At 64.0% G+C, this 55,514-nt stretch carries 60 protein-coding genes (2 of these 60 cut by a window edge); 17 read left to right on the forward strand and 43 right to left on the reverse strand.

What is annotated here, in order from left to right:
- The 3 genes in view from DBIPINDM_RS24715 to DBIPINDM_RS24725 are tightly spaced (at most 29 nt apart) and all read right to left on the reverse strand, a layout consistent with a single transcriptional unit that may run on beyond the window.
- A protein-coding gene (locus DBIPINDM_RS24715) for a hypothetical protein (RefSeq protein WP_258581665.1) crosses the window boundary here: on the reverse strand, nt 1-482 show its 5' portion. 55 nt of this gene lie to the left of the window's left edge; the window shows 482 of its 537 coding nt (coding positions 1-482); the start codon lies at nt 480-482; its stop codon lies off the left edge, out of view.
- A 29-nt stretch (nt 483-511) separates the two neighbouring features.
- Nucleotides 512-937 (reverse strand): hypothetical protein, encoded by a 426-nt coding sequence (locus tag DBIPINDM_RS24720; protein WP_258581666.1) that lies wholly within the window; start codon nt 935-937, stop codon nt 512-514.
- Between the two features lie 13 nt (nt 938-950).
- Nucleotides 951-1,562, reverse strand: a complete 612-nt coding sequence (locus DBIPINDM_RS24725; protein ID WP_258581667.1) for a rod-binding protein — start codon at nt 1,560-1,562, stop codon at nt 951-953.
- A 291-nt stretch (nt 1,563-1,853) separates the two neighbouring features.
- Here DBIPINDM_RS24725 and greA point away from each other — a divergent pair, with 291 nt between their 5' ends.
- Nucleotides 1,854-2,336 carry a transcription elongation factor GreA gene (greA, locus tag DBIPINDM_RS24730; RefSeq protein WP_258581668.1) on the forward strand — a complete coding sequence of 161 codons (483 nt, stop codon included), beginning with the start codon at nt 1,854-1,856 and terminating at the stop codon, nt 2,334-2,336.
- A 250-nt stretch (nt 2,337-2,586) separates the two neighbouring features.
- Here greA and DBIPINDM_RS24735 read toward each other — a convergent pair whose 3' ends face one another.
- Both DBIPINDM_RS24735 and DBIPINDM_RS24740 read right to left on the reverse strand, forming a co-directional pair.
- Nucleotides 2,587-3,756 carry an NAD(P)/FAD-dependent oxidoreductase gene (locus DBIPINDM_RS24735; RefSeq protein WP_258581669.1) on the reverse strand — a complete coding sequence of 390 codons (1,170 nt, stop codon included), beginning with the start codon at nt 3,754-3,756 and terminating at the stop codon, nt 2,587-2,589.
- On the reverse strand, nt 3,756-4,460 hold the full coding sequence (locus DBIPINDM_RS24740; protein WP_258581670.1) for a class I SAM-dependent methyltransferase: 705 nt from the start codon (nt 4,458-4,460) through the stop codon (nt 3,756-3,758). The genes DBIPINDM_RS24735 and DBIPINDM_RS24740 overlap by 1 nt, the downstream gene beginning before the upstream one ends.
- Nucleotides 4,461-4,790: 330 nt before the next feature.
- On the opposite strand from DBIPINDM_RS24740, the gene DBIPINDM_RS24745 reads away from it, so the two are divergent.
- From DBIPINDM_RS24745 to DBIPINDM_RS24765, 5 genes are all read left to right on the forward strand, one after another.
- Nucleotides 4,791-5,807, forward strand: a complete 1,017-nt coding sequence (locus DBIPINDM_RS24745) for a type III polyketide synthase (protein ID WP_258581671.1) — start codon at nt 4,791-4,793, stop codon at nt 5,805-5,807.
- Between the two features lie 58 nt (nt 5,808-5,865).
- Nucleotides 5,866-7,086, forward strand: a complete 1,221-nt coding sequence (locus tag DBIPINDM_RS24750; protein WP_258589331.1) for a sulfotransferase family protein — start codon at nt 5,866-5,868, stop codon at nt 7,084-7,086.
- Nucleotides 7,087-7,224: 138 nt separating this feature from the next.
- Entirely contained in the window at nt 7,225-7,710 is a 486-nt protein-coding gene (locus tag DBIPINDM_RS24755) for an ABC transporter substrate-binding protein (protein WP_258581672.1), read from the forward strand.
- A complete protein-coding gene (locus DBIPINDM_RS24760) occupies nt 7,679-8,440 on the forward strand; it encodes an ABC transporter ATP-binding protein (protein WP_258581673.1) in 762 nt (253 codons plus the stop codon). Before DBIPINDM_RS24755 ends, DBIPINDM_RS24760 begins: the two co-directional genes overlap by 32 nt.
- A gap of 3 nt (nt 8,441-8,443) precedes the next feature.
- A complete protein-coding gene (locus DBIPINDM_RS24765; RefSeq protein ID WP_258581674.1) occupies nt 8,444-9,565 on the forward strand; it encodes an ABC transporter permease in 1,122 nt (373 codons plus the stop codon).
- Nucleotides 9,566-9,729: 164 nt separating this feature from the next.
- Here DBIPINDM_RS24765 and DBIPINDM_RS24770 read toward each other — a convergent pair whose 3' ends face one another.
- Genes DBIPINDM_RS24770 through flhA form a run of 3 tightly spaced genes read right to left on the reverse strand, consistent with a single transcriptional unit; the run spans nt 9,730 to nt 12,952 of the window.
- Nucleotides 9,730-10,113, reverse strand: coding sequence for a hypothetical protein (locus DBIPINDM_RS24770; protein ID WP_258581675.1), 384 nt, complete (start codon nt 10,111-10,113; stop codon nt 9,730-9,732).
- Nucleotides 10,114-10,115: 2 nt separating this feature from the next.
- Nucleotides 10,116-10,868 carry a flagellar biosynthetic protein FliR gene (fliR, locus tag DBIPINDM_RS24775; protein WP_258581676.1) on the reverse strand — a complete coding sequence of 251 codons (753 nt, stop codon included), beginning with the start codon at nt 10,866-10,868 and terminating at the stop codon, nt 10,116-10,118.
- Complete coding sequence (gene flhA / locus DBIPINDM_RS24780; RefSeq protein WP_027045515.1) at nt 10,865-12,952, reverse strand: flagellar biosynthesis protein FlhA; 2,088 nt, start codon at nt 12,950-12,952, stop codon at nt 10,865-10,867. Before flhA ends, fliR begins: the two co-directional genes overlap by 4 nt.
- Before the next feature lie 117 nt (nt 12,953-13,069).
- Between flhA and DBIPINDM_RS24785 the strand changes: the two genes are divergently transcribed.
- The gene (locus DBIPINDM_RS24785) at nt 13,070-13,369 is read left to right on the forward strand and encodes a putative quinol monooxygenase (protein ID WP_258581677.1); all 300 of its coding nucleotides are present in this window, start codon (nt 13,070-13,072) and stop codon (nt 13,367-13,369) included.
- Here DBIPINDM_RS24785 and DBIPINDM_RS24790 read toward each other — a convergent pair whose 3' ends face one another.
- Nucleotides 13,370-13,849 carry a MarR family winged helix-turn-helix transcriptional regulator gene (locus tag DBIPINDM_RS24790; protein WP_258581678.1) on the reverse strand — a complete coding sequence of 160 codons (480 nt, stop codon included), beginning with the start codon at nt 13,847-13,849 and terminating at the stop codon, nt 13,370-13,372.
- Nucleotides 13,850-13,911: 62 nt separating this feature from the next.
- On the opposite strand from DBIPINDM_RS24790, the gene DBIPINDM_RS24795 reads away from it, so the two are divergent.
- From DBIPINDM_RS24795 to DBIPINDM_RS24840, 10 genes are all read left to right on the forward strand, one after another.
- A complete protein-coding gene (locus DBIPINDM_RS24795; RefSeq protein ID WP_258581679.1) occupies nt 13,912-14,640 on the forward strand; it encodes an NAD-dependent epimerase/dehydratase family protein in 729 nt (242 codons plus the stop codon).
- A gap of 16 nt (nt 14,641-14,656) precedes the next feature.
- Complete coding sequence (locus DBIPINDM_RS24800; protein WP_258581680.1) at nt 14,657-15,163, forward strand: cupin domain-containing protein; 507 nt, start codon at nt 14,657-14,659, stop codon at nt 15,161-15,163.
- A gap of 736 nt (nt 15,164-15,899) precedes the next feature.
- A complete protein-coding gene (locus DBIPINDM_RS24805; RefSeq protein WP_258581681.1) occupies nt 15,900-17,681 on the forward strand; it encodes a chloride channel protein in 1,782 nt (593 codons plus the stop codon).
- A gap of 168 nt (nt 17,682-17,849) precedes the next feature.
- The gene (locus DBIPINDM_RS24810) at nt 17,850-18,509 is read left to right on the forward strand and encodes a helix-turn-helix domain-containing protein (RefSeq protein WP_258581682.1); all 660 of its coding nucleotides are present in this window, start codon (nt 17,850-17,852) and stop codon (nt 18,507-18,509) included.
- 39 nt (nt 18,510-18,548) lie between these two features.
- Nucleotides 18,549-19,625 (forward strand): PotD/PotF family extracellular solute-binding protein, encoded by a 1,077-nt coding sequence (locus tag DBIPINDM_RS24815; protein WP_258581683.1) that lies wholly within the window; start codon nt 18,549-18,551, stop codon nt 19,623-19,625.
- A 22-nt stretch (nt 19,626-19,647) separates the two neighbouring features.
- On the forward strand, nt 19,648-20,520 hold the full coding sequence (locus DBIPINDM_RS24820) for an ABC transporter permease (RefSeq protein WP_258581684.1): 873 nt from the start codon (nt 19,648-19,650) through the stop codon (nt 20,518-20,520).
- Nucleotides 20,520-21,317: an ABC transporter permease gene (locus DBIPINDM_RS24825; RefSeq protein ID WP_258581685.1), complete on the forward strand. Its 798-nt coding sequence runs from the start codon at nt 20,520-20,522 to the stop codon at nt 21,315-21,317. Before DBIPINDM_RS24820 ends, DBIPINDM_RS24825 begins: the two co-directional genes overlap by 1 nt.
- Complete coding sequence (locus DBIPINDM_RS24830) at nt 21,314-22,429, forward strand: ABC transporter ATP-binding protein (protein ID WP_258581686.1); 1,116 nt, start codon at nt 21,314-21,316, stop codon at nt 22,427-22,429. Before DBIPINDM_RS24825 ends, DBIPINDM_RS24830 begins: the two co-directional genes overlap by 4 nt.
- A gap of 25 nt (nt 22,430-22,454) precedes the next feature.
- Nucleotides 22,455-23,840, forward strand: coding sequence for an NAD(P)/FAD-dependent oxidoreductase (locus DBIPINDM_RS24835; protein WP_258581687.1), 1,386 nt, complete (start codon nt 22,455-22,457; stop codon nt 23,838-23,840).
- A 3-nt stretch (nt 23,841-23,843) separates the two neighbouring features.
- Nucleotides 23,844-24,212, forward strand: a complete 369-nt coding sequence (locus tag DBIPINDM_RS24840; RefSeq protein ID WP_258581688.1) for a cupin domain-containing protein — start codon at nt 23,844-23,846, stop codon at nt 24,210-24,212.
- 24 nt (nt 24,213-24,236) lie between these two features.
- On the opposite strand, the gene DBIPINDM_RS24845 is transcribed toward DBIPINDM_RS24840, so the two are convergent.
- The 34 genes from DBIPINDM_RS24845 to DBIPINDM_RS25005 form a co-directional block, all read right to left on the reverse strand.
- A complete protein-coding gene (locus DBIPINDM_RS24845; RefSeq protein WP_258581689.1) occupies nt 24,237-25,880 on the reverse strand; it encodes an MFS transporter in 1,644 nt (547 codons plus the stop codon).
- 191 nt (nt 25,881-26,071) lie between these two features.
- Entirely contained in the window at nt 26,072-27,940 is a 1,869-nt protein-coding gene (gene asnB / locus DBIPINDM_RS24850; RefSeq protein WP_258581690.1) for an asparagine synthase (glutamine-hydrolyzing), read from the reverse strand.
- A 174-nt stretch (nt 27,941-28,114) separates the two neighbouring features.
- Complete coding sequence (gene fliQ / locus DBIPINDM_RS24855; RefSeq protein ID WP_010911298.1) at nt 28,115-28,381, reverse strand: flagellar biosynthesis protein FliQ; 267 nt, start codon at nt 28,379-28,381, stop codon at nt 28,115-28,117.
- A gap of 13 nt (nt 28,382-28,394) precedes the next feature.
- On the reverse strand, nt 28,395-28,802 hold the full coding sequence (flgD, locus tag DBIPINDM_RS24860; RefSeq protein WP_258581691.1) for a flagellar hook assembly protein FlgD: 408 nt from the start codon (nt 28,800-28,802) through the stop codon (nt 28,395-28,397).
- On the reverse strand, nt 28,802-29,245 hold the full coding sequence (gene flbT / locus DBIPINDM_RS24865; RefSeq protein WP_258581692.1) for a flagellar biosynthesis repressor FlbT: 444 nt from the start codon (nt 29,243-29,245) through the stop codon (nt 28,802-28,804). Before flbT ends, flgD begins: the two co-directional genes overlap by 1 nt.
- Nucleotides 29,242-29,589, reverse strand: a complete 348-nt coding sequence (flaF, locus tag DBIPINDM_RS24870) for a flagellar biosynthesis regulator FlaF (RefSeq protein WP_258581693.1) — start codon at nt 29,587-29,589, stop codon at nt 29,242-29,244. Before flaF ends, flbT begins: the two co-directional genes overlap by 4 nt.
- Nucleotides 29,590-29,619: 30 nt before the next feature.
- On the reverse strand, nt 29,620-30,663 hold the full coding sequence (locus DBIPINDM_RS24875; protein WP_258581694.1) for a flagellar hook-associated family protein: 1,044 nt from the start codon (nt 30,661-30,663) through the stop codon (nt 29,620-29,622).
- A 3-nt stretch (nt 30,664-30,666) separates the two neighbouring features.
- Nucleotides 30,667-32,121, reverse strand: a complete 1,455-nt coding sequence (gene flgK / locus DBIPINDM_RS24880) for a flagellar hook-associated protein FlgK (protein WP_258581695.1) — start codon at nt 32,119-32,121, stop codon at nt 30,667-30,669.
- A 27-nt stretch (nt 32,122-32,148) separates the two neighbouring features.
- Nucleotides 32,149-33,405: a flagellar hook protein FlgE gene (locus tag DBIPINDM_RS24885; RefSeq protein ID WP_258581696.1), complete on the reverse strand. Its 1,257-nt coding sequence runs from the start codon at nt 33,403-33,405 to the stop codon at nt 32,149-32,151.
- A gap of 79 nt (nt 33,406-33,484) precedes the next feature.
- The gene (locus DBIPINDM_RS24890; RefSeq protein WP_010911291.1) at nt 33,485-34,153 is read right to left on the reverse strand and encodes a response regulator transcription factor; all 669 of its coding nucleotides are present in this window, start codon (nt 34,151-34,153) and stop codon (nt 33,485-33,487) included.
- Nucleotides 34,154-34,377: 224 nt separating this feature from the next.
- Nucleotides 34,378-34,965 (reverse strand): transglycosylase SLT domain-containing protein, encoded by a 588-nt coding sequence (locus DBIPINDM_RS24895; RefSeq protein WP_258589332.1) that lies wholly within the window; start codon nt 34,963-34,965, stop codon nt 34,378-34,380.
- Nucleotides 34,895-36,259, reverse strand: coding sequence for a flagellar hook-length control protein FliK (locus tag DBIPINDM_RS24900; RefSeq protein WP_258581697.1), 1,365 nt, complete (start codon nt 36,257-36,259; stop codon nt 34,895-34,897). Before DBIPINDM_RS24900 ends, DBIPINDM_RS24895 begins: the two co-directional genes overlap by 71 nt.
- Nucleotides 36,256-37,068: a hypothetical protein gene (locus tag DBIPINDM_RS43350; RefSeq protein ID WP_318036897.1), complete on the reverse strand. Its 813-nt coding sequence runs from the start codon at nt 37,066-37,068 to the stop codon at nt 36,256-36,258. Before DBIPINDM_RS43350 ends, DBIPINDM_RS24900 begins: the two co-directional genes overlap by 4 nt.
- A gap of 10 nt (nt 37,069-37,078) precedes the next feature.
- Entirely contained in the window at nt 37,079-37,624 is a 546-nt protein-coding gene (locus DBIPINDM_RS43355) for a hypothetical protein (RefSeq protein WP_318036898.1), read from the reverse strand.
- Nucleotides 37,621-39,030, reverse strand: a complete 1,410-nt coding sequence (locus DBIPINDM_RS24910) for a MotB family protein (RefSeq protein WP_258581698.1) — start codon at nt 39,028-39,030, stop codon at nt 37,621-37,623. Before DBIPINDM_RS24910 ends, DBIPINDM_RS43355 begins: the two co-directional genes overlap by 4 nt.
- Complete coding sequence (locus DBIPINDM_RS24915; RefSeq protein WP_258581699.1) at nt 39,027-39,647, reverse strand: hypothetical protein; 621 nt, start codon at nt 39,645-39,647, stop codon at nt 39,027-39,029. The genes DBIPINDM_RS24910 and DBIPINDM_RS24915 overlap by 4 nt, the downstream gene beginning before the upstream one ends.
- A 3-nt stretch (nt 39,648-39,650) precedes the next feature.
- Nucleotides 39,651-41,300 carry a flagellar basal-body MS-ring/collar protein FliF gene (gene fliF / locus DBIPINDM_RS24920; RefSeq protein ID WP_258581700.1) on the reverse strand — a complete coding sequence of 550 codons (1,650 nt, stop codon included), beginning with the start codon at nt 41,298-41,300 and terminating at the stop codon, nt 39,651-39,653.
- Nucleotides 41,301-41,431: 131 nt separating this feature from the next.
- Entirely contained in the window at nt 41,432-42,499 is a 1,068-nt protein-coding gene (locus DBIPINDM_RS24925; protein ID WP_258581701.1) for a flagellin, read from the reverse strand.
- A gap of 354 nt (nt 42,500-42,853) precedes the next feature.
- Nucleotides 42,854-44,221 (reverse strand): IS1182 family transposase, encoded by a 1,368-nt coding sequence (locus tag DBIPINDM_RS24930; protein WP_258581702.1) that lies wholly within the window; start codon nt 44,219-44,221, stop codon nt 42,854-42,856.
- 108 nt (nt 44,222-44,329) lie between these two features.
- A complete protein-coding gene (locus DBIPINDM_RS24935) occupies nt 44,330-45,322 on the reverse strand; it encodes a flagellin (protein ID WP_258581703.1) in 993 nt (330 codons plus the stop codon).
- 244 nt (nt 45,323-45,566) lie between these two features.
- On the reverse strand, nt 45,567-46,298 hold the full coding sequence (gene fliP, locus DBIPINDM_RS24940) for a flagellar type III secretion system pore protein FliP (protein WP_095199335.1): 732 nt from the start codon (nt 46,296-46,298) through the stop codon (nt 45,567-45,569).
- On the reverse strand, nt 46,295-46,789 hold the full coding sequence (locus tag DBIPINDM_RS24945) for a flagellar basal body-associated FliL family protein (protein WP_258581704.1): 495 nt from the start codon (nt 46,787-46,789) through the stop codon (nt 46,295-46,297). The genes fliP and DBIPINDM_RS24945 overlap by 4 nt, the downstream gene beginning before the upstream one ends.
- A 20-nt stretch (nt 46,790-46,809) precedes the next feature.
- The gene (gene flgH / locus DBIPINDM_RS24950) at nt 46,810-47,517 is read right to left on the reverse strand and encodes a flagellar basal body L-ring protein FlgH (protein WP_258581705.1); all 708 of its coding nucleotides are present in this window, start codon (nt 47,515-47,517) and stop codon (nt 46,810-46,812) included.
- Entirely contained in the window at nt 47,514-48,095 is a 582-nt protein-coding gene (locus tag DBIPINDM_RS24955; protein ID WP_258581706.1) for a MotE family protein, read from the reverse strand. The genes flgH and DBIPINDM_RS24955 overlap by 4 nt, the downstream gene beginning before the upstream one ends.
- Nucleotides 48,096-48,098: 3 nt before the next feature.
- On the reverse strand, nt 48,099-49,340 hold the full coding sequence (locus tag DBIPINDM_RS24960; protein ID WP_416361707.1) for a flagellar basal body P-ring protein FlgI: 1,242 nt from the start codon (nt 49,338-49,340) through the stop codon (nt 48,099-48,101).
- On the reverse strand, nt 49,337-49,861 hold the full coding sequence (gene flgA / locus DBIPINDM_RS24965) for a flagellar basal body P-ring formation chaperone FlgA (protein WP_258581707.1): 525 nt from the start codon (nt 49,859-49,861) through the stop codon (nt 49,337-49,339). Before flgA ends, DBIPINDM_RS24960 begins: the two co-directional genes overlap by 4 nt.
- A 6-nt stretch (nt 49,862-49,867) precedes the next feature.
- A complete protein-coding gene (gene flgG / locus DBIPINDM_RS24970) occupies nt 49,868-50,656 on the reverse strand; it encodes a flagellar basal-body rod protein FlgG (protein ID WP_258581708.1) in 789 nt (262 codons plus the stop codon).
- A gap of 11 nt (nt 50,657-50,667) precedes the next feature.
- Nucleotides 50,668-50,991, reverse strand: a complete 324-nt coding sequence (locus DBIPINDM_RS24975; RefSeq protein ID WP_019860949.1) for a flagellar hook-basal body complex protein FliE — start codon at nt 50,989-50,991, stop codon at nt 50,668-50,670.
- Nucleotides 50,988-51,404 (reverse strand): flagellar basal body rod protein FlgC, encoded by a 417-nt coding sequence (flgC, locus tag DBIPINDM_RS24980; RefSeq protein WP_172224751.1) that lies wholly within the window; start codon nt 51,402-51,404, stop codon nt 50,988-50,990. Before flgC ends, DBIPINDM_RS24975 begins: the two co-directional genes overlap by 4 nt.
- A gap of 2 nt (nt 51,405-51,406) precedes the next feature.
- Nucleotides 51,407-51,787: a flagellar basal body rod protein FlgB gene (gene flgB / locus DBIPINDM_RS24985; protein ID WP_019860948.1), complete on the reverse strand. Its 381-nt coding sequence runs from the start codon at nt 51,785-51,787 to the stop codon at nt 51,407-51,409.
- Between the two features lie 78 nt (nt 51,788-51,865).
- The gene (locus DBIPINDM_RS24990; RefSeq protein WP_258581709.1) at nt 51,866-52,696 is read right to left on the reverse strand and encodes a hypothetical protein; all 831 of its coding nucleotides are present in this window, start codon (nt 52,694-52,696) and stop codon (nt 51,866-51,868) included.
- A complete protein-coding gene (gene fliI / locus DBIPINDM_RS24995) occupies nt 52,677-54,077 on the reverse strand; it encodes a flagellar protein export ATPase FliI (RefSeq protein WP_258581710.1) in 1,401 nt (466 codons plus the stop codon). Before fliI ends, DBIPINDM_RS24990 begins: the two co-directional genes overlap by 20 nt.
- A 1-nt stretch (nt 54,078) precedes the next feature.
- Nucleotides 54,079-54,804, reverse strand: a complete 726-nt coding sequence (gene flgF / locus DBIPINDM_RS25000; protein WP_258581711.1) for a flagellar basal-body rod protein FlgF — start codon at nt 54,802-54,804, stop codon at nt 54,079-54,081.
- A 2-nt stretch (nt 54,805-54,806) separates the two neighbouring features.
- A protein-coding gene (locus DBIPINDM_RS25005) for a DUF1217 domain-containing protein (protein ID WP_258589334.1) crosses the window boundary here: on the reverse strand, nt 54,807-55,514 show its 3' portion. Its footprint extends 414 nt past the window's final position; only the last 708 of its 1,122 coding nucleotides appear in the window; the start codon falls outside the window, past its right edge — the gene reads right to left on this strand; it ends in the stop codon at nt 54,807-54,809.

Here is a 55,514-nt window from a genome sequence, read left to right on the forward strand (position 1 = left end):
GTGGTGGAATCCTGCCGGCGGCGCAGCCAGTTGTCGCGGATCTCGTCCTTGCTCAGGAAATTGACCTGATCGACCAGAACCTCATGCACCAAGTTTGCGCCGACGCGGGTGTTGATGGTGTCGCGGATCGCGGCGCGAAAGGCATCGAGGTCGATCGTCGCCTTCTTGGTGAAGTCGATCTGGGGATTGGAATAGAGGTAGGTGTAGACTTGGTCGGTGATCAGCGCTTCGGCCGGGATCGACAGTTTCTTTATCTGCTCCGGCTCGACGGTGTAGACCAGCTTGGCCAGGAAATAGCCGCCGATCTTGGAGTCGCGGATCAGCGGCACCGAAATGACGTCGGTCTTGACGTAATCCAGCCCGCCCAGCATCGGCTTGGGTTTCTCGCCGACGCCGCGTTCGCCGGCAGCCTGGAACGAATAGAACACCGCGCCGAGCGTGGCGGCGCAGACCCAGACCGCAATGGCGATGACCTTGATCATTTGGAACCCGAGCCCGACATCACCGCGCTCTAACCTTTCAGCCGGCCGAATTCGCCGGCGGAGTAGGTGCCGTCGGTTTCGGCACGCTGGATGGCACTGCGCAGCAGGCTGGCGACCTCGTTGACGGCGCTCAGATGCGCCAGGATCGCCGCCTCGTTCTTCGCCAGTTTCTGGCGCAGCCGGGTCAGGCCCTCGCGGTGCTGTTCGAGGAACTCGGCTTCGCTGCCGCCCTTCATGGCGCGCGTCAGCTCATAGAGATAGCGGCTCTTGCGTGCATTCGACGCCTTGAGGTCATAGCTGGTGTCGCTGCGGATGCCGGCGGTCTCTTCCTCGACCACCTCCTCGATGCGGCCGATGATGGCGGCAAGGTTTCCAGGCCGCGCGAACGGGATAGGAGCCTCCGACGCGGTGGTGCGCGCCGGCAGGTTGGCGGTGAATTCAGAAGAGTCGGTCATGGTGTTTTCCAGCCTAGATCTTGATGTCTGTTTTTATGGTTGTCTCGTCGCCGGTCATCGACCTGGCGGCCTTGCGCTGCAATTCCTGGACGAGCGAGGTGGACAGACGGGTTTGCTGATCGATCTCGGTCTTTTCCGGTCCGTTTGAGACCGGGCCGATCGGCACCTTGCGCTTGCCGTCCATATAGTGGTCGGCGAGCAGCGACTTGGCGATGCCGATGCCGCCGCGCTCGGCCATGACGTCGGCGACGCGCTCGGCGAGCTGCGATTTCCACATGTCGCCTGCGAGGCCGGTGCCGTAGACGCCCTCGGTGTCCTTGGGCAGCATGTTCTGGATGAAGGTCTGCAAGACCATCGCCTCGAACTTCTTGAATTTCTTGGCCGGATCGGCTGTCGCCGCCGCCTTGTCAGCCGTGGCGCGCGACAGGATCGAGCCGGCATCGATGGACGCCGCCGTATCGACCGAGAACGTGCCGACGGCACCACTCGCGCGCTTGGTCAGCGCGGCGCGGGCAGCCTCGATATCCATCGGATCGGCAGCTCGGGCGACATCCATAACGATGTCGCTGGGTGGTGAAATCGCCAAGAAAGTCCGCCTTTTGCCGGGTTTCCTTAGCCAGACCATGCCTCAACAAGCTTGTGGCAGGCTTGCGGGGGAGCGAGGCGGAATGCAGGTGTGAGGATCGGTTGTCCGCTTCGCGCCAGAAGCGGCCATCGCCGAGCAGATGTTCTGATGTCGCCTTTTGGGCCGGGAGAGGACCGTCCGGTTCTGGCATTGAAGGCAAGGGAGCAGACCTGCCGTCGACCCTTGTAGACATTCCGTTTCTGCCGAAGCCAGCCGTCGAATTGTTGCAACTTTGTTGTCGCCTATGGGTTATCCGATTACCAACAGTGTTCAACACGGAGTCCCGATCAATTGAGCGTAGCATTTGCCAAGGAGGAAAGCGCCGAGGCAGCATCGGAAACCATCCTGCCGGCTCGCCCTATCTCCGATCGGATCAACCTGGTCACGGAGGCGGGCCTCAAGATGCTGCAGGATGAATTGGCTCGCGCTCAGCAGGCTCTCGAGATCGCCAGCGTGCTGGAAGATGTCAACGAGAGGCGACGGCAATCGGCGGTTCCGGTTCGGGATATGCGCTATTATGCCGAACGCGTCCGTACGGCCCAGCTTATGTCGGTGCCGACGTCCAATGAAGTGATCGCCTTCGGTCACACCGTCACCTTCGAGCGTGATGATGGCCGCACGCAGACCTTCCGCATCGTCGGTGAGGATGAGGCCAACCCCTCCCAAGCGTCCATATCGCATGGTTCACCGGTTGCCATCGCACTGATTGGCAAAAGCGTTGGCGAAATTGTCCAGCTGGGGCAGCGCGAACTCGAGATCCTGTCCATTTCTTAGAGCAGTTCACCGTTTCACGGAAACGGTGAACTGCTCTAACTCTTTGTTTTGACGCAATTCCCTAGGGAAAGCCTACGCGCTTTTCCCGGGAAAACCGTTTCACACTTTTCCTGGAATTGCTCTAGGTGGAGATCGGTGTAGAACGCACGATCGAATTGCGGGGCATGTTCTGTGAACTCGTCACGGTCAACCGCCACCGTGACGTTTGGTACACCGTCAGGTGACGCCCAGCGAGCAGTGCTGCTTAATGTCAAAAGCCCGGAATAGGCTGGGTCTTTCCACTCAATCGAGCGCCAAGTGTCAAAGCCGCTGGAAAATTCTTAATCACGGCGCGCATAGCCGTCGCGCCGCCAGGCCCAAGCGCTATTCGGGCAATCAAGGCTGCGGCACGCAAACGGGTCGAGAATTGCCGACGCCATTGCCTTTCGTAGCGATGTCCGGCCTCGTCGTGGCCCTCGTGGCCTTTACCCAACGCGGTCAGTTCTCTCGCAAGGAGCCAGCCGGATTGCAGCGCCATCGAAATCCCTTCCGCGATTACAGGATGTGACTCACCTGCGATGTTGCCGACGCGGAAGATACCCTGATCATAGCAGGTTCGAATACCGGGATGAATCGGTCCCGCGGCGAGCCATGGGCCATCCAATTCGGCACTGGCCAGCACAGTTCCCACGCCTCGGCACGAGGCCAAGACATGGCGCCATAGTGCATCGGCGGCCGCACTATTTCCAGAACGTTGGCGCAGCCCGGATAGAACATCTCGGCGGATACAGCAGGAAATTGAAACCCGGCCACGGTCTGCCGTTACCATTCCACCATAGCCGCCCGGGAATACCAGCAGCGGCATCAGGTCGGGCGCCAGCGCGGCGCCGGTAAAATGCGCTTTGAACCCGAAAAGGTCGGAAGGTTGGCTCGTTCTTTCAATCTGGCTTGGGAGTTTCCCGGCTTCCCAGGATCCGTGCGCGGCAATTATAACAGGTGCGCTCAAAACCTTTTGTTGCTGTTCCGTCTCCACAGTCACAAACTGCACATCATCGCGCCGACGAATAGCGACAGCCTTGCAAGGCTGGAGAATTTCGACACCCGCGCGTTCGGCGGCCTGCAAAAGGACGAAATCCAGACGATCGCGGCCGAGAGCGCGGCCGAGACCCGTCTTGGCGCGCGGCATTCGCGCCTCGGCTGAGACATCGCCCGAAAAGAACCCGACGCGACGTATTTCGGGGCCGGCTTCCGCGCGCCAAGTCTCGCCGACGCCCAACTGGTCGAGCAAGGCAAGGCTGGTGCCTGACATGAATTCGCCGCAGACCTTTCGGCGAGGAAACGCGACCTTCTCCACCATTGCCACCGACCAACCATGCTGGGCCAGCGCAATGGCGGTAGAACTGCCGGCGGGGCCGGCACCGATGACTATTGCGTCGTGCATTATTTGGTGCCGGGCATGCTGGCGCCGACAAAACCTTGAGTGAAGAGGCCTTTGCGGGCCTCCATCACGGGCGTTCCACCTGACAGTTGCCACAATTGTGAAAGTTCCGTGCCGCGAAAACCGGCGCGGACACTTTGCGCCGCGTCGTTCAGCGTCACCGCGCAGGCGCCGATCAATCGCAGGAACCGGGTCGCGGCAAGTGGCACCTTGGCCCTGAGCGGCTCCGTCGCGACGAGCATCGGAGCCATCGTCATGATCCGGGCAAACAGCTCCAGCAGGCGCGTGTCGTCGAAGTGATGGAGGATAAGGTTGGCGCAAACTAGATCGAAGGGCCCGTCCCCTGTCCAATCGAATATATCGGCGGTTACGGGTCGCGCCTGCCAACCAAATTCGGCAAAAGAGTTGCACAAATCCTTGCCGATCAGGTCGATCCTGTCGACCATGACGATCTCCACATCGGGCCAGCGCCGCGCCATCAGCCGCGCCACCGTCAGCATGAACTTTCCGTCACCGGCCCCTATTTCAAGGATGCGTAGCGGCGGCGTCGGCACGTTCGTTCGCAGGAGCGATGCCATGATCCTGGCCTGGAACATCAATGCATTGATGCGAACGAGATCACGACGGGATGCAATCGCACGAGGATCATCGGCCGGGAGACCGTCGAGGAGCTCTGGCTCCAGATGCCGGATGTTTATGTCGGTCATGCGGAAATCTAGGGCTTCAGCCGGCAATCCGGCAATTCGGTCGTACCTTCATGGCCGCGCGCTGTTCATGGCGGAACTCGCATGTGAACTCAATCCGGATGGCGAAGCCGAACGTCGGTCCCTTTCATACAGGATCGGAGGCTGGTATCACAGTTTGCTAATAAGAAATATCGGCGCTACGCAATAAAATGCTTTACGCCGGCGTTTACCTTAGGAACGCTTCCCCAATTCCTAGACCTCTTATGAGACCCGATTGGGCTCATTGTCGGAGCAATTTTGTCCCCTCAAGCGTATCTGAACCGCATTGCCACGTCAGTTCCAGAACACGACGTGCATCAGTTCTACCTCCGCTATGGGGCTTTGCTGCTCGAAGACGATGCCCAGCGCCTTACGCTCTTCGAGCGAATGGTCGCTCTTGCCGGGATCGAACATCGCTATTCCTGCTTTGCGCCTGCCGACGATCCGCGCGGTGGGGCAATCGACCGCGACGGCACCTCGGTCAGGGGCTCGTTCGCCAGCACCGCAATCCGTATGGAGATGTACGAAGCCGCCGCGCCGGAGCTCGCGCAACAGGCCGTCGACAAGCTTCTGGCCGACGACGACCGCTCGCTGATCACGCATTTGATCGTGACGAGCTGCACCGGCTTTTCGGCGCCCGGCATCGACCTCGAGCTGGTGCAGCGATGCGGCCTGCCGACGTCGGTCGAGCGCACCATCGTCGGCTTCATGGGGTGCTATGCCGCCATCAACGCCTTGAAGCTGTCACGCCATATCGTGCGCTCCGACCCGAAAGCCCGCGTGCTGATCGTCAACATCGAATTGTGCACGCTGCATTTCAGGGAAGCCGCCGAGCTCGAGAAGCTGATCTCGTTCTGTCTATGGGGCGACGGTTGCGCGGCCTCGCTGGTAACGGCTGAGCCGCATGGCATTCTGCTCGAAAGCTTCCACGCCATCGTCGCGGCGGAGTGCAAGGAGCTGATGAGCTGGCGCATCCGCGACGACGGCTTTGACATGGTGCTGTCCGGCCAGGTTCCCGGCGCGGTCCGCGAGACGCTGCGCAACGAGCATCCGGCCATCCTCGGCGGCAGGCCCGCCAAGGAGATCGATTTGTGGGCGGTGCATCCCGGCGGCCGCTCCGTGCTCGACGCGGTCGAGCGGGCACTCAAACTGGAGCCGACCGCGCTCGCCGCATCGCGCGAAGTGCTCCGGCGATACGGCAACATGTCGTCGGCAACCGTGATGTTCGTGATGGCCGAAATGCTGAAGGAGCCAGCGGGCTTGCGCGGCTGCGGCATGGCGTTCGGGCCGGGGTTGACCACCGAGACCATGATGTTCCGGACTGCCTGAGGAGGTCTGGTGGCCTGCCCGGTTTGAACATCTGAACCTATGGATCATAAGTTCCTTGATGATGCCATCGCACAATGTCCAACATCGCATCCGAGCTTTCGCAGCCCGTTGGCTGGTGCCTTATTTGCCGTATCCGCACTTCATGTTCGTGGCACCTCTTGACGCCGTGCTGAGGATCCTGTGGCACGCGGAAGGCCGGATTCCTCCCGCCTATTGGCCGCGCCTGGTTCTCCTGCTCCTGCTTTCCGGGATCAGCACGGTCGCCTCCCTGCCGGAGCGCATGATCCTTTGGCTATGGCTGCGGCTGCGACCTCCCCGGATGGAGCGGGATAACGCCCCTGTGTTCGTCCTCGGCTACTTCCGATCCGGGACGACGTTTTTGCAGAACCTGCTGGCAGCCGATCCGAGCCTGAGATCGCCGAGCTTGCCGCAGGTCCTGGCGCCCCAGACATTCGTCCTCGGCTGGGTTCTGCTCCGCTACCTTTTCGTACCGTTGCTGCCGTTGACGCGCCTCAACGCAGTGGTGCCGGTAGGCGCCAGATTGCCAGCGGAGGACGATTTCGCGTTGAACAATATGGGTGGGATGTCTGTCCTCGCAGGACGCGCCATGTTTCCCCGCCGGCAGGCCTTCTTCAATCGATTTCACGATCTCGACGCGCTTTCGGTGGACGAGTTTAGCCGCTGGCGCTCACATCAGTTCGCTTTCGTCCAGAAGCTTGCTCTCGTTGCGGGCGGGCGGCGACTTCTGCTCAAGTCGCCGAGCCATACGGCGCGCGTCCGCTACCTCCTGGAGCTGTTTCCGGGCGCCAAGTTTGTCCACATCTCCCGTTCACCGGAAGTCGTGTTTCGGTCCAACCTCCTTCTGGCGCGCGAATTGCAACGTGCATTCGCCCTGCAGCCGCCACTGCCCGAGGACGAGCAGGAGGAGATCATCACCTGCGAATATCTCGCGACAGAAATGCACTATCTGGCAGATAGAGCTCAGATTCCCGCCGCCGACCTCGCAGAAGTGCGGCTGCAGGATCTGATCGCCGACCCCGTGGGCGAGATGAAGCGGATCTACCGCGAACTGGGCCTGCCATTTTCCCGCAGCTGCGAGGAGCGGATGCTGCAGGTCGCTGCGACGTTCGTCAAACAGGTGCCCAACCGCCATCCCGACCTGACGGAAAGGCAGAAAGCGCGGGTAGCTCGCCTCGAACCGCTGGCTGCGACTTTCGGGCATACGCCTGCACAGGCTTCTGAGAGGCTCGATGTTGACAGCCAACAGCGCATCGGATGACATAGGATCATGACAGCAGCCCTATGGTCGCACGCAAGCTGGGCAGCGTTGGCCCGGCTGTTGCTCGTCTCCGTGCTACTCGCGATCTGCGCCCCATCGCTTTCGGCAGCTGCCGATGAGCAGAGTGAGGCGGTCAAGTTGGTTGAGACTGTGCGCCAGGCGGCGATTGTGCTTGGGCACGGTGGATCCGCCGAGGGGCAGCTCCGCTCGATCTCCGCGGCGTTCGACGGTAGGGGGATCGCGCAAGCCGTGCTCGGGACGTATTGGCGCCGTGCGAGTGCGGAAGACCGCGCCTCGGTGGTCGATGCGCTTCTTTATGCCATTGCACACAGGCTGGCCGACAAGCTGGAGCGGACGCAGGACAAGACTTTCACAGTGCTCGGCACAAAGGCTCTGGCTAACGGCGACATCCTGGTGCGCAGCGAATTCCGCCGGCCGCTCCACGGCCCAACGTCCGTGGACTGGCGTGTCCGCCACTGCCGCGGACAACTCTGCATCGGCGATGTCTTTGTCGACGGCGGCTCCGTGACCGTGCAGCAGCGGGACCGCATTGCCCAGTTGCTCGCCGGCAACGGCGGCTCGATCCCAGCACTTGTCGCCGATCTCAGGAAAGGCCGGGTATGACTCCCCGCTCGTGCTCATGTCCCTCCTCGTCGAATTGAGCAATGTCGGCCGCGACTTTGACGGCGGCCGCATTGTCGCCGTTGACGATGTGTCGCTTGCGATCGAGGATGACGAGACCGTCGCCATTGTCGGCCGGAGCGGAAGCGGCAAGTCGACGATCCTGAACCTGGTCTGTGGGCTTGACCGGCCGACGCGCGGCGAAGTTCGGTTCGAAGGACGGGCCATCAACGGAAGGGCTGCATGGGCAGCCGTCCGGGCCAGCAAGATCGGCATCGTTTTCCAGAACTTCTTCCTGCTCCAGTCGTTGTCGGCGCGCGAGAACATCGAAGTGGCTTTGTTGGGAAACCTCGGCGGAGCGCGGCAGCGTCGCGTTCGCGCGCTCGAACTTCTGGCACATTTCGGTCTTGCCGAGCGCGCCACGCTCCGGCCGGCCGAGCTTTCGGGCGGCGAACGCCAGCGGCTTGCAATTGCACGAGCGCTTGCAAACCGCCCGAAGCTTCTCGTTGCGGACGAGCCGACAGGAAGCCTCGACGTTCAGACGAGCCAATCCGTGATGAGCATCATTGGTAACGTGCATCGTGAGTTCGGCACTGCGGTGGTCGTCGTGACCCATGACGAGGATGTGGCCGCACTGTGCGGTCGGCGCGTCGAGATCTCCGACGGCCGCATCCGTTCGGACAGCCGAATGGGGGCAATGTCGACGCCCGCGCCGATGTCGCGGATCCGCTGACCCATGACAGAGCTGACCCTTCCCTTGCGCGGTCTGATTGCGCGCCCGCTTCGCACGCTCCTCACGGTTCTCGGCATCGCCTTGGCGGTCGCGGGCTTTGTGGCGCTTACCGGCCTGACTGCCGGCGTCCAGCGCTCGTTCGCATCGGGAATCGATGAGAACGGCGCGGACCTGGTGGTGAGCCAGCGCGGCGCGTTCAACCTGGTGAGCAGCACCGTGCCTAGGTCGCTGGGCTCCGGGCTTACCGCGGTGCCAAACGTCGAGGCCGTGTCGGGCGTTCTCCTGAACATCACCACCGCCGACGACGATGCGAATATTGTCATGGCGGGCTGGCCCGCCGGCAGCTTCCTGTGGAAGGATATGCACCTCCTGGCGGGGCGAATCCCTGCACCGGGGGATCAGTGGCCCGTGATCCTAGGCGAGTCGATCGCCACCGCATTGGACAAGCGGGTCGGTGATACCATCGAACTCCAGTTCCAGCCCTACCAGATTGTCGGCATCGCGTCGTTCTCGTCAGTGCTGAACCAAAACAGCGCGATCGTTCCGCTCGAAGGGCTGCAGCAACTCCTGTCGCGGGAGGACGTGTTTACCTTGTACGAGGTGAGGTTGAAGCGCCCGCTCGAGAGCAACGACATCGCCGTTGCACGAACCCGGCTCATCGCGGCCGCACCGGGATTCGCGGTGGGCGACACCGAGCAGTTTGCCAGCAGCATCCGCATCTTCGATCTGCTTCAGGCGATTGCCCGGACAATTTCACTGGTTGTCATGGCGATGGCCTCTGTCGCCGTTGCCAATACACTGCTGATGGCGGTGAACGAACGGACGTTCGAGATTGGGGTTCTCGCAGCGCTTGGCTGGTCTCCGAGGCGGATCCTTCGGCTCATTCTTATCGAAGGCGTGATCATGAGCGCTGCCGGCGGGGTAATCGGGATCATTCTCGGCGCCCTTGCCATGGAAATGGCGGCGAAGACAAAGTTCGCGGCGGGTCTGATCGTGCCTTACCTGTCGGGCTGGTCGATCGCGCAGGCGCTGATCTTCGTCTTCATTGCAGGGCCCCTCGGCGCGCTCTACCCGGCCTGGCGCGCCACGCGCCTTCTCCCCGCTGACGCGCTCCGCAGGATCTGACGGGTGGTCGAGTGTTTATCAAACAGGCGGATCATGCGGGGGCAGGCTGAAGAGGGACCCGTGGTGACCGGCGATATCTGCTTTCAGGAAAGAGCATGGCAAAGCGGTCGTTCATGTCGCTCCGTCCGTAAGTCAGCTTTGGGTCATAATCGGAATTCTCGCCGCTACTCCTCGTGCCGCTTCTGCGCGATCAGGTCCAGCCGTTCGCGGTCGGCGCTCTCGCGCTCGTCGCGGTTGCGCACGTCCTTGTAGGCGCGCTCGACCATGTTGGTGCGCGCGCTTGCCGCGGCGATGAGGGCGACTTCTTGTTTGGCACTTTCCAGGCTCTTCTCCTGGCGCACCACGGCCTGGGCGATGCGGCGATGATAGAGATCGGGGAACAGGCCGGACAGCGAATTGTCCTGGTCGAAATGGCCGATCAATTCCCGGGCTTCGGCCTCGGCGGCGTTTGCCGCGGCCAGGAAGGTGGCGTGGCGGGTCTCGTGCAGCGCCTTCAGCTGTTCCTGCACCTTGACCAGTTTCTTCAGGCGGTCCTTGCGGGTGGTCATCGCTACCTCGCCAGCGTCAGGTCGACGAAGCCGTCGACGAACAGCGACAGCATGGTGCCGATGGCGAAATAGAAGATGATCATGCCGCCGGCGATGACGAAGGGCTGGGAGATGAAATAGATCGGGATCTGCGGGGTCAGCTTGTTGACGAAGCCGATCGTCAGATTGACCAGAATGGCATAGGCGACGAACGGGCTGCCGAGGCGGATGACCAGAAAGAACGTGTCCGACACGGTGTCGGTGATGTCGACGAGGGCGGTCTGCGGGTTGAAGAAGACGTTGACCGGCGCGACGGTGTAGGACGCCACCAGGGCGCGGACGATCTCGTGGTCGAAATCGAAGACGAACAGCATCAACAGCGCCGAGAACGAGATGATGGCGGCAAGGGCGGCCTGCGGTTCCGGCTCCTCGATCGCCGGTCCGCCCGAGCCGCCATAGCCGATCAGCATGGCAATCGCCGAGCCCATGAAGCGCAGTGCCTCCATGTAGAGCCTGGTCATGGCGCCGATCAGCCCGCCGACCAAAAGTTCCGAGATGATCATCGGCACCAGGATCTGCGGGCGCGGATCGACGAAAGGGATGATGCGGTCCCACAGGAAGGCGAGCAGGCCGCCGGTGGCGGCGACCGCCACGAACAGCCTGACCTGCACCGGCACGCGGGCGCTGGACAGGCCCGGCATCAGCATGAAGCAGGCGCCGATGCGGCAGAAGGCGAGGAACGCCGCGATGACGACGCTCTGCGAAAGAACGCTCACGATATGGTCCCGAGCACCCTGATCTCGACGCCCTTGGCGATTTCGACATGGGAGAGCACCGGCAGCGTGGTGAACAGGCGCTCGATGATCATGCGCACATAGGGGCGGGCGTCGGGCGCGGTGACGAGGACGAAACGCTCGCCGGCTTCGAGGAATTTCTTGATCGCCTTGGTGGCGTCCTGGCCGAATTCCTCGAGCTGGCGCGGATCAATGTCGAACTCGCGCACCTCGCCCTTGGCGTCGCGCTTGAGGCTCTGGTGGAAGGCAAGGTCCCAGCGGTTGCCAAGACGCAACACCTTGAGCACGCCGCCTTCAGAGAGATCGCCGCAGATCTGCTGCGCCATGCGGATGCGGACATGCTCGACGATCTGCTCGGTACGGCGCACATGCGGCGCGATCTCGGCGATGGCCTCGATGATCAGGTGCAGATTGCGGATCGAGACGCGCTCGGCAAGCAGCAGCTTCAGCACCGCCTGCAGACCGGGATAGGAGATGTGCGTGGTGCAGATCTCGTCGGCGAGCTTGCGATACTCCTGGTCCTGGCGCTCGAGCAGCGCCTTCATGTCCTTGTAGGACAGGAGCTGCGGCAGGTTGTTGCGGATCACCTCGGAGAGATGGGTGAGCAGCACCGACATGTTGTCGGCAAAGGTGTAGTTCTCGCGCTTCAGATCCTCGGCGAAGGTTTCCATGACGGAATAGGCGCGCATGCCGAAGGCCGGCTCGCGGATCTCTTCGCCGGGTATTTCGGGCACGTCGCGGCTGCCGAGCAGCACCATGATCTCGCCGACGCGCATCGAATATTCGGCAACCACCGTGCCATGCACCTTGATCTGATAGCTCTTCGGCGGGATGGCGAAATCGTCGGCGACGCGCACTTCCGGCACGACGAAGCCGTATTGCTGGGCGAATTTCTTGCGCATCTTGGCCATGCGGAAGACCAGTTCCTGATGCGAGACCAGCAGCCGGGTCGACAGCTGCTTGCCAATCAGGAGTTCGATCTCGGCGGTGGCGAGCGAGGCCTTGACCGAGTTCTTCTCCTCCTCGACCTTGGTCGCCTTCTCCTGGGTCTTCAACGCTTCGGCCGCGGCGAGGACGCGGTTGGCGCGCATCGGGATGATGTAGCCGAGAGCGGCCATGCCACCGGCCAGTGCAAAGAAGGGAAACAGCGGCAGGCCGGGCATCAGGCCGAGCAGCACCAGCAGCGCCGCCGCCACGTAAAGCGCGCGCGGATGGGCGCCGAGCTGGCCGAACACGGCCTGGTTGGTCGAGCCGCGCGTGCCGCCCTTGGACACCAGCAGGCCGGCGGCGAGCGAGACGATCAGCGCCGGGATCTGGGTGACTAGGCCGTCGCCGACCGACAGCTTGATGAACACGTCGGCGGCCTCGCCCATGCCCATGCCATGCCTGATGTAGCCGATGGCGATGCCGCCGACGATGTTGATGGCGGTGATGATGAGGCCGGCAATGGCGTCGCCGCGTACGAATTTCGAGGCACCGTCCATCGAGCCGAAGAAGGAGGATTCTTCTTCCAGCTCGCGGCGGCGCAGCTGCGCGGTCTTGTCGTCGATCATGCCGGCGGAAAGATCGGCGTCGATCGACATCTGCTTGCCGGGGATGGCGTCGAGGGTGAAGCGGGCGCCGACTTCGGCGATACGGGTGGCGCCCTTGGTGATGACGATGAAGTTCACCACGATCAGGATCATGAAGACGATCAAGCCGATGACGAAATCGCTGGCCATCACCAGCTTGGAGAAGCCAGCAATGACGTAGCCGGCGGCGTGCGTGCCCTCATTGCCGTGCGACAGGATCATGCGCGTGGTGGCGATGTTCAGGGATAGCCGCAGCATCGTGGCGATGAGCAGCACAGTCGGGAACGAGGAGAAATCGAGCGGCCGCTGGATCCACAGCGCCACCATCAGGATCAGCACCGAAAGCGCGATCGAGAAGGCGAGGCCGATGTCGATGAGAAAGGCCGGGATCGGCAGGAACAGCACGGCCAGGATGATGACGATGCCGAGCGCGAAGAAGACATCGCGGCCGTTCTTGGCCACCGCGCCGGGCTGGATGCTTTCGCTGATCGCCATTGAAGTCCTCGAACCATAGACTGCCCGCGCATAGGACAGCCCGGCGAGGGTAGCTGGCCAAGCTTGCGCGAGGGTGGGAAAGTGGCCGGACCTGATGTCGCGAAGGAAGGGAAACCCATGCTCCTGATCATTGGCACGATCCGTTTGCCGCCCGACAGATTCGAGGAGGCAAGGCTTGCGATGGAGCGCATGATCTCGGGCAGCCGCGCCGAGGATGGCTGCCTCGAATATTCCTATGCACGGGACGTGCTCGACGCGGGGCTGATCCGGGTTACCGAGGCGTGGCGCGACAGGGCCGCGCTCGATGCGCATTTCCGCTCGCCGCACATCGCCGAGTGGCGTTCAAGCTGGCCGTCGCTTGGCATCGGCGAGCGCAACCTCGTGCTCTACGAGGCAGGTGAGCCCACGCCGACCTGATCAGGACTCGGCTGTGGTGGCCGTGGCGACGCCGACCAGCCAGCGCCTGACCGCGCGTTCTTCCGCAACCGACAGCCCCTGCGTCAGCTCGCTCTCGATGGCTCTCACGCGCTCGCGACAGGCGCGCAGCAGGGCGCGGCCGCTGTCGCTGAGATCGATGTGCTGGATGCGGCCATGAACGGCATGCGGTTTGCGCACCAGCGAGCCGGCTCGTTCGAGATTGGCGACGATGACGCTGAGCGTTTGTGGGGTGAGCAGCGCCAGCCGGGCAAGGTCGGCATTGGAGAGGCCGGGATAGGCCGCAAGCATGGTCAGCGTGACGAATTGCGGCTGCGTCACGCCGAGATCGCCCAGCGCCCTGTCCATTCTAAGCCGATGCGCGCCGGCGGCCTGCCGCAGGAGATAGCCGAGATAGCCTTCCTCGCCGCGTTTGCCTTCGCCGGGAGCCGGAATCGACGGACGCTGATTGGGCTTGCGCATGATATCAGAGCTCTTATATGTTGTTCGTGCACTGATATTACGACGATGTGGAGTTCATGACGATGGGTCATCGAATTTTTCTTGCCGGCGCCTCGGGCGCCATCGGCCAGCGGCTGATCCCGCAGTTTCTGGCCGCCGGCCATCAGGTGACCGGCACCACGCGCAATGCGAACAAGGCCGCGACATTGCGCGCCCTCGGGGTCGAGCCGGCGGTCGTGGATGTCTTCGATGCCGAGGCGCTGTCGCGCGTGATGCTCGCCGCCAAGCCTGACATCGTCGTCCACCAGCTGACCGACCTGCCGCCGGGCCTCGACCCGAGCCGGATGGGCGAGGCCATCGTGCGCAATGCCCGTATCCGCGACGAAGGCACGCGCAATCTGGTCGCGGCCGCCGTCGCATCCGGTGTCCGGCGCATGGTGGCGCAAAGCATCGCCTGGGCCTACGCGCCGGGTCCGGAGCCGCATGCCGAAGCCGACCCGCTGGACGGTGGCGCCAGCGGCAATCGCGGCATCAGCGTCGGCGGTGTCATCGCCTTGGAAAAGGCCGTTCTCAACGCACCATTCGAGGGTGTCGTCCTGCGCTACGGTCAGCTCTATGGGCCGGGAACGGGAACCGATGCGGCTGCCGGCGCATCGCCGGTGCATGTCGATGCGGCTGCCTATGCAGCGCTGCTCGCGCTCGACAAGGGTGCGCCCGGAATCTTCAACGTGGCGGAGCCCAACCAGGCGGTCTCGACGCAAAGGGCGGTCGAGGAGCTGGGTTGGCGCGCCGATTTCCGTTTGCCTGCCTGAATTCGGAGACATCGATATGATCGGCAATCAAGCTCGTTTGCGCACCGGCCAATCTCTTATCGCCGTCAGCGCTGTCGGGGTTCTGTTTGCGCTCACGGCAAAGTGGGCCGGCCCCGATTTCATTGGCGTCGTGCCTGATGGCATGGAAATGCAGATGGCAAATGCCGATGCGGACGGTGCCGCCGGGGCACGGCCGAAGACGGTCGTCACGCCGGTCTCCTGTGAGCAACTGCCGAACGTGCCGGGCAAGTCGATCACCACGGTGATCGTGGCATTTCCGCCCAACGGCTTTACGCCCCGCCACCGGCATCCGGGCTCGGTCAGCGCCTTCGTCCTCAAAGGCACGCTGCGCTCGCAGCTCGAAGGCAGCCCGGCCGTCGTCTATACCGAGGGACAGACCTGGTTCGAGCCACCTAGCACGGTCCATCTCTTCGCTGAGAATGCCAGCACCACCGAGCCCGCCGAACTCCTGGCAACATTCATCGCCGACGACGATTGCGGGCCGCTGACCATACCGGATTGACGGCAGAAGCGGTTGCCTCTCGATCGGATGGCAAAGAAGGCCCAAAGCGCGTCACGTTGAAACGCATTCATGCGACGCACTTCAGGTCCTTGTTTTTATGCATGTCGTTTTCGCAGAACCGAGGTCACTTTTGGGCGACCTGCATTAGCAGGCGTTGACCTGTCTGCAGGACCAACCTCCGCCATCGGTATCGTGGCAATCTTCATAGCTGCCGTAACACATGTTTGTTGAGTTACGGTACCAAGGATAACCGCCAGGACAGCAGACGTCCTGCTGTGCGGTCCGAAGAAGTCCTTCCGTCGGCCGGCTCTGTTTTTCCGTATTGCCTCCCGACAAAAGAGACATGGAGTATGAAATATTATGCTTAACTGGCATATCTATGCTTGAGTGGCTTATTGCAGACGAACTCAAAAAAATCGTGGCAAACAGCCAATGAAAACAACCCCCGCGCACTCATGTTCTCCTCCTTGAGGGAAATAGTGACGGGTTAAAATATCACGCTTCAGGCGGTGCGTCGATTTCGCAAGTGAACGGGGGAAGGAGCATCGCCGCGAATCCGCTGTCGGATTTCAGATGACCGCCTCACTTATGCCTTTTGGGCTCGGGATTGATCGAAAGAAGCCTCTAAACCGTTCGAGAACGATCCTTACATCGGGCAACCGGCATCGCGGTTGCCATGCTGTATCGCTGGGCGTATCAGCCTTCCACGTCCCTTTGATATCGGCGAGCCGCCCCGGTGCTTTCCAGAAACCAACCACAAGTCTACGCCCGCCGGCTGCGCGCGGTGCTGCTGAGGTCAATTCCGCTGCTCGAGGCGCGCGGCATCGCCGTCGTCATCCTGGCGGGCGTCGTCGGCGTCATGGCGGGCATACTGGTCACGGCGATGAGCCAGATCGTGCAGGATTTGCACGGGCTGTTGTTCGGCGTTCAGCCCGGCGGCCGGCTTTCCGGCATGTTCTCGCTCGCCAATCCCATGCAGGCGCTGATACCGGCGGTCGGCGGCGCCTTGCTTGGGCTGAGCGTAATCTGGCTGCGGTTGCGTAAATTCCGCACCCCGGTCGATCCGATCGAAGCCAACGCGCTCTATGGCGGGCGCATGTCGCTGACCGACACGTTCATCATCGCCGGCCAGACGATGATCTCCAGCGGCTTCGGCGCCTCGGTCGGACTGGAAGCCGGCTACACACAGGTCGGATCCGGCCTGGCATCGCGGCTGGCGCGCATCTTCAGGCTGCGCCGCAACGATGTCCGCATCCTGGTCGGCTGTGGTGCGGCCGGCGCCATCGCCGCCGCCTTCGATGCGCCGCTGACGGGTGCCTTCTACGGTTTCGAACTGGTCATCGGCATCTACTCGGTCGCCAATGTCGCGCCTGTGATGACGGCCGCGATCTGCGCCTCGCTGACGGCGGAGATGTTCGGCGGCGTGCCGTTTCCGCTCGAGCTTTCAGGGCTGCCGGCGCTGACGCCCAGCCAGTACGTGCCGTTCCTGCTGCTTGGGCTGCTGGGCGGCGCGGCTTCGATCGCCATCATGCAACTGGTGACGCTGATCGAACGCGGCTTCAACAGGCTGTCGGTCGATGCCTCGCTGCGCCCCGTCATCGGCGGCGTCCTCGTCGGCCTGCTGGGGCTGATCACGCCGCAGGTCCTGTCCAGCGGCCATGGCGCGCTGCACCGCGAATTCGCCATGAATTATGGGCTGACCGTGGTCGCCAGCGTCTTCGTGCTCAAGCTCGCGGCGTCAGCAATCTCGCTTGGTTCCGGCTTTCGCGGCGGCCTGTTCTTCGCTTCGCTGTTCCTCGGCGCGCTGCTCGGCAAGGCGTTCGCCGGCGTGATGGCGCTGGTCTCGCCGGCGACCGGCATCGACCCTTCGGTTGCCGCCGTCGTCGGCATGACCTCGCTTGCCGTCGGCGTCGTCGGCGGCCCGCTGACCATGACCTTCCTGGCACTGGAATCGACGCGCGACCTGACGCTCACCGGCGTCGTCCTGGCGGCCTCGATCATGGCGGCGATCCTGGTGCGCGAAACCTTCGGCTATTCGTTCTCGACATGGCGCTTCCATCTGCGTGGCGAAACGATCCGCAGCGCCCATGATGTCGGCTGGATGCGCAGCCTGACCGTCGGCTCGATGATGCGCAAGGACATCAAGACCATCGATGCCTCGACGACGCTTTCCGCCTTCCGCAAGCAAATCCCGCTCGGCTCTGCCCAGCGCGTCATCGCCGTCGACCCGGGCGATCAGTATGTCGGCGTGCTGATCGTGGCCGAACTGCACAGCGATCCCGCCGGCGGCGAGGTGCCGGTGCGCGATCTCGCCCAGTACAAGGATGCCGTCCTGGTGCCCAGCATGAACGTGCAGGCCGCCGCCGAGACGTTCCAGCGCGCCGGCGCCGAGGAACTGGCGGTCGTCGAGGATTTCACCGACCACATCGTGCTCGGTCTGCTGACCGAGGGCCATCTGATGCGGCGCTACGCCGAAGAACTCGAAAAGGCGCGCCGGGACCTGTCGGGCGAGGGGTAGAGGGCGCACCTGCGCATCCCCTTGTCGACCGGCGGGCACGTCCTCCCCAGGACACACCCTCCGATTTGAGCAAGCCTGGCCCAGATATCGGTGCACTCCTGACACCATGCGCGGCTTGCCAATTGTACAGTGCCACTGTACAGAATGTTAAGTGAGGTGGAAGACGGCATGAGCAAGGGGTCCGACAAGGCTTCGGTAAAGACGGGCGACGTATCGGCCGCGACGCATGCCCATCAGGTGCTGGGCATGCGCCTCAAGAGCCTTCGTCTCGCCCGCAGGCTGTCCTTGCGGGAGCTTGCCGAAGCGACCGGAACGAGCGCCAGTTTCATCAGCCAGCTTGAACGCGGCCTGACCGGCGCCAGCACCGCTTCGCTCAACCAGATGGCTTCGGCGCTCGGCGTCAGCGTCGCCATGCTGTTCGAGGAAAGCACGGCGCAAAACCATGGCGTCCTGAGACGCAGCGAGCGGCCGAGCCTGCCGCCCAGCGACGGCTGCCGCAAGATGCTGTTGTCGCGCCCGCCGCTGAGCGACATGGAAGTCTATGTCGGGGAATTCGACATTGGCGGCTCGACCGGACCCGATCGCTACACCCATGGCGACGCACACGAGATGCTCGTCGTGCTGCGCGGGGTCGTCGAGGTCTCGCTCGGCGAGGCGCGCCATGTGCTCGAGGAGGGCGACAGCATCGAATACACGACCTCGACACCGCATCGCTCAGAGAACATCGGCAGTGGCCGAGCCGAAGTGATGTGGATCATAGCGCCGCCGACCTCGGTGCGCGCCGAACTCGACCAATACACGGCCTGGAAACCGCTCGCGGCCAGGTAGGTCCAATCCAATGCGGGCATCAATGGGAGAATGACAATCATGCAGAAAACGAAAGCTTTGTATCTCAGCGCCGTGATGGCGCTTGGCGTGCTGGCAACCGCGGCGTTCGCGCAGGAGAAGCCGGTCGCAGGCGAGGTCAAGGAGGGGTCGCTGAAGGGCAAGACCCTGACGTTCGTCTCCTATGGCGGCATCTACCAGGACGGCCAGGCGGCCGCGCTGAAGGAGTTCGTCGACAAGTCCGGCGTCAAGCTGCTCAATGACGGACCGACCGAGATCGCCAAGCTGCAGGCGCAGGTCGAGTCCGGCAATGTAGCCTGGGACGTCGTCGACACCGACGACCTGCCGCCTTACGTCTATTGCGGCAAGCTGTTCCAGAAGCTGGATCTGACGAAGCTCGACGTCTCGAAAATCCCGGAAGGCCAGGTCGGCGAGTGCTCGGTGCCGGCGATGAACTACGGCGTCGTGCTGATGTACAACAAGGAGAAGTACAAGGATAACCCGCCCAAGAGCTGGGCCGACTTCTTCGATACGGCAAAGTTCCCCGGCGTGCGCGGGATCGACGGCTCAGGCAGCCCGACGGGTGGCTTGCTGGAACAGGCGTTCAAGGTTGCCGGCGGCGATCCGAAGGCGATGACGGTGGCCGATATCGACAAGGCTATCGATGTGGTCCGCAAGCTCGGCCCCGATACGATTTTCTGGAAGACGGGGGCTGAATCGCAGCAGCTGGCGGAATCCGGCGAGGCCGACATGCTGATGATGTGGACAGGTCGCGCCATGACCGCGGTCAAGAACGGCGCCAAATACGCGCCGGCCTGGCAGGATTGGCTGGTGGTGATGGACCAGATGACGATCCCGGTCGGCGTCAAGGATACGGACGCGTCCTACGCGCTGCTCAATGCCTATCTCGGCAAACAGTCGCAGGAAATCCTGGCGGAGAAGACCTCCTACACGCCGATCAACAGCGACGCGCAGCCCAAGGTCGACGCTTCCGTCGCCGCCTTCCTGACCAACACGCCGGATCGCCAGAAGCAGGGCTACAAGCAGAACTTCAAGTTCTGGGTCCCGAACTTCGCGCTGGCGCAGGAGAAGTGGTCCGCGCTGATGGCCGGCAACTGAGCGAGCGAACGAGAGGCAGATCGTGAGCGCGTCCGAGCTTCCGACCCAACCCGCCGCCGATGTGCGGCCGGGACGGGCATGGCGGCCGTTCGCGCTCACGGCGCCGGCGCTGATCCTGCTCGTCGCGGTGATCGGCTATCCGCTGCTCACCATTGTGCTGCGCAGCCTGTCGGAGCCGGAATGGGGCGTGCAGAACTACGTCTGGTTCTTCGGCGCGCCCATCAATCTCACGGTGCTACAGCGCACTTTCACCATCTCGGCCTGGGTGACGATCGTCTGCGTGATCTGCGCTTATCCTTACGCCTATCTGATGACCGCCGTCGGGCCGCGCGTGCGGCTCGTCCTGGTGCTCTGCGTGCTGATCCCGTTCTGGGTGAGCGGGGTGGTTCGCACGCTGTCCTGGGTGATTCTGCTGCAGGATTCAGGCGTCATCAATTCGCTGCTGAGGTCGGCCGGTTTTGACGGCATCCGGCTGATCCGTACCCAGACCGGCGTGGTGATCGGCATGGCGCAGGTGCTCCTGCCCTTCATGATCCTGCCGCTCTATTCGGTGATGAAGGGCATCGACCTCAGGCTGATGCGGGCTGCGCAAAGCCTCGGTGCACGACCTTCGCGCGCGTTCCTTACCGTCTACCTGCCGCTGTCGCTGCCCGGCGTGTATGCCGGCGCGATCATCGTCTTCATCCTGGCGCTGGGCTTCTACATCACGCCGGCGCTGCTCGGTGGGCCGCGCTCGACCATGCTGTCGACGCTGGTGCAGACCCAGGTGCTCAGCCTGCTGCAATGGGGTCGCGGCGGCGCCATGGGCGTGGTGCTGCTCGTCACCACGTTCGTGCTTCTGGCGCTCGCAGCACCCGTGATGCGCTCGCGGTACCGGGAAGCGGGGCGGCACTGATGGAGATGAAACCGCTCACCCGCGTGATCCTCGGCCTCGTCTGCCTGCTGGTGGCGGTATGGCTGGTGGCGCCGACGCTGGTCGTCGTGCCGATGTCGTTCAACGCCAACAAGTCACTCGCCTTTCCGCCGCAGGGCTTCTCCTGGCAGTGGTACCAGAACTTCTTCACCAATCCGGACTGGTCGTCGAGCTTCCTCAACTCGTTGAAGGTCGCCTCGGTGGTGGCGGCGCTGGCAACGGTGCTCGGCACGCTCGCGGCCTTCGGCCTCGACCGCATGAAGGCCGGGCCGGCCAACCTGTTGCGCATGCTGATGCTGACGCCGATGGTGGTGCCGGGCGTGGTGCTGGCCATTGGCATCTACGCCGTCTATCTCGACACCCACCTGGTCGGCACGCTGCTGGGCTTCGTGCTTGCCCACACCATCCTGGCACTTCCCTTCGTGCTGATCGCGGTCTCGGCCAGCCTCGAAGTGTTCGACAGGCGCCTCGAGACGGCGGCGGCGAGCCTCGGCGCGGGAGCGCTGACCGCGTTCCGCACGGTGACGCTGCCGTTGATCCTGCCCGGCATCCTGTCCGGCCTGCTCTTCGCCTTCGCCACCTCCTTCGACGAGATCGTGGTGTCGCTGTTCATCACCAACCCCTATCTCAAGACCTTGCCCGTGCAGATATTCTCCTCCATCACACGCGACGCCGACCCGACCGTTGCCGCCGTCGGCACGATCCTGCTTTTCGCCACCACGATCCTGATCGGCGGCGGCATGCTTCTTCTTGGTCGCGAGCGGAAAGGACGCCAATGAAGCAGGGACAGCAGAGCAAGGGCGCGGCGATCGATCTCGAATCGATCAGCAAGGCCTATGGCGGCTTCAAGGCGCTGGACGGCGTGTCGCTGCGGATCGAGCCTGGCGAGTTCATGACGCTGCTCGGCCCGAGCGGCTCCGGCAAGACCACGACGCTGAATGTCGTGGCCGGCTTCACCGATCTGACGAGCGGCAAACTGCTGGTCGGCGGCAAGAACGTCGTCGGCGTGCCGGCGCACAAGCGCAACATCGGCGTGGTGTTCCAGCACTATGCGCTGTTCCCGCATATGAGCGTCGGCCGCAACGTCGCCTATCCGCTGACGCTGCGCGGCGTCGACCAGGCGACGCGGCAAGCGCGTGTGGCAAGGGCGCTCGACATGGTCAAGATGGGCGATTTCGCGCATCGCTATCCCAGCGAACTGTCGGGCGGCCAGCAGCAGCGCGTGGCGCTGGCGCGCGCCATCGTCTTCGACCCGCCGCTGCTTTTGATGGACGAGCCGCTCGGTGCGCTCGACAAGAAGCTGCGCGAATGGCTGCAGCTCGAGATCAAGCGCATCCACCGCGAGCTTGGCACCACCTTTGTCTATGTGACGCACGACCAGGAAGAGGCGCTGGTTCTGTCGGACCGCATCGCCGTGTTCAATCGCGGGCGGATCGAGCAGGTTGGCACCGGCCGCGAACTCTATGATGAACCGACGACGCTGTTCGTCGGCCGCTTCATCGGCGATTCCACCGTGCTGCGCGGCGAGGCGCGAAGCGACGGCGCGAGCACGGCGCTAAGCATCGCCGGCGAGACGGTGACGACGCCTCGGCGGATCGCCGGCGAGGCCAGCCCGGTCATGCTGCTGCGCCCCGAAAAGCTCGCCATCCGCCGGCCCGGCCAGAGCGCGGCGGGCACCACCAACCGGCTGCCGGGGACGATCGCGGAAGCCATCTATCTCGGCTCGGGATCGAAATACGAGGTCAGGCTCGCCGATGACTCCACGGCGATCGTGCGCTCGCCGCTGACCGGCGACAGCTTTGGCCTTGGCGACAAGGTGGAGCTTTGCTTCGACGGTGCCGACGCCAAGCTTCTGGCCGATGACAGCTCGGCCGACGCGACGCTGACCTGATCCCCATCAACCCGAAAGTCATTCCATGCAAGCCAAACGCAACGGCGACATATCGTTCTGGTATGCGGATCTGGGAGGGGTTCCCGCACCCCGGCCACCTTTGCCTGGCGATATCGAAACCGATGTCGCGATCGTCGGCGCCGGCTATACCGGGCTGTGGACCGCCTACTATCTGAAGAAGGCCAGGCCTTCGCTGCGCATCGCGCTGATCGAGCGCGAGTTTGCCGGTTTCGGCGCTTCGGGCCGCAATGGCGGCTGGCTGTCGGGTGGTTTCAGCTGGTCGCGTGAAAAATATCTCAAGACATCGAGCCGGCAAGGTGTGAGCGCCATGCAGGCGGCCATGGCGGGCTGTGTCGACGAGGTGATCCGGGTGGCGACAGAGGAAGGGATCGATGCCGATATCCGCCGCGTCGACAATCTGACGGTGGCCACCAACCCCGCGCAGCTCGAACGCGCGCGCGAGGAGTGCGAAACGATCCGCGCCTGGGATGTCGATCCGGACCGCGTCGAAATGCTGGATCAAGCGGCGACGCGGGCACGCATCAATATCCGCAATGTCATGGGCGGCTTCGTCGTCCATGGCCAGGCGCGGGTGCAGCCGGCCAAGCTGGTGCGCGGGCTTGCCGCCGCCGTCGAGCGGCTCGGCGTGCCGATCTACGAACAGACGACGGTGACGGCCATCGCCAAGGGCAGCGTGACGACGAACCGCGGAACGGTGCGGGCGGAAACCATCATCCGCGCGACGGAGGGGTTTACATCAGGCATTCCCGGCGAGGAACGGACCTGGCTGGCGCTCAACAGCGTGCAGATCGTCACCGAGCCGCTGCCGCCGGCGCTGTGGCGCGACATCGGCTGGGAGGGGCATGAACTTCTCGGCAACGCCGCCCACGCCTATTGCTATGCCCAGCGTACGCGCGAGGGGCGCATCACCATGGGTGGGCGCGGCGTGCCCTATCGCTACGGCTCGCGCACCGACGTCAATGGACAGACGCAGCAGGCGACGATCGACCAGCTGCATCAGATCCTGACGACGCTCTTGCCGCAGACGGCGAACTGCCGCATCGAGCACGCCTGGTGCGGCGTGCTCGGCGTGCCGCGCGACTGGTGCACGACCGTTGGCCTCGATCCCGCGACCCGCATCGGCTGGGCCGGCGGCTATGTCGGGCTTGGCGTGTCGAGCTCCAATCTTTCGGGACGCACGCTTGCCGACCTGATCCTTGGCCAGGACACCGAGCTTACGAAGCTGCCCTGGGTCAACCGCAAGGTCAGGCCATGGGAGCCGGAGCCGTTCCGCTGGCTCGGCGTGCATTCGATGTACCAGCTTTATCGCATCGCTGACGGGCGCGAGGCCGCTGGGCTTGCGCATACGTCGAGACTGGCCGCGCTCGCCGACAGCATCACGGGCCACTGATTGATGGAGACCAGTTTGATCGACCTTTCGACCTTCCACGATCTCGCCAAGGCCGATATCGGCACGTTCTCACCCAAGCCGACCAGCATCGAGGGGGATCAGGTCGAGGCCGTGCGCTCGTTCTTCCAGTCGCCGGACGGAACCGTCGATATCGGCATCTGGGAATGCACGCCCGGCCGCTTCACCGCCGACCGCACAGGTTCGTCGGAGATATGCCACATCATTTCGGGGCGGGTGGAGGTGAGCCGGGCCGACGGCGAGGCGCGCGAACTGGGGCCGGGCGACCTTCTCGTGCTACCGCAGGGATGGAAGGGCGAATGGCGCATCCGCGAGACCACGCGCAAGCTCTACATGATCCAGTCGGCCGGCTAACAGGCATCGACCGGCCTGACGAAATCAGTGCTCGATCGGCCCCTTGGCCATCACCAGCGCCGTGCCGGCGGTGGTCGGACGCTCGATGACGCGACGCACGCGCGGCGACTCGTCGCCGCTGTGCAGCGCCCGCAAGCGCTCGCCGACCATGGCGTCGGCATGGGTGATACGACCATTGTGCCTGACATATTCGAGCCAGGTCGGCGTGTGGTAGTGCTCGATCCATATCATGGGATTTTCGAGATCGCGCGCCAGCGTCCAGTTACGGGCGCCGTCGCGGCGGCGGATGCGGCCGCGTTCGGCCATGGTGGCGAGGAATTCCGCCTCGTCCTCGTGGCGGATGATGTATTCGATCATGATGGCGATAGGGCCGCTGCGCGGCTTCAGGTCGAGCGCGAGATGCGGCTCCTTGAAGCGGTTGAGCGGGTCGAGGTTGAGCACCTGCTGCTGCGGCAGCGGCAACACCAGGCCGATGGCGCCGCCGGCCAGCATGGCGATGGCGGCGGCGATCAGCGCCGTCTCGGCGCCATGCGCATCGGCGACGACGCCCCAGATCCAGCTGCCCAGCGCGATACCGCCGAAGGTCGCGGTCTGGTAGACCGACAGAACCCGGCCGACCACCCAGCGCGGCGTCGCCATTTGCACGGTGACGTTGAAGTGTGACAGCGCGATCACCCAGCAGGCGCCGCCGACCAGCAGGCCGAGCGACGTCTGCCAGGCGTGATGGCTGATCGCGGCATTGAAGGCGCAGACGGCGAAGCCGGCGAAGGCACAGCGCACCATCGTCTCGCTGGAGAGCAACTGCCGCAGCCGCACGCTGATCAGCGCGCCGCCGACGGCGCCGATTCCGAACGAGCCTAGCATGATGCCGTAGGTCAGGGCGTCGCCCTTGACGACATCGCGCGCGACGAGCGGCAGCAGCGCCAGGACGGCGCCGGCGCTGAAGCCGAAGGCGGCGCCCCTGACCAGCACCTTGCCGATGTTGGGCGACATGGCGACATAGCGCAGGCCGGCCCCCATGGCCGCGCCCAGCGATTCGCGCGGCAAGGTCGATACCGGTACGTCAGGCTTCCAGCGCGCCATCACGACGATGAGGCCGATATAGCTGACCGCGTTCGCCGCGAAGGCGGCCGCGGCACCGGCGGCCGCGACGATGATGCCGCCGATCGCCGGGCCGACGCTGCGTGTCAGGTTGAAGCCCATGGAGTTCAGCGCCACGGCCGCGGGCACCTTGTTGCGGGGAACCATGTCGCCGACGGACGCCTGCCAGGACGGGCTGTTGAGCGCCGTGCCACTGTCGATGAGGAAGGTGAAGGCAAGCAGCGTCCAGGGCGTGAGCAGGTGATAGTAGGTGAATACGGTCAGAAGCACCGAAACGACCAGCATGAAGGTCTGCGCGACCAGCATCACCTTGCGCCGGTCGAAGCTGTCGGCGATAGCGCCGGCGACAAGTGCGAACAGCATGATCGGCAGAGTGGTGGAGGCCTGGACCAGGGCGACCTGATAGGGCGAAGTGGCGATCGTGGTCATCATCCAGGCGGCGCCGACGCCCTGGATCAGGCCACCGAAATTGGACACGAGACTTGCGGACCAGACGGCGCGGAAAATGCCATGCCGGAACGGCGCCAGCGCCGAAACGCCTTCGCTATCCGGTTTCTCGTCAATCATGGATGGGTTCCTGCGACAGCGTGCTGATCCTTGCGGTTTCTCCGCATCGTTTGCCGAAACTATGGCATCGCGCCGCAAAGGGCGAATGTCATGCGCGGAAGATCATGGTCCAACAAGGGGATAGAGGAGGGCCACGCCTGCGTCGGCATCGCGAAATGCCATGCCATTGCGCCCGGTCCCGTTCGTTTTCCTCAGCGAGCGTCGCTGACCGCCGCATGCAGCGCTTCGGTGAGCTGGCCGGTGGTCTGGGCGCCGGCATGCAGGCGAAGGAAAAGCTCCATGCCGACCAGCCGCAGCCGCGACGGCTGGTCTCGCTTTGCCAACTCGATCAGGTCTTCGACCGAAGCCGCCGGCCACTTCATGACGTCGCGCAGCAAGCCGCCGCGCAGCAGACCCTGCGTGCCCGTGGTGAAGTTGTTCGATACCTGGAAGCCGTTCTTGCGGGCGTTCACGTTCTGAAGCGGAATGTGTTTTTCCGCGACTTTCTTCAACAGCCATTTTCCCTGCTTGTGGCGGTATTTGTGCCGCCTCGGCAGATGGATCGCGAAGTCGATCAGCCGGTTTTCGAGGAACGGCACCCTGAGCTCCACCGAAGCCGCCATGCTGAGCCGGTCATGCCTGTTCAACAGGTCCTGCAGATGCGCGTACATGTCGTGAAGGCAGCATCCCAGGAAGGCACGGTCACTGAGTGACGCGACCGGCTCGAGCCGGTCGAAAATCTTGGTCTGAAGGAAGTTCAGTTCCGGCGACAGCGCCCTGAGCACGATGTTGCGGTCCCAGCCATGGCCACCCGCAACCGATGTCCGGAACGGGGCATGACGCAGGCGCTCGAATCTGCGGGCAAGCCGGGCCTTGGAGCGAAACAGCCGTTGCGGCCATGACCAGGGCCGCCACGGCCGCATGCTGGCTTCCTGCCAGTCGTAGCCGCCAAAGAGCTCGTCGGCGCCTTCACCCGTCAACAGCACCTTGATGCCGTCGGCCCGGCACTGCTCGGCAAGCGCCAGCAGGCAGACATGGCTTGCATGCCAGCCGTCGCTCTCCAGATGCCAGATGGTTCTTGGCCAGAGTTCGAGGAACCGGTCCTTGTCGACGGGCACCCTGTTCAGCGGCACGCCGGCATGGCGCGCGGTGCGTTCGGCGTCTTCGGCTTCGCTGTGGCCAAGGCGCGGATCGACGACATAGGCTGTCATCTCCGGTCTGAACCGTTTCGCCAGCGTCGTGACGAGACCGGAATCGACGCCGCCGCTGCAAGCGGCGGCCAGCCTGGTGTCGGCAATGCAGTGCAGCCCGACGCTGTCCTGGATCAACGCCTCCAGCGTCGCCATGTGCTCGGCGTCGGTGGCGGTGTCGCCGGCGATACGGGCGGCGTCGAGCACATCGAGGACATGCCAGAAACAGCGCTTCTCGATGCCGGCGTCGGTGATCTTCCACAGACCCGCCGGTGGCAGCCGCTCCATGCCCTCGAACAGGCTGGAGCTGGAGTCGCGGCTTTGCCAGGCAAGACGCAACGTGATTTCGCGCGCATCGATGGCCCGTGCGACGCCGTCACAGGCAAGGATCGCCTTGTCCTCGGAAGCGAACAGGATTCGCTCACTCGTCTCGGCCACCGACATCGGCTTGATGCCGAGGCGATCGCGTGCAAGCCAGAGCGTAGTGGCCCGTGCGTCGAAATAGGCGAGGGAAAACATGCCGTCGAACAGCGGGATGGCCTTGTCCGGTCCCCAATGGTGCAGGGCTTCCAGAACCACTTCGGCATCCGAGACCGTCCGGAATCGCCTGCCTTCAGCTTCAAGCGTCGCGCGCAGGGCCCGGTAATTGTAGACCTCGCCATTGTAGACCAGCACGCCCTGGCCACAGGCGGTGAGCATCGGCTCGCGCGCCTGCGCCGACAGATCGATGATCGAGAGTCGCCGGTGACCCAGCGCCAGCCGGCTGTCGTTCCAGCTGGCATGGTCGTCGGGGCCGCGATGCACCAGTGCCTGCATCATGCGGCCGACATCGGCGAGATCGCCGCCGCCGATCGGGTTCCGCTTGCGCCAGACGCCGGCTATGCCGCACATGGTCCGCTGGTCGATCTGGGTTGGTTCAGGAGATTTCGAGAGGCCATTGGGACAGAACGATCGCCTGGCCGGGAGTGGCCTGCACGGCAATCTAGCCGGAACCGGGCCGGCCGCAAGCGGACCGCTGTTTTCAGCAACTCCGAAGTGAAGTCGCCGCACCTTCCCTCGAAGGGTTCAGAACCCGTTCTGGATGCGCTGGAAGATGACGTTGGTGAAGGCCGATATCTGGCCGCCGATGAATGGGCCGGTGAGCGCCACCACCAACATGATGGCGACGATCTTCGGCACGAATGTCAAGGTGATTTCCTGGATCTGCGTCAGCGCCTGGATGAGGGCGATGCCGATGCCGACCGCCATGGCCACCAGCACCACCGGCGCGGACGCGGTCAGCACCGTCCACACCGCGTACTGGACGATGTCGAGTGCGTCGGCCTCGTTCATGTCGGAGGTTGGCCTAGCTTGCCGGCTTGATCGACACGCCTGCACCAACGGGGACCTGGGTGCCATCCTGCAGCACTGCGATCAGTCCGCTGCTGGCGAGCGTCACCGAAGCCACTATGCCGGTGGTCTTGCCGTCGGCCGACGTGATCGAACGGCCGATAATGGCGTCGGCCTGCGACAGCGCCGAGGACTGCATGATCTGGTCGAGCTTGGTGTTGGTCTGCACCGATTGCTCGACCTGCGAGAAGGTGGCGAGCTGGGCGACATACTGAGTCGAATCCATCGGCTTGGTCGGATCCTGGTTCTTCATCTCGGCGATCAGAAGCTTCAGGAAGGACTGATAGTCGACCGCCGTCTTCGAGGTCGAGGTGGTCGTCGAATTGGCGCCAACCGGTATCGTCGTCGTCATGTCCACGGTCATTAGTAGCGTGCTCCCACGGCCAGCGGGCGCGGGGCGCCCGGAACATCGTCATTGCCGCCAAGCGCGCGGCGTTCGAGAGGATAGAGCGAACGGATCGCCTTCAATGCCTCGTAGATATGATCCTCGCCGACCATGCGGTCGATCTGTTTCAGCGCGCTGCAGATATCAGCGTCCTCGAAGCTTGCAATGAGCAGCGGCAGCGAGCGGCGGAACATCTCGCGGGCCTCATCAGCGCCGGCCGGGTTGATCAGCATGACCTGCACGATGAAATAGAGCTGCCTGAGCGGCGTCGATGCCTGGTCGGCCTGGATCACATGGCTTTCGAGCAGGAACTGCACGTCGTTCATCAGCTCAACCGTGACCTTGCGGTCGACGCGGATGACGGCGCCGTTGATGTAGATCTTCTCGCTGGGCTTCAGCGATATCTTCAGCGTGTTGGTCATTGAATGCCGTCGCGGATGATCTGGGACACTTCGATCAGCCCTTCGAAATTGTTGGTGCGGCCCTGGCGGATGTCCTCCGCCTCGCGCAGCAGCCACAGGCCGATGGAAATCAGGTTGGCGCGCAATTCCTTGGGCAGCGCATTGTCGCTGGAGCCGAGATCCTCGACGAAGACGGTCCAGACGCGGTTGGTGAAATTGAGCGCCTCCACGGCCTCCATCGACTCCAGGCCGGCTGCGGCGGCCGCCGACAGCATGTCGATCGAGCGGGTCAGAAGCTCGCGCTCACGGTCCTTGGCGTCCGAGACGGAGGTGCTTTGGACGTCGGCGTAGGAGAATTGATACATCGTTGGCTCTACCGTTCCGGTTCAGTGCTTTCAGGTCAGGTACTTCAGCAGGCTGAGCTGCTGCAGGCGCGCTGTCAGAGCGAAGGACGTCTCGATATGCTGCGTAAGATCCGCGACTTTGGTGGCGGCCGTGGCCGGGTCGACGGCTTCGAGATCGAGGATATGGCGTTCGAACAGGTCGATCTGCGTCTTCATGCGGTCGCTGGCATCGGAGACGCGCTTCTGCACGATACCGGTCTCCGACTGGACCTGGGCGATGCCGCTCAGCGCCTCGCCGACCAGTGTCTGCGAGTGGCTGACGATGCTGTCCTTCGCCGCCTGGCTGATGTTGGTGGACATCAGGCTTGAAACCATTGCGGCGGCCATTGCGAGCTTCTTGATGCCGTCACTGTTGGCGCTGGTCGACGTCCCAGTGGTTTCGTTGAGCGCGATGCGGCTGACGATCTGTTGGTCGGTGGCGTTCGACATGTTGGTCTGCCAGCCCGCGCCGAGGAACTGCGGCGTGACATCGTTGGTGATGAAATCGTCCATCTGGGCCGCGGTGATGTTGGCGGCTGCCGGGTCATTGGGCGTGAAGCCGAATTTGGCGACGAAGGAGGCGTCGAAGGCAGCCTTGGCGGGTGAGCCGGCCGCCGTGAAATCGTTGATCGGCTTGACGTCGGTGTTGGTGCCGGCGAACAGGTATTCGCCGTTGACGCTGGTGTTGAGGATCGAGGTAAGCTGCTGGATCGTCGTCTGCCCGGTCGATTGGGTCAGGCTGTCGGAGTTGTCGCCCGACGATGCGGTGGTCAGGCTGGACAGGAAGGTCTGTGCGACGCTGGAGAGCTGGCCGAGCGAGGTCTGGGTCGACGAAAGTCGGGCGGCGACAAGTCCGTTGGAATCGACGATGACGTTGAGCCGGTCGAGATCGCGCTGGAAGGTGACGGACTGAGCGGTGCGTCCGCCCAGCGCCAAGCCGACATCGGCGACCTTCCCGGTCGAGGATTCCTTGGTGGCTTTGACGAGGTCGGCCTGCATGCGCATCTGTTGATAGCGCATGGCGTTGGAGAGGGCGGCCGAGGAAACTGAGGTCATGGATTATCCCACCGCGCTCAACAGGGCCGTCATCATGTCGTCGACGGTCTTCATCATCCGGGCTGATGCTTGATAGGTATGTTCGAGGTCAAGCATCAGCGACATTTCCTGATCGACATTGACGCCGGTCGCATTGGACAGCGCCTCGGAACTGCGCTGTGCCAGCGCCTGCTTCGCGTCGGCGGCGGTCGAAGCCTGCTGGCGCATGCCCTGGAGCCAGCCGATCGAATTGGCGGCGTAGTCGGAAACGCTGGACGTTGCCGAAATGCCGGCGGCGGGGTCGAACGTCATCGGCTTGTCGAGCCGGTCGCCATAGGCCACCAGAAGGCTGGAATAGGAAGCGCCGCCAGTGGTGTTGGCGACATAGGCAGCGCCGTTGGCGCCGCCGTCGCGCAGCAATGTCGGATTGCCGCCAGCGCTCGGATCCATCGCCGCATTGATGCTGATCGTGCCGGCCAGGCCATTGACCAGCGTGCCCGCGGCCGGCACGGCCGGTGCGCCGGACCAGGTGAACAGGCCGGCTGCGTTGGGCATCGAGGGCGCGGTCTCGGCAAAGGCCGTGATCAGGCCGCGCGCGGTCTCGTCGAGCTGGCTCTGCATGGTCGAGGCGACGCCGTCGCGCAACTGCAGCAGGCCGGCAAGCTTGCCGCTGGCGCTGGTGTTGCCGCCGCTTCCCGCCGAGACCGGCACGTTGTCGATATAGACGGTGTTGCCGGCGGCTCCGGCGGCATAGCCGGCCGATGGCGTGAAGCTCACCGTGCGGGGGATCGTCTCGAACAGCGTGGTGCCGTCACCCGTGGTGATGACCATGTCATTGTCGCCGCGCGTGAAGGTCGATATCGGAACATAGTCCGCGATCTTCTTCAGCAGCGCGTCGCGCTGGTCGAGCGCATCGGACACATCGGTGCCGGAACGGGTTCCGGAAATGACCGCCTGGTTGGCGTCCTGGAACTGGCCGAGCAGCGAGTTGAGGTCCTTGACCGCCGTGTCGATCTGGCCGTCGGTCTGGGTGCGGAAATCCTGAATGGCCTTGGAGCCTTCATTCAGGGAACGCACGACCTGCTTGGCCGCGTCGATGACGCTGGAGCCGAGATTCTGGTTGGACGGCGAGGTGGCGTAGAGCTGCAGCGCCTGCTGCAGATTGGCGATGGCGGTCGAGGGCGAGGAGGCGTTGTCGACGCCGTTGACCGACACGTCCAGCTGATCCATGCCGCTGTAGAGCGCGTTCTGGCCGCTATAGGCCGACAAGGCGCCGAGATTCTGCCGGAAGAGCAGGTCGTTGGTTACGCGCTGGATATCAACCGAACGCGCGCCGGGCGCCGTGCTGGTGACGACGGCGATGCGGCGCGTATAGTCCGGATTGGAGGCGTCTGAGACGTTGCGCGTGACAACGCTGGTCTGCCGCGCGGTATTCATAAGCGCCGATTGGGCGATGCTCAATGCGGAAGATAACGACATGCGGGTCTTTCACGGGCCACGCCCGGTTTATCTCTTCAGGTTGACTAGGACGTCCATCAGGTCGGAACCGGTCTGGAAGACTTTCGAATTGGCGGTGTAGCTGCGCTGCGCCGCGATCATGTTGGTCAGTTCCTCGGCGATATCGACGTTGGAATTCTCGAGCGCGCCGGAGATGATCGAGCCGAGCTTGCCTTCATTGGCAAAGCCGACGCGGACCGCGCCGGATTCGGTACCTTGGGCGTAGACGTTGCCGGGAAGGGCCTTGAGCTGGTCCGGGCTTTGCACGTCGGCCAGCGGAATCTTGTAGAGTGCCTTGGTGGAGCCGTCCTTGTACTGGGCGTAGATGGTGCCGTCCTTGCTAATCTGGACCTTGTCGATGGTGCTCGGCGCGTTGCCGTTGACCTGGGCGTCGGAAACCGTGAAGCCGGTTCCGAGCTGGGTCATCTTCGACAGGTCGAGATTGAGGCTGGCGCCGCCCGGCACTGTAAAGGAAACGCCTGTGGTCGCGCCGGTCAGCTTGCCGGTGGTGGTGTCGAAGGTCAGGTTGGCCGTGCCCAGCGCACCGCCTGTGTAGGGGAACGACGTTCCAGCCGTGGCCTTCGACTGATCGAAGACCGACACTTCCCAGGTGCCGGCGCCGGTGTTGGTGAAATAGACGTCGAGCAGCTTCTTGTTGCCGAGATTGTCGTAGGCGACCATCGAGGATTTCGAGGTGTATTGCGCGCCTGCCGAGTTGGTGGAGGGCAGGTTGGCGGCGGCAACCGGGGTAGCGCCAGCCGACAGGTTGCCGGTGTAGCTGCCCTCGGTGCTCGGCGTCGCGGTCATCCCCTGGTCGGAGACGACGACCGGGACCAGTCCGTCGAAGCCGTTGACCGTCGCCGCCGGCACGCCGTTGGCATAGCTGTAGGCCATCAGCTGGAAGCCGGCTGCGTTGACCAGCCTGCCCTGTGCATCGGGAACGAAGGCGCCGGCGCGGGTCAGGAAAGGTGTGCCGCTCGGATCCTGGACGACGAAGAAGCCATCGCCGCTGACGGCAAGATCGGAGACCGAGGTCGTGTACTGAAGCACGCCGGGATCGCTGACCGCCTGGCGGATCGTCGTGGTGACGCCGCCGGAATTATAGGCGCCGCCCGTCGATGGCATGATCAGCGTCGAGAATTCGGCCGAAGACCGCTTGTAACCGGTGGTGTCGGAGTTGGCGATGTTGTCGGCTGTCGTCGACAGGCGGTTTGCCTGTGCATTCATGCCGGAAACGCCGGTCCGCATCATTCCGTAGAGGCTCATCGAGATGTCTCCGCAATATCCATGCCACTGGCAGCGAGGCTACGCGTCCTGTCTTGCGCGAGGCTGGCGCGGCGCGGCATCAGAACACGAGCCGGTAGCCGAGGAAGCGCTTGGAATCGATCGGGTCTGTGCCCAGCTTCTCGCGCAGCTTCTTGCGCAATTTGCTGATGTGGCTTTCCACCACGTTCTCCTCGACCTCTTCGTCGAAGATGCCGTAGATGGCGTTGAAGACCTGGGTCTTGGTGACGCGGCGGCCGCGGTTGCTCGCCAGATATTCGAGGATGCGGCGTTCGCGACGCGGCAAGGGCAGCGGCTGGCCGTCGATCTCGGGGTCGCGGCCGTCCATGAAGATGCGCATGGCGCCGATCTCGGTGTAGGCGACATCCTCATGGGCGCGACGGCGGATGGCGGTGATGCGGGCCAGGATCTCTCTGATATGGACGGGCTTGCGGATGACGTCGTCGACGCCGCTCTCGAACAACCGCAGCGTGTTTTCCAGCGAATGCTGCTCGCTGAGCGCAATGACCGGAGCGCCGGTGCGGTCGCGGATCTGGCGCGGAGAGATGGCGCCGTCGCGGCAGTCGCCGATCAGGAAGGCCCGCACCGAACGCAGATCGGTGTCGGCGGCCGAGTTCACCCACTCGCCGAATTCGCCAGGCGCGAAGCCCGCACAGGCGACGCCCTCGCGATCAAAAAGTGAATTGTATCCCTCAGTTACGAGCTCTCGCTCGTCAACGATCACGATCATCGGCCCCGCCTTCCGAATCAGCACATCTGCCCCGTGGGAAAAGGCGTAACCGCTGGCGGGAAACCTGAACAACCGTCATTTCTTGTAACTAGTTTCTTGGGAGTCTGGAATCGCACCGGTTGCATTAGCGTGCAGCCAGATATGCTTTCGGTGGGAAGTTTTGAGCAAGTCAAAACGGCAACCCCAAAGCAGTGCGATGGGCGTATTAGAAGCAGAAAATACGCTTAGGGGTTGCAGAAGGCGCGGGCGTTGGTTGTCCACTTGCCGAAGCCGGTGGCAACCATGTTGGCGATTACCCTGCAGACATAGACCTTCTGCGCCGGGTCGTTGTCGGGACCGGCATGATAGCGGGCGACGGCCATCGACCAGGTTTCGTGACGGGCATGGAGACTGGCCAGGAAACGCGCTGCGTAGTCGACGTTCTGGCGCGGGTCGAGCATGTCCTCGACGCTGCGGAAATGCGATGCGTGGTAGTGGTGGTTGATCTGCATGCAGCCGAGATCGATCAGCGTCTTGCCCTCGCGCTGTGCATTGGCGAAGGTGGCAAGCGCTTCGGCCCGGCTCTTTGGGAAGACTGCTTTTCCTTCTATATTCAATGCATTAGGCTGAAGACTGCCCTTCTTGCCCGTCTCGGTCAGGCCGACGGCATAGAGGATGCCGGCGGGCACGCCATAGCGGTCGGCGGCGCGCAGGATCTCGGGCTCGCAGGGATTGGTGGCGGCGAGGGCGGCGTTCGCTAAGCTAGATAAACATATCGCCGCCAGCGCGTTCGCGAGATGGCGAAGCGGTGCGGCCGAGTGCTTGCGCGTCATCATGGTTCCCCCTTGCGGACTGCTGGCCTGGTTGCTGGCCGCCGGCTCCACTGTTGCCGCCGCCGGAGTTTCCGGGCTGAAAGGAGGACTGGTCGCGGCCAGGCGCGGCGGTGAGCGAGGCGGTTGCATCCGCCCGGGTTGTAGCCGGAACGGCCACTGACGGTTGCATGATGGTGACCTTGTCAACCTCGAAGCCCAGCCCGCGCAGCGACTTGACGATTGCTTCGCTGTCGCTGGAAAGACGGCGGTAGGCGTCGTGCGTTTCGGGCTTCAGTTCAATCGAGAGTTGTTCTCCCGAGAGGCGAAGATGAGCCGTGACCATGCCCAGTTCGGCGGGGTGAAGTTCGATCTTCAACACATGTGTCGGAACGGCAACAGAGCTGGCCAGCTGGGTGTTCGCGGAGGCTGTCGAAAACGCCTGCGGGCCACCATCGGCCGCTACGGCATTGATTACGTTGAGCGCTGCCTGGCTCATCGGAGCCTGCGGCGGGGCAGGGAAGCTGCGCTCGGAAACCACGTCGACGCGCGCCTGCGCCGAAAGCTGTTTTCCTGGCTCCGACCGCAACGAGGATTGGACGTCGGCGATGGACTTCAGCTGCGGCGCCACCTGCTTCGGCTCAACGCCCGGCACCTCGGCAGTCGCCGTGTCGGGCAGCGGGCCGGCAGCGATTGCATTGTCACGCCGCGGCGCGCCAGCGCCGGCATCGCGGACGGCCTCGAGCTTCGTCAGCGGCCCGTCGACGAGCGACGCCTGCTCTGGTTTCGCCATCGGTTCGAGGTCGTCATGCCCGGCGGCGGATGTCGCCCGATAGGCCTTCGGCAAGAGCTGCCCGCCGAGCGCCGGTTGCTGTCCGGCTTCGCCTGCGTCGGCTGACTTGGCCGATGTCGAGAAATGGCGCAGGTCATGAAACGCCATCAGCAGAGGCAGATGGTCGTCGAGCGGCGTTGAGCCGGCGTCGGTTGTCGGCGTTTCGGTATCGGCGTCCTTGTCCGCCTCAACATCCTTGCCGTCTTTTGCGGATTTCGCAGCCGTCAATCCGGTCGGCGTGGTCCTTACCTTGCCGGACGGCATCGGTTCGTCCTGGCCTGCCTGTGCCGCAAGGCCGGCGGCAAGTTTGCTCCAGCGCGGGTCGCGCGACCCGGTCTCGGCCGTCGGCTGTTTTTCCGCCTGGCTCGCGCCACCATGCACCATCTTGCCGAAACCGACGTCATCCTTCTTGCCGGGCGCGGCCGGCTGTTCCGCCGTGCGCGCGGCGGTAAATCCTGGCAAGGCCGGGCCGAGGCTGGGGGTCATTTCGGGGCGGCTCCAAGCATCTGGTCGATCAGGTCGAGCTGTCGACGGGTTTTCATCATGGCGGCGTCGGTCGGATCGGTCGTGTCGGGACCGGCAGAGGTTGCCGGCGCCGACGCCGGCAGCACCGTTGCCGCATCGGCTGAAGGCGCCGGCGCTTTCGGCGCAGCAACCACTGTCCCGCCGGACGACGGGGCGGCGGGCTGTTCGGAGACGGCACCCTCGACAGGCGGCAATCCGGCCTCGTCAGCGGCCTGGACGGCGACTTCAGGTTTGGGCTGTGGCGTAGCGTCTGCAGGCGCCGGACTTGCGGCTGGAAGGGAAGCGGGTGGCGCCACCACCTCACCGGCGATCGCCTGCGCGGCGTCGAGCAGGTCACGGTCACCGTCCGACAACTTGCTGCGGTCAATCTTGCCGAGCTTGGTGCGCACGTCCTCGATCGTGCCCGAAGTCACGGTGGACAGGCTGGAGTAAAGCAGCGCGCGCGGATCGCCCTGATTGGTGTTGCCGTCACGACCCTGCTCGGCCCGTGCCGAGGCGAAGGCCGACAATTCACTCAGGCCGTCGATCGCGGCGCGGCGGGCAATGCGCAGATAGATCACCTTTTCGCGCTCGGGATCCATCATCGCGGTGATATCGGCCAGCTTGTCCTGGCTGATCGACATGTGCAGCGTGATGACGCCGGAGACGAAGGAATCGGCGAACTGGCTGGCATAGGGCGAATAGAGGTAGCGCTCGACATACTGGGTGGAGGCAAGCGCGAACCGTGCCCCGTCGCCTTGCGCCACGGCGATGCCGACCGATCGGCGCAAGGCCGCTTCCTCAACCACGTGTGCCAGGGCTGAGCAGCTTGGCCTCGTCGAGCAGCGTCAGCGCCGCCGCCGGGTCGTCCGTCGCCATCAGCGATCCTTTGACCAGGGCAAGGAACGCGCCGAGATCGCCGGGCAGTGTCATCGGATCGATCGGCCTCAGGGCTTCGATCGCGTCGCCGGGCCGGCCGTTCAGATAGTCGATCACGCCCTTGGCGATGGCGAGACCCGCCGGATCCGTGGCGGCACGCGACACGGCCGCCTCGACAGTCACCGGATTGCCGCCGCTCATGCCGTAGACCAGGAGCGCGCGAAAATTCTTGGGATCCTTGAAGTCCTCCGCATCCGCTTCGCGCAGGCGCGTATCGGTCATCTCGAGCAGCTTGGCCTGCATCGGCATCGCGGCGTGATCGCCGGCGGCGATGCGGTCCTGGACGAGCTGCAGCGAACGCACCAACTGGTAAGGCTGCAGCGTGTCCTGGGCGAAGCCGGCCGACGGATAGCCGGCTGCCAGCAGCAACAGGCCCATCAGCCGGCTGGTGACGGCCGCCCGCTTCATCCGCCGGTCGCCATCAGGATCTCGATACGGCGATTGGCCGCCGACAGGGGATCGGCCGGATCCTTCGGCTGGCGGTCGGCGAAGCCGGCGACCTCGGTGATGCGCCGTTCGTCGACGCCGCCGCGCACGAGCATGTAGTAGGCGGAATGCGCGCGCGCCGTCGACAGCCGCCAATTGTCGTAGCTGGCGCTGCGGAACGGCCGCGCATCGGTGTGACCGTTGATGCTGATGGTGCCCTTCTGGCCGTTGACGATGCGGCCGATCTTTTCCATCGCCAGCACCAGTTCGCGGCTCGGCACCGCCGAGCCGACTTCGAACATGCCGAAGTCGAGCTGATCGGTGATCGAGATGACGACGCCCTTGTCGGTGGCTTCCACCGAGACTCCGTCATGCAGCTTGTCGCCGGGCTTGAAGGCATCGGCCAGCTGCCGCTTGACGTCGGCCGCGGCCTTCATCGCTGCGGCGGTGGGCGGCTTTTGCCCGGCTTCAGGCGCGGTCGTCTCTTGCGCGGCGGCTGCGGCATCCGCCTTGGCGGCAGCCGCGGCCTTGCTGTCTCCAGCCTTGGTATCGCCGGCCTTGGCACTGCTGGCTTTGGTTTCGCTGGCTTTGGTTTCGCTGGCCTTGGTTTCGCCGGCCTTGGCCATCGTTGCTGCGGCGTCCTTGCCATCTCCGGCCAGGGGCTCGAGAGGTGCGTCCTTGACGGGCGGTGCCGGCGGCACGGCCTTGACCTTGGCGACCTGCGTTTCCGCGGCCTTGTCGCCTGATTTGAGCGGGTCGCCCTCGATCTTGGGGCGCTGCGCACTCGCCTCGGCGGCGGGCGTGGCGACCTGCTGCGACCAGAAATCGGGCTCGAAGGGATCGCGGTAGGACGCGCCGCCCGAGGCGCCCGTCGCCGGACCGGCGCTCTGCGCGCCGCCATCGCCCTTCTGGCTGACATTCTGCATGACGCCGGTGTCGGTGGCGATTTCGGAGAGCACGGCGTAAGGGTCGGCGAACAGATGCTCGTCGGACTGCTCAGCCTTGTTCGGCTCCTGCTTGTCCTGCTTGCGGTTGGATGAGCCCGCCGCGCCGATGCCATCTTGTCCGGATTTTTTCGTCGCCTCCTGCGGGTCGTGGGTCGTCATCCCGACCGCGCGGGGCCCATTGCCGAGATCCTCAAGGCCCTTGCGGCTCGACTCACGGTCGACCAGCTTGACTGGGTTGAAGTAGCTGGCGACGGCCGCCTTGGTCTGTTCGTTGGCGGCGTTGATCAGCCACATGACCAGGAAGAAGCACATCATGGCGGTCATGAAGTCGGCGAAGGCAATCTTCCAGACGCCGCCATGATGGGCTTCGTCGTGGTCGTCATGAGCCCGCCGCACGATGATGATCTCGTGCCTGCCGTGATCGGCCTCGGCGACACTCATGACAGGACCTCGGAAAGGGTTGCCGACCATTCGGCGATGCGTGTTTCGAACACGGCCTCGTCAATGGTCACCGTCAGGTCGAAGCCGGGCGCCTCGATGAAATCGAGATTTGCAATGCGTGGTCCAAGCGATGCCTTCAGCGTTTCGAACAGCGACAGCGGACCGCGGACGGCGATACGCACCGCGTCGCCGTCGCCGACGGCTTCGCGAACCGCGCCGGCAAGCGCCTCGAGCGAACGCTTCTGCAGATCGTCGCTGACAACGCCGCCGATGATGCGGGCGACCGTGGCTGCGACGAGGTCCGTCACGCGCGTCTCCATGGCGTCGATGCGCAGCGAGACCGCCTTGCCGATATCACCGCCGAAGCTTTCGAGAAAGATCCTTGCTTCCTCGGCATTCGCCTGACGCTCCGCTTCCAAGGCCGCGTCATGGGCAGCGACAAGCCGTTCCGCCAGCGTTGCCTCCGCCTGGGCAACCGCCTCGGCGATCAGCGTGCCGATATCGGCCTTCGGTGCGGATGCTTCCGGTCTGTGTTCGGACGCGGCCTGGGGCTGGCTGACGCGCGGCGCGCGCGTGCCGAAATCAGGGAGAAGATCGAAAAGGGCTGCGGAGGCCATGGTTTACGCCGCGACTTCCTGGGCCGCCCATTTGCGCAGGATCTGCGCGGTGCGCTCCTCATTGAGGTCGACCATGCGGGCAAGCCGCTCCTGTGGCGCCGGCCTGATCTTCTGGCGAAGATCATCGAGCGGATTGGCGCCGGGCCGCGAGCCGGGCAAGGCGCCGATGGCGGCACCGGCATCGGCGGAAGCGGCTGCCTCCGGTGTCGGCAGCGAACGCTGGACTTCATCGAAATTGGGGCCCGACAGAGCGGGTGTCGCCTTTGCCGTCAGCGCCGCCGCCATCGGCCGCAGGCCGAAGAAGGCCACCAGGAAGACCACGACGATGAAAGCGCCGGCGTTGATCAGCGTGCCGGCGTGCTGGCCGACGGAATCCAGCATTCCAGCCTGCGGGATCGCCTCGCCGTCCAGCCCGTCGATGAATTCGACCGCCGAGACGTCGATGACGTCACCGCGCTTGTCGTCGAGGCCGGTGGCAGACGTCACCATCTTCTGGATCTCGGCGACGCGCTTGGCGATCTGCTCCGGGGTCGCGTCCTTGCCAAGGATCGCCTTCAGCCGATCCTGGTTGACGACGACGGCGATCGACATCTTGGTGACGGTATAGCCGTTGGAGACGGTGGCGATCTTCTTGGAGTTGATCTCGTAATTGGTGATCTCTTCCTTGCGGTCGTTGGCCGAAGAGGTTTGCGGACCCTCGGTGCTGGTCGCCTGGGTCTCCGGCAGGTTCTGCTCGACGCTGGCCGGGGTCGAGGCCTGCTTCTGGTTGCTGTTTTCATTGGCGCGCACTGACTGCACCGAGCGCTCGACACGTGAATTCGGATCGAAAATGGTTTCTTCCGTCTGGCGGGTGTCGGTGTTGACCTCGGCCTTGACGCTGGCGCGGAAATTGTCGGGGCCGAGATACGGCGCCAGCGCGCGGCGAATGTTGTCGCCGATCTGGGCCTCGACGGTCTGCTCGACGCCGAGCGTGCGGGCCGCACTGGTGTTGGAGGGATCATCGCCGGCGGCCAGCAGGTTGCCGTTGGAATCGAGCACCGTCACCTTGTCGGCCGACAGGCCAGGCACGGCGGCGGCGACGAGATGGCGGATCGACTGGGCACTTTTCTCGGCGTCGATGCCGGCATAGCGGATGACGACCGATGCCGAGGGCTGCTGTTCGTCGCGGCGGAAATTGGCGCGCTCGGACATGACGATGTGGACGCGCGCCGCCTTGATGCCTGATATGGACTGGATGGTGCGGGCGATCTCGCCTTCCAGCGCACGCACGCGGGTGATCTGCTGCATGAACGAGGTCAGGCCCATAGCGCCGACATTGTCGAACAGTTCGTAGCCGGCATTGGCGCTGGTCGGCAGACCCTTTTCGGCAAGCAGCATGCGTGCCTGCGCCGTGGTGCCGGCCGGCACCAGCACGGAGGTTCCGTCGGCGCCGACGTCGAAGCCGATGCCGGCCTCGCCCAGCACCAGGCCGATCTGGTTCACGTCGGAACGGTCGAGGCCGACATAGAGCGTGTCGTAGGCCGGGCGGTTGAGGTAGACCGAGGCGATGCCGATGACGCCCATCACCAGAACGGCGATGCCCGCCAGCATGGCGAGGCGCTTTACGCCAAAACCGCGGAGATTCGAGATGATGCTCTGGATCTGTTCCGGCACGATAGAGCGACTCCCAGCATGATTGTCCGCCGGAACACTAGCCCTCGAAGCTTGTGCGAAAATGAAATCGGGCCGCGCTTGCGGCGCGGCCCGTGAATTGGAGGTAGGGGTATCTGTCCGTTACGGCTGGATTAGCCGTTCTTGAACAGCGACAGGATCGACTGCGACGAGCTGTTGGCGATCGACAGGGACTGGATGCCGAGCTGCTGTTGCACCTGCAGTGCCTGCAGGCGGGTCGATTCCTTGTTCATGTCGGCATCGACGAGCTGACCGACGCCGCGGTCGATGGAGTCCATCAGGCTCTGCGTGAAGGTCTTCTGCAGGTCGATGGAGCTCTTTGCCGAACCGAGGATGGTGGCCTGGTCGGTCAGCTGGCTCATGACCTTGTCGATCTTGCCGATCATCTGGGTGATGATATCGTCGGTCACGCCTGATGCCGTGATGTCGAGATTGAAGGCGGAAACGTTGTCGACCTTGGCGACCGCCCCCGCAGCTGTCTGACCAGCGGTGTTGGCGGCAATGTCCGTGGAGCCACCGGCGAGCGCGGTCGCATAGGCGTTGTCGTAAAGGGTCTGGGCCGCCGCTGTCGCGTACACAGACGTCTTGCGGTCGAGCGTGCCCTGGTTCTTGACGGCGGTGGAGAGACCGGAATCGAACAGTTTCGTGCTCTCGACATCGATGTCGATCGTTCCGAGCGAGATGGCGCCAGACGAGGAGCGGTTGAAGGACGAGACGATCTTGGCGTCGGGTTGGACGCCGTCATTAGGGGCAGCGACCTGCGTTGACGTCACTGAAAGGAAATTCGAACCCGAAAAGGTGGCGGCATCGGCAAAGGACTTCATCTGCGCCTGGAGCGCGGTGATTTCCGTCTGCGTCTTTGCCTTGGCGGCATCCGTCTGGCCGACGGTCGAAAGCAGCTTGGTCTTGATCTGGCCGATCGACGTCAGAACATTGTTCATGCCGGTATAGGCGGTGTCGACCTTGGATGCGCCGAGGCCGAGCGCATCCTGTACGGTCGACAGCGCCTGGTTGTCGGAGCGCATCGTCGTGGCGATCGACCAGTAGGCGGCGTTGTCGGAAGCTTCGGCGACCCTATAGCCGGTCGAGATTCGAGCCTGTGTCTGCTGGAGCGATTTGTTGGTGGCGTTGAGGCTTTGAAGTGCAGTCAACGCCGCAGCGTTTGTCATGATGCTCGCCAAGAAACTCGCTCCTTTTTTCCAGGCCGGTCTTTCTCAAAAACCGGCGTTGCCCTCGCGAGCCGCTCGCCCGCCTATCGATTGCCGTCGTCCCGACCGGGCCGATTCGCCAATCCGTTGTAAGCTATGGTTAACCATGACTAGCTTGTTATGGTTAACGGCCTGTTAAAGGCTCGCTTTGGAGGGTTAGGAAACGAGGGTTGCGCGGGGCTGGAGCAAACGCAAAACGGGCCGCGCTTTTGGCGCGGCCCGTTTCAGACCGCTGACAAACCCCGTCGATTTTCGGCGGGGTTTTTCTTATGGGGTTGGTGGGTCAGGATTTTCGGCCGTCAGCAGCGTTTGTCAGGGTTGCCTGCCTCATGCGAGGCGGGGTTTTGGCCTTGGGCTGAGGGCCAGGGCGATCTTCTTCATGTTCTGGGCTGCGGCGGCGATCAGACACTGGCAGGCTACCCTGGTGAGACTTCGGAACCGGGCATAGCGGTGGCCGTGCAGTTGCTTGGCGTCGGCGAAGGAGCGCTCGACAGTTTCCTTGCGGCGGCGGTAGACGGCCTTGCCCCACGCCGTCAGCCGGTTGGCGTCGGTGCGTTCCTTGGCATCGGCCCAGACGTGGCGGATGATGGTGCGCTGGGCCTTGGCATTGGTGGTGCAGGAAGCGAGCAGTGGACAGTCGCGGCAGATAGCGGGGGCGCTCTTGTAATGGCGGTAGCCATTGCGGTCGGTGGTCGCGTAGGCCAACAACTGGCCCTGTGGGCAGCGATAGCCATCGGTCTCGGGCTCATGGGTGAAGGATGACGGTCCCATCATGCCAGGCTTGGGCGGTGTTGGGCGGCGATAGCCGGTGACGCCGCGTATTGCGCGATCCTCCAGCCCTTTGGCGATGCCGGCCGTGGCATAGCCGGCGTCCAGCCCGACAGCGCCGACATCAAAGCCGAAGCGCTCCACCTGGCGGTCGAGCCGCGACAGGTAGACCGTAGAATCGTGGACGATCGCTGTCGTGTGCGTGTCGGTGATGATGGCGTGGGCCGCATCCACCGTGCGGTGGTCGAGATAGAAGAAGCCCTTCGGTTTGCCCTCGCGCACCATGTAGCCGCTGTCGGGATCGGTGCGCGATACCTTCGTCTCCTTCACCGCGGGCTGGCGTTGCTTCTCCTTCAGCGGCTTCTGGCCGTGCAGCCCTCGTTCGGCGTCGATCGCACGATCGAGGTCGGCCCAATAGTCGGCCCGCGACTTGGCGATCATGGCAAGATCGTATTTGCCCTTGTTGGCGTTGGCCTTCAGATGGGTGGAGTCGGTGTAAAGCACCGTGCCATCGACAAGGCCCGCTCGGATCGCCTGCTCGACGATACGGTCGAAGATCGCCTGCGACACGCTGGTGTCGTCGTAGCGTCGACGCCGGTTCTGCGACAGCGTCGAGGCGTCGAACACCTTGTCCGTCAGTTTCAGCCGCAAAAACCAACGATAGGCGACATTGACCTCGATCTCGCGCACCAACTGCCGTTCCGAGCGAACTCCAAACAGGTAGCCGATGAACAGCGCCTTGAACATCAAGGTCGGATCGAGCGGCGGCCGGCCATTGTCCGGGCAATAGAGTGGCGCCGTCAGATCGTGGATGAAGGAGAAATCGATCACACGGTCGATCTTGCGCAACAGGTGATCAGCCGGAACCAGCTGATCCAGCGTTACCATCTCAAGCGCGGTCTGTTCAGGGGCGGGTCGCTTCAACATGACCCAGTGAATCAAAAACCCCCGGCAAATGCCAGGGGTTTGTCAGCAGTCTGAAACGGGCCGCGCTTTTGGCGCGGCCCGTTTTCTTGATTGGTCGGTCTAGGGCGATCAGCCGCGGAAGAGCGACAGGATCGACTGCGACGAGCCGTTGGCGATCGACAGCGCCTGGACGCCGAGCTGCTGCTGGACCTGCAGCGCCTGGAGGCGGGTCGATTCCTTGTTCATGTCGGCATCGACGAGCTGGCCAACGCCGCGGTCGATGGAGTCCATCAGGCTCTGCGTGAAGGTCTTCTGCAGGTCGATGGAGCTCTTGGCGGCGCCGAGCTTGGTGGCGGCGGTCGTCATATCCTTAAGCGCGGCGTCGACGACGGTCATCATCTGCGAGATCTGAGCGTCGCTGGCGGCCACGCCGCCCGTGGAGATGGAAAGGCTGGCAACCGAATAGGTGTCGCCGGCAGCGGGAGCGGCACCAAGGGTCGGGTTCTGTGCCGTGGCGGTTGCAGCGCCAGTGGTGCCAAGGCGGGCCGTGTCGAGGATGCCCTTGGCGGTCGCAGCTGTGCCGGCTTCATACAGCTTGATGCTTTCCACGTTGACGTCGATCGTCGAGATCGAAACCGCGCCGGCGGAGCTGCGGTTGAAGGCCGAAACGATCTTGACGTCCGCAGCGGTGGTGGCCGTCGCGCCGCTGTTTACGGACAGCATGTTGGTGCCGGAGAAGGTGGCGGAGTCGGCGTAACCCTTCAGCTGTGCCTGAAGCGCGGCGATTTCGACCTGCGTCTTTTCCTTGGCGGCATCGGTCTGACCGTAGGAGCCGGTCAGCTTCTGCTGGATCGAGTTGATGGTGGTGATCGCGCTGCTCATGCCGGTGTAGGCGGTGTCGACCTTCGACGCGCCAAGGCCGAGCGAGTCCGAAACGGTGGACATGGCCTGGTTGTCGGAGCGCATGGTGGTGGCGATCGACCAGTAGGCGGCGTTGTCCGAAGCCTGGGAAACGCGATAACCCGTCGAGATGCGGGCCTGGGTGGTCGAGAGGTTGCTCTGGGTGGCGTTAAGGCTCTGCAGGGCCGTCAATGCGGCGCTGTTCGTCATGATGCTGGACATGGCTACTCGTACCTTGTTTTTACAGGTGTTCTTTTGACATACCGGCTTTTCCGGTATGACGGAGCGGCATCATGCCAATGACCGTCGCGTTTGGGTCACCCGCCATCTGCGAGCGACTATGGCGGCGAGTTCCTACCAAAGACCTAAACTGGACGGTTAAGCAAAAATAATTAGAGAAAAAATCGACGCCTCGCACACGGCGCGGTCCTTGCGGCAGTCGACGCTTTGCGCCGAGACGGCGAGGTCAGTTGAAGGATCTCACCAGGCTGCCGACGAGCAGGTTCCAGCCGTCGATCAGGACGAAGAACAGGATCTTGAACGGCAGCGACACCACGGTCGGCGGCAGCATCATCATGCCCATAGCCATGGTGATGGTGGCGACGATCAGATCGATGACCAGGAATGGCAGCACGATCAGGAAGCCGATCTCGAAGCCGCGGCGGATCTCGGAGATCATGAAGGCGGGCACCAGGATGCGCAGGTCCACCGTCTCCTTGGCAACGACCTGGCCACGCTCGCGGGCAAGATCGGCGAAAAGATCGAAGTCCTTGTCGCGCACATTGTGCAGCATGAAGGTGCGGAAGGGATCCGAGATCTTCTCGAAGGCCTCGGTCTGGCTGATCTGGTTGTCCATCAGCGGCTTGACGCCGGTGTTCCAGGCCTGATCGAAGGTCGGCGCCATGACATAGAAGGTCATGAACAGCGACAGCGAAATCAGGATGAGGTTTGCCGGCGTCGACTGCAGGCCGATGCCGGCGCGCAGGATCGAGAATGCGATGACGAAACGGGTGAAGCTCGTCACCATGATCAGCAGGCCCGGCGCCACCGACAGCACGGTCAGCAGGCCGAACATCTGGATGATGTAGCCGACGGTGGTGCCGTCGGCCTTGCCGATGCCGCCCAGGTCCAGCTGCTGCGCCGCCGCGACGGAGGTAGCGGCGCCGATCAGCGCCGCGGCGAGAAGGAACTTCTTCATTCGAGCAGCAATGTCCTGATGAGAACCTGTTTGGCGTGACCCTGGCTGCGGATCGAGGCGCGTTCCTCGAGATCGGCTTTCAGGTGCTGGTAACCGCTGGCGCCCTCGACCTGATGCATCTTCAGCGTGCGCACGAAGGCCAGAAGGTCCTGATGGATGTCCTCCGTCATCGCCGGCGGCTGCGGCGCGTCGTAGACCACGGATACTTCCATCCTGATCCAGGTGTCGGCGGGGGATGCGATGTTGGTGGTGATCGGCGCCAGCGCGACGAGCGTCGGCCCCGTGCCCGGCTGTTGCGCGGCAGCGGGTTCGGTGACCTTGCCCTCATTTTCAGGCGCAGCCGGCACCGATGACGGTGCGCCGACGCCCTTGAGATAGCCGCCGGACATCCAGCCCATGCCGATGGCGGCGGCCGTCACCACCAGCAGCGCGGCGCCCTGGACGACAAGGGAAGGACCCTTGCGAGGCTGAGGCTGTTCGACATTGGCCACGGTGCTTTGGTCTCCAATCCCTAGAACGGAAGAACCTGGTCGAGAACCTGCTGGCCGTAGGCCGGCTGCTGGATCTCGGTGATGCGGCCGCGTCCGCCGTAGGAGATGCGCGCTTCGGCGATGCGTTCGTAGGGGATCGTGTTCTCGGCGCCGATATCGGCCGGCCGCACGATGCCGGCGATGGTCAGCACCCTCAGCTCGGCGTTGACGCGCACTTCCTGCGACCCTGTGATCATCAGATTGCCGTTCGGCAAGACATCGGTGACGATCGCAGCGACATTGAGCTCAAGCGTTTCCGATCGCTTGATCTCGCCATCGGCCGTTGTATCCGTGGCGGAGTTGAGCGATCCAGCACCCTTGCCGGCGGTGCTCCACTTGTCCCATTGCGCACTGAGGTCGAAGCCGAGCTTGCGGTTGGCGGTGCGGCTCCTGTCGTTCTGGTTCTTGAAATTGGCGCGGTCGTTGATCTTGATCTTGACGGTCAGGATGTCGCCCTGCGAGAGCGCCCGGGGATCGGTGAAGAGACGGCTCTGGCGATCGTCCCACAGCGAGAACTTCTTCACCGGTGCCCGAGGTGGCTCGGGGTATTTGTAGAGGGATCCGGTGTTGCCGCCGTCGATGCCGGAGCCGACCGGCGACAGCGCCGGGTCCTTGCCGACTTCCTTGAGATTGGTTCCGCAGCCGGACAGCGCCGCGACCGCGCACAGGATGAGCATTCTGCGGATCATGACGGATCTACCCTTCGGGCTGCGCTGGCCATGATGCCGGTGAGCGTCGCCGCCGCCTTCTGGTCCATTTCGTTGAGAATGACGCTGGCCTTGCGTGGATCGAGTTTCATCAGGATGGCCGCGGCCAGGTCGGCATTGACGATTGCCAGGCGTTCGGCCGCGGCGTCCGGTTTCATGCCGGCATAGATCTTGACGACTCCGTCCTCGGCCCGGGCCAGGAACACCTCGCGTCGCTTCAGCCAGGTCTCGTATTCGGCCTTTTTGGCGTCCAGAGCTTTCATGCGCTCGTCAATGCCGGCCTGCAGCTGCTTCAACTCCTCGGCCTGCAAGGCATAGCGGCGGTCGCGGGCGGCGTCGGCGATGTTGGAGCAGAAGCGCTCGATCTCGCTTTGATCCGGCGCCTTTTCCCGCGTCAATTGCTGGGGTGCCACCGCGGGCTGCGCTCCGGGCAGAACCTGGCGAACGACATCCTCGCTGTGTGCACCCCCACTGGCAGCGGACATGGCCGTGAGAACCGCTGCCGCGAACAGCATCGCGCGGCGTCTTTCATGGGATGAGAGCGGAGGGATCATCGGCATCGCCTATTGGAGAACCAGATCGGCTTGCAGGGCGCCGGCCGACTTGATGCCTTGCAGGATGGCAATGATGCCGTCCGGCTTGACGCCGAGGCGGTTGAGGCCGGAGACAAGGGTTTGCAGGTCTGGCCCGTCGAGCACCGCGACGCGGCCATTGGGCCGGCTGGCGTCGATGGCGGTGAACGGCTCGACGGCGGTTTCGCCCTTGGAGAAGGGTTCGGGCTGCACGACGCGCGGCGCTTCCGTTATGCGCACCGTCAATGTGCCGTGGCTGATGGCGACGCGCGAGATCTTGACGTCGTTGCCGATGACGATGGTGCCGGTGCGCTCGTCGATGACGACGCGGGCCGGCGTGTCGGATTCGACGACCAGGTTTTCGATCTCGGCATAGAAGCGCGCGGCCGAAACGGCCTTCGGCCTTCTGATTTGCACGGTGCGGGAATCCCGCTCGGCCGCCACGCGCATGCCGAAGCGCTGGCTGGTATAGTCGTTGATCGCGTCGGCGATGCGGATGGCGGTCGAAAAATCGGGATTGCGCAACTGCAGCGTCAGCGTCGACTGGTCGTCGAATTCGGCTTTCACCTGCCGCTCGACGATGGCGCCGTTCGGCACCCGGCCGGCGGTCGGTACACCTTGCGTCAACTGCTGGGCCTGACCCTGCGCGATGAAGCCGGAAACGATGACCGCGCCCTGGCCGACGGCATAGATTTCGCCATCCGCCGCCTTCAGCGGCGTCATGATCAGCGTGCCGCCGGCAAGCGAGGTGGCGTCGCCCATCGAGGAGACGTCGATGTCGATGCGGGCGCCCGACTGCACGTAGGGCGGCATATTGGCGGTGACGATGACGGCGGCGACATTCTTGGCGCGCGCGCTACCGCCTTCGGTGGCGATGCCGAGATTTTCCAGCATGGCGCGGATCGACTGTTCGGTGAACGGCGAATTGCGCAGGCTGTCGCCCGAGCCGGCGAGGCCGATAACCAGGCCGTAGCCGACCAACTGGTTGTCGCGCGAACTCTGCAGCTGGGCGATGTCCTTGATGCGCGAGGCGACCTGGCCAGGCGGCAGCGAGCTTGGCCCGGGCGAAACGCGGAACATGCGGGTGGTGGTCGCCGGATCATATTCCGGATCGTCGTAGACGCCGCCGTTCTTGGCGGCGAGCTCGTGCTTGGCCTTGGGCGTCAGGCCGTCGGCCAGCGCTGGCTGCAGGCCGAGCGTGGCCGCGAGCAGAAGGGTAAGCATGCGCATCATGAAGCGCTGACCTGGATGGTTCCGTCGGCCATCACGGTGCCGGAAAGGATCTTGCCGCTGTCGCTGTTGCGAACCTTGATGAGGTCGCCCGCCGAACCTGGCTGCAAGGTCACGGCGGTCGCAGATATCGTCAGTCCGCCGGCGATGAAGAAGACCTGCACGGCCGCACCCTGTTCGACCAGCCAGGCTTGGCGGATGGCGGTGGAGGGAATGTAGCGGCCGGGCAGCAGCGTGCGCTTGGCGACCTTGCCCTGGAGTTCTTCGGCACGTGTCGCCATGGCGTCGGGCTTGTGCTTGCCCGGGATGAGGGTCACCTGCTTCAGGGCGGCAAGCTCGATGGTTTCGCCGGGATAGATGACGCGGTTGGGGATCAGCACGACCTCGCCGGCAGGCTGATTGCTGGCGATCTGGGTTGCCGACTGATTTGCCGATTCCTGGGCGAAAGCCGGCATGCCGCCGGACACCAGCGCGAGGATCAGCGCGGTGCGGCGGAATGCGGAGCAGGAGATCGGCATGGCCATCATCCCTTACCTGATGTTCTTGGAGACGACGGAGGCCATGTCGTCGGCGGCTTGAATTACTTTGGAATTCATCTCATAGGCGCGCTGCGCCGAGATCAGTTCGGTGATTTCCTTGACCGGGTCGACGTTGGAAGCCTCGAGGTAGCCTTGCTGGACGCTGGCGAAGCCGGGATCGCCGGGTACGCCGACATTGGCCGGGCCGGATGCCGTGGTTTCCTTGAAGAGATTGTCGCCGAGCGGCGCCAGACCTGCCTCATTGGCGAAATTGGCGATCTGAAGCTGGCCGAGGCTCTGCAAGGCTGTCTGGCCGTCGATGCGGGCAAAAACCTCGCCGGTCTTGTTGACGATGACCTCAACGGCATTAACCGGTACCGTGATGGCCGGAATGACATTGGCGCCATCCACCGTCACCAGCTGGCCGGTGGCATTGGTGTTGAAAGCGCCGGCGCGGGTGTAGAGCGTGCCGCCATCGGCGCCCTCGATCTGGAACCAGCCCCGGCCGGTCAGCGCCATGTCGAAACTGTTGCCGGTGCTGGTCAGTTCGCCCTGGGTATGCACGTTGCGCACGGCCGTCGTCTTGACGCCGAGGCCGATCGAAACGCCCTCCGGCACCAGCGAGGCGTTGGAGCGGTTGGGTACGCCTTGCGTGCGGTCGACCTGGTAGAGCAGGTCGGAGAATTCGGCGCGCGCCCGCTTGTAGCCGGTGGTGTTGATGTTGGCGATGTTGTTGGCGATGACTTCCAGATTCGTCTGCTGGGCATTCATGCCGGTGGCGGCGATGGCAAGTGCTTTCATGCCCTAACTCCTCAAATACCCATTCGACTGACTTCGAGATAGGCGGAAACGACCTTGTCGCGGATGGCGACAGCGGTCTGAAGCGCCTGCTGGGCGCTCATCACGGCATCGACGACCTGGCGGGTGTCGGCATCGCCCTTGAGCGCCTGGAGCGACACTTGCTCGGCATTCTGCAGCGTGTTGACGGTCTTGGAGGCTGCCTGGCTCACCGCTTCGGCGAAGGAGGTGCCAAGGTTGCCCGACGTCGCCGGCGCGACACCGCCCTGAAGCAGGTCGGTCGCCGTGTCGCCCAGCCCGGGCTTCAGGTTAAGCGCGCCGATGCCATTCACGATCATTGGTTCCTCATCAGGTCGATGGTCATTGAAATGAGGTCGCGCGCCTGCTTCACGACTTGCAGGTTGGCCTCGTAGGAGCGGTTGGCCTCGGTCATGTCGGCCATTTCGATCAGCACGTTGACGTTGGGCATCTTGACGTAGCCCTTCTCGTCGGCGGCCTCGTTGCCGGGCTGGAATTCGACGGGAAAATCACTCGGATCGCGGTCGATCGAGTTCACTTGAACCGTTGAACTGCCTGAGGCCCGGTCGAGCTCGGAGACGAAGCTGATGGTCTTGCGGCGATAGGGGTCGGCGCCGGGCGTGGTGCCGGTCGACTGGGCATTGGCGAGGTTTTCCGAAACCACGCGCAGGCGCTCGGACTGGGCGCCAAGGCCGGATGCTGCGACTTTCAGGGCTGCGGTCAGTGCGTCCATGGTCAGCTCTTCACCGCCATCATCATCATCGAGTGGAAGGCCTTGACGATCGCCGTGTTGAGCTCGAAGGAGCGGCGCACCTCGCCGGCCTTGAGAAGCTGGTCTTCAAGCACGACGGTGTTCTTGGACGGCATGACCACGCCATCATCTTCCTGCGGCTTGATGGTGAAGCCGGCATTGGTCGCCGCGCTGCCGAGATGGCCGGCCTCGGTGGTCTGCAGCGACACCGCGGTACGGTCGAGCACCTTTTCGAAGGGCTCGACATCGTTTGCCGTGTAGCCCGGCGTGTTGGCGTTGGCGATGTTGCCGGCGATCGCCGACTGGCGCACGGAAAGCCACTGCGCTTGCTTGGCGGCGAGATCGAAAAGGGAAACGGGCTCCATGGGAATCTCCGGGCATGTGCCCAAAGACTAGGCCGCCAGTCTTGCGCGGACCTTGCGGGCGGCAGAGCCGCGACAGCCTTACCTGGAGAGCTGGATCACCTGGTTGGTGCTGGTCAGCATGACCCATTTGCCGTTGCGCTGCTCGATCGACGACACCATGCTTGAATCCGGTAGCGTCGAGCCGCGCTGGACGATCCACAGGCCGGTGTCGTCCTCGATCATGGCGCGGCCGTTGGCGACATGGACCATGCGGAATTTCGCGACATCGGCGGGGAAGGGCTGGTCGCCGGGCGGCTGTGCCGGGGTGGCGTCATCCTGCACCGTTCCGGTGGCGAGCGGATCGATGCTGGTGTTGGGAACGTCCTTGGCCGTCAGCGGCGCGCTGCGCGAGGCGACCACGCCACCGCCCGCGCGCCCCGAATTGGTGCCCGTGCCGCCAAACTTGATCGCCTGAACGCCGAACTGCTCCTGGTTGAAGAAGATATACCAGGGAAACAGGGCGCAGATCAGGCCGAGCGTGACGCCGAGCGCGGCGATGACGAAGTCGCTTCGCCGGTCTGCCTTCTTGCTCAATTTTGGAAATTGCGCCTTTGGTGGTTGCGGCCATTCGGTGACGGGGAACAGGCCGTCGATCAGCGATTCGCGGTTTGCCTGCGTCATCTCGGCAGGCTCGACGCGGGGAACCATATGCATGGCGGCAGTCTGAGCCAGAACAGGCTCGGATCTGGGCAGAGCCGGCTTGGCGGCTCTGGCCAGAACAGCCGCGGTCTTGGCAGCTATGGCGCTGGCAGCCTTTGCCTTGGCGGCCCTCTCTTCCTCGGCCCGAGCTGCCTCGGCGGCGTTCGCCGCGGCGATCATCTCGTTCAGGATGCGCTCGGTATACTGGCGTTCAGTCTCCTGATTCGGCATTCAGCTTTCCCTTGAGATGGCGGGCGAGGTCGGAGAACGGATCGGCTGACGGGCGGTCCCTGGGCGATTGCGTCAGCGCCTCGTAGATCAGCGGCACCTGGCGCACGGCGATGTCGAGCTCGGCGTCGGCGCCGCCCTGATAGGCGCCGAGCAGGCGGATGTCGCGCGTGTCCTCGAAGCGGGAGATCATCGACTTCAGCCGCGTCACCAAAGCGCGCTGTTCGACACTCCAGGCCTTGCCGGCCAGGCGCGATATGGACGACAGCGGATTGACCGGCGGATAGCGGCCCTGTTCGGCGATCGCGCGGTCGAGCACGACATGGCCGTCAAGAATGCCGCGCACGGAATCGGCGACCGGATCGTTGTGGTCGTCGCCGTCGACCAGCACGGAGATGATGGCGGTGATCGAGCCCTTTCCTTCAGCCCCCGGCCCGGCGCGCTCGAGCAGCTTGGGCAGTTCGGTGAAAACCGAGGCGGGATAGCCGCGCGCGACCGGCGGCTCGCCGGTTCCCGTCGCCACCTCACGCAAGGCATGGGCGAAGCGGGTGATCGAATCCAGCACCAGGAGCACACGGTGGCCCTGGTCGCGAAAGTGCTCGGCGACGCGCATGGCGGTGTCGGGCGCGCGCCGGCGCATCATGGCGCTCTCGTCGCTGGTGGCGACGACGGCCACGGTCTTGGCCATGCTGTCGCCGATCGTGTCCTCGAGGAATTCCCGGACCTCGCGGCCGCGTTCGCCGATCAGCGCCACGACGACTGTGTCGAACGCGTCGGCGCCGGCGAGCATGGCGAGCAGCGTCGACTTGCCGACGCCCGAACCGGCAAAGACGCCCATGCGCTGGCCGAAGCACAGCGGCGTGAAGATGTCGATGACCTTGACGCCGGTCATGAAGGCGGTGCCGACGCGCTGCCGTGCCATGGCACCGGGCGTCGTGGAACTGCCCGACAGGTCGTCGCCCCTGATCAGCGGCGGGCCGCCATCGATCGCCCGGGTGAGCGCGTCGATGGTGCGGCCGCGCCATGAACCGTGCGGCGCCACCGCGAGCGGACCCCTGCGAAACACGGCATCGCCGATACCGGCATCGGCGCTGCGTTCAAAGGGCGCTACGACGACCTCGTCGCGGCTGATCTTGACGATCTCGCCGCGGCGCGCGCCGGTCTGGCCGCGCTGTTCGACCATGTCGCCCAGCCTGGCGAAATCGGAAAGGCCGCGCACCTTGTAATGCGTCGGCGTGACTTCGGTGACGAGACCGCCGCGCTTGACCAGCCCATCGGCGTTGCTGAAGCGTCGAAATACCCGTTCCAACGCGGCCAAACGGTCCTCCGGCGCCGGCTGGAGCTGGATTTCGGGTGCGCGGATGGAGGACCGGTCGAGCGACATGCTACGACTTCGAGCCGAGCGTCTTGATCGCCTCGTCGGTGGAGGAATCCGTCTGCCGCATCAGGGCCGCGGTGTTCTCGAAGGCGCGCTGGACCATGATCAGCCGGGTCATCTCCAGCACCGGATTGACGTTGGATTCCTCGACGAAACCCTGGGCTATGCCGACATCGGAGCGATCAGTGACCGGCTCGGGGGTGCGCGAAGGCACAATGCCAGAATTGCCGTAACGCACGAAATTCTGACCCGGATCGAAATTGTAGAGGCCGATCGAGCCGACAAGCTGGTCGTTCTGGCGCAGCGAGCCGTCGGCGCCGGCCTTGGGCGGGCCGTTGCGGGGGTCGAGCTGGATCGGCGCGCCGCCGGCGTCGAGCACCGGATGGCCTTCGATCGACATCAGCTCGCCATTTTCGTTCATCGAGAAGCGGCCGTCGCGGGTCATGACGGTGCCGGCCGGCGTGTCGATGGCGAACCAGGCGTCGCCCTGGATGGCGAAATCGAACGGATTGCCGGTCTCGCTCAGGGACCCATGGGCGCCCGAAAGATAGGTCTTGCCCGACGAGGCGAAGGACACCGATTTCTGTCCGGTACCCGATACCACGTCCTCGAATTTCACGCCGGTGGCGCGAAAGCCGACGGTGTTGGCGTTGGCGACGTTGTCGGCGATCGTGTCGAGCCGGCGCTCGAGCGCCATCTGCGCGGAAAGGGCGACGTAGAGACTGTCCTGCATGATCAGAACTTCAACTTCTGCATGGCCATCATCAGGTCGGTGGAGATGCCCACCGTGACCGGCTGGGCGAACAGCACGCTGACTGACGTCACGGCCGTCGAGGTCGGATTGTTGATCTCGTACATGCTGGTGAAGCGGGTCAGGAACTTGCCGAGTTTCTGCGGGTCGGAGAAATCCGAGATGTTGAGTTTCTGCGCGAACAGCTGCGCCTGCTTGTCTATGTCGGCGGTGGCGAAGGAATCGGGGAGACCCAGCGCGGTGCGCACGACGGTGGCTAGTGCCGTGTCGGCCAGCACGTCATACCAACTGGTGATGTCGGGCGCCTTGCGCTGGAAATAGAGCGCCAGCCGCACACCCTCGTTGGTCTGGCCGGCATCCTCCTCAAGCGTCTGGCGCATATACTTGTCGACGGTTGGCTGCTGCGCCGGATTGATGGTGGTGGCGTTCTCGCCGTATTGCTCGAAGTTGAAGGCCGAGGCCAGTGCGGCGTAGGCCGGGTTCGTCTGCTTGTTGGCGACGCTGTTGGGGTCGCGCACGCCACCTTGCAGGACCGACTTGATCAGGTCCTTGTTCTCCGTCGCCGAATCGAGACCGAACGCGGCCAGCGCGTAGGTGTAGAGCCGGCTGTTCGACATCAGGTCGTCGACGGACTTCACCTTGGTGATGTTGGCGAGATAATACGTGGTCTCGCCCTTCACATAGTCCGAATT

Origin of the sequence: Mesorhizobium sp. AR02 (assembly GCF_024746835.1) — a bacterium.
Taxonomy (GTDB): domain Bacteria; phylum Pseudomonadota; class Alphaproteobacteria; order Rhizobiales; family Rhizobiaceae; genus Mesorhizobium.

Bases quoted from the DNA above. Each gene is read 5' to 3' on its own strand.
- DBIPINDM_RS24720 (WP_258581666.1), bottom strand. From the start codon at position 937: ATGACCGACTCTTCTGAATTCACCGCCAACCTGCCGGCGCGCACCACC.
- DBIPINDM_RS24725 (WP_258581667.1), bottom strand. From the start codon at position 1,562: ATGGTCTGGCTAAGGAAACCCGGCAAAAGGCGGACTTTCTTGGCGATT.
- DBIPINDM_RS24735 (WP_258581669.1), bottom strand. From the start codon at position 3,756: ATGCACGACGCAATAGTCATCGGTGCCGGCCCCGCCGGCAGTTCTACC.
- DBIPINDM_RS24740 (WP_258581670.1), bottom strand. From the start codon at position 4,460: ATGACCGACATAAACATCCGGCATCTGGAGCCAGAGCTCCTCGACGGT.
- DBIPINDM_RS24750 (WP_258589331.1), top strand. From the start codon at position 5,866: ATGATGCCATCGCACAATGTCCAACATCGCATCCGAGCTTTCGCAGCC.
- DBIPINDM_RS24765 (WP_258581674.1), top strand. From the start codon at position 8,444: ATGACAGAGCTGACCCTTCCCTTGCGCGGTCTGATTGCGCGCCCGCTT.
- DBIPINDM_RS24770 (WP_258581675.1), bottom strand. From the start codon at position 10,113: ATGACCACCCGCAAGGACCGCCTGAAGAAACTGGTCAAGGTGCAGGAA.
- flhA (WP_027045515.1), bottom strand. From the start codon at position 12,952: ATGGCGATCAGCGAAAGCATCCAGCCCGGCGCGGTGGCCAAGAACGGC.
- DBIPINDM_RS24785 (WP_258581677.1), top strand. From the start codon at position 13,070: ATGCTCCTGATCATTGGCACGATCCGTTTGCCGCCCGACAGATTCGAG.
- DBIPINDM_RS24790 (WP_258581678.1), bottom strand. From the start codon at position 13,849: ATGCGCAAGCCCAATCAGCGTCCGTCGATTCCGGCTCCCGGCGAAGGC.
- DBIPINDM_RS24795 (WP_258581679.1), top strand. From the start codon at position 13,912: ATGGGTCATCGAATTTTTCTTGCCGGCGCCTCGGGCGCCATCGGCCAG.
- DBIPINDM_RS24800 (WP_258581680.1), top strand. From the start codon at position 14,657: ATGATCGGCAATCAAGCTCGTTTGCGCACCGGCCAATCTCTTATCGCC.
- DBIPINDM_RS24810 (WP_258581682.1), top strand. From the start codon at position 17,850: ATGAGCAAGGGGTCCGACAAGGCTTCGGTAAAGACGGGCGACGTATCG.
- DBIPINDM_RS24815 (WP_258581683.1), top strand. From the start codon at position 18,549: ATGCAGAAAACGAAAGCTTTGTATCTCAGCGCCGTGATGGCGCTTGGC.
- DBIPINDM_RS24825 (WP_258581685.1), top strand. From the start codon at position 20,520: ATGGAGATGAAACCGCTCACCCGCGTGATCCTCGGCCTCGTCTGCCTG.
- DBIPINDM_RS24830 (WP_258581686.1), top strand. From the start codon at position 21,314: ATGAAGCAGGGACAGCAGAGCAAGGGCGCGGCGATCGATCTCGAATCG.
- DBIPINDM_RS24835 (WP_258581687.1), top strand. From the start codon at position 22,455: ATGCAAGCCAAACGCAACGGCGACATATCGTTCTGGTATGCGGATCTG.
- DBIPINDM_RS24840 (WP_258581688.1), top strand. From the start codon at position 23,844: ATGGAGACCAGTTTGATCGACCTTTCGACCTTCCACGATCTCGCCAAG.
- DBIPINDM_RS24845 (WP_258581689.1), bottom strand. From the start codon at position 25,880: ATGATTGACGAGAAACCGGATAGCGAAGGCGTTTCGGCGCTGGCGCCG.
- asnB (WP_258581690.1), bottom strand. From the start codon at position 27,940: ATGTGCGGCATAGCCGGCGTCTGGCGCAAGCGGAACCCGATCGGCGGC.
- fliQ (WP_010911298.1), bottom strand. From the start codon at position 28,381: ATGAACGAGGCCGACGCACTCGACATCGTCCAGTACGCGGTGTGGACG.
- flgD (WP_258581691.1), bottom strand. From the start codon at position 28,802: ATGACCGTGGACATGACGACGACGATACCGGTTGGCGCCAATTCGACG.
- flbT (WP_258581692.1), bottom strand. From the start codon at position 29,245: ATGACCAACACGCTGAAGATATCGCTGAAGCCCAGCGAGAAGATCTAC.
- flaF (WP_258581693.1), bottom strand. From the start codon at position 29,589: ATGTATCAATTCTCCTACGCCGACGTCCAAAGCACCTCCGTCTCGGAC.
- DBIPINDM_RS24875 (WP_258581694.1), bottom strand. From the start codon at position 30,663: ATGACCTCAGTTTCCTCGGCCGCCCTCTCCAACGCCATGCGCTATCAA.
- flgK (WP_258581695.1), bottom strand. From the start codon at position 32,121: ATGTCGTTATCTTCCGCATTGAGCATCGCCCAATCGGCGCTTATGAAT.
- DBIPINDM_RS24885 (WP_258581696.1), bottom strand. From the start codon at position 33,405: ATGAGCCTCTACGGAATGATGCGGACCGGCGTTTCCGGCATGAATGCA.
- DBIPINDM_RS24890 (WP_010911291.1), bottom strand. From the start codon at position 34,153: ATGATCGTGATCGTTGACGAGCGAGAGCTCGTAACTGAGGGATACAAT.
- DBIPINDM_RS24895 (WP_258589332.1), bottom strand. From the start codon at position 34,965: ATGACGCGCAAGCACTCGGCCGCACCGCTTCGCCATCTCGCGAACGCG.
- DBIPINDM_RS24900 (WP_258581697.1), bottom strand. From the start codon at position 36,259: ATGACCCCCAGCCTCGGCCCGGCCTTGCCAGGATTTACCGCCGCGCGC.
- DBIPINDM_RS43355 (WP_318036898.1), bottom strand. From the start codon at position 37,624: ATGAAGCGGGCGGCCGTCACCAGCCGGCTGATGGGCCTGTTGCTGCTG.
- DBIPINDM_RS24910 (WP_258581698.1), bottom strand. From the start codon at position 39,030: ATGAGTGTCGCCGAGGCCGATCACGGCAGGCACGAGATCATCATCGTG.
- DBIPINDM_RS24915 (WP_258581699.1), bottom strand. From the start codon at position 39,647: ATGGCCTCCGCAGCCCTTTTCGATCTTCTCCCTGATTTCGGCACGCGC.
- DBIPINDM_RS24930 (WP_258581702.1), bottom strand. From the start codon at position 44,221: ATGTTGAAGCGACCCGCCCCTGAACAGACCGCGCTTGAGATGGTAACG.
- DBIPINDM_RS24935 (WP_258581703.1), bottom strand. From the start codon at position 45,322: ATGTCCAGCATCATGACGAACAGCGCCGCATTGACGGCCCTGCAGAGC.
- fliP (WP_095199335.1), bottom strand. From the start codon at position 46,298: ATGAAGAAGTTCCTTCTCGCCGCGGCGCTGATCGGCGCCGCTACCTCC.
- flgH (WP_258581705.1), bottom strand. From the start codon at position 47,517: ATGATCCGCAGAATGCTCATCCTGTGCGCGGTCGCGGCGCTGTCCGGC.
- DBIPINDM_RS24955 (WP_258581706.1), bottom strand. From the start codon at position 48,095: ATGCCGATGATCCCTCCGCTCTCATCCCATGAAAGACGCCGCGCGATG.
- DBIPINDM_RS24960 (WP_416361707.1), bottom strand. From the start codon at position 49,340: ATGATGCGCATGCTTACCCTTCTGCTCGCGGCCACGCTCGGCCTGCAG.
- flgA (WP_258581707.1), bottom strand. From the start codon at position 49,861: ATGGCCATGCCGATCTCCTGCTCCGCATTCCGCCGCACCGCGCTGATC.
- flgG (WP_258581708.1), bottom strand. From the start codon at position 50,656: ATGAAAGCACTTGCCATCGCCGCCACCGGCATGAATGCCCAGCAGACG.
- DBIPINDM_RS24975 (WP_019860949.1), bottom strand. From the start codon at position 50,991: ATGATCGTGAATGGCATCGGCGCGCTTAACCTGAAGCCCGGGCTGGGC.
- flgC (WP_172224751.1), bottom strand. From the start codon at position 51,404: ATGGACGCACTGACCGCAGCCCTGAAAGTCGCAGCATCCGGCCTTGGC.
- flgB (WP_019860948.1), bottom strand. From the start codon at position 51,787: ATGGAGCCCGTTTCCCTTTTCGATCTCGCCGCCAAGCAAGCGCAGTGG.
- DBIPINDM_RS24990 (WP_258581709.1), bottom strand. From the start codon at position 52,696: ATGCCGAATCAGGAGACTGAACGCCAGTATACCGAGCGCATCCTGAAC.
- fliI (WP_258581710.1), bottom strand. From the start codon at position 54,077: ATGTCGCTCGACCGGTCCTCCATCCGCGCACCCGAAATCCAGCTCCAG.
- flgF (WP_258581711.1), bottom strand. From the start codon at position 54,804: ATGCAGGACAGTCTCTACGTCGCCCTTTCCGCGCAGATGGCGCTCGAG.